At 60.5% G+C, this 56041-nt stretch carries 59 protein-coding genes and 1 tRNA gene (2 of these 60 running past the window's edge); 28 read left to right on the forward strand and 32 right to left on the reverse strand.

The window, feature by feature from the left end; genetic code table 11:
• Positions 1 to 437: the 5' portion of a saccharopine dehydrogenase family protein gene (locus BK667_RS22790; RefSeq protein ID WP_123598976.1), read on the reverse strand. Its footprint begins 574 nt before the window's first position; 437 of the gene's 1011 nt are visible here — the first part of the coding sequence; the start codon lies at positions 435 to 437; the stop codon falls past the left edge of the window.
• Positions 434 to 835: a VOC family protein gene (locus tag BK667_RS22795; RefSeq protein ID WP_123598977.1), complete on the reverse strand. Its 402-nt coding sequence runs from the start codon at positions 833 to 835 to the stop codon at positions 434 to 436. The genes BK667_RS22790 and BK667_RS22795 overlap by 4 nt, the downstream gene beginning before the upstream one ends.
• A gap of 217 nt (positions 836 to 1052) precedes the next feature.
• Between BK667_RS22795 and BK667_RS22800 the strand changes: the two genes are divergently transcribed.
• A complete protein-coding gene (locus tag BK667_RS22800; RefSeq protein WP_123598978.1) occupies positions 1053 to 2189 on the forward strand; it encodes an FAD-dependent oxidoreductase in 1137 nt (378 codons plus the stop codon).
• 256 nt (positions 2190 to 2445) lie between these two features.
• Positions 2446 to 2697: a hypothetical protein gene (locus tag BK667_RS22805; RefSeq protein WP_123598979.1), complete on the forward strand. Its 252-nt coding sequence runs from the start codon at positions 2446 to 2448 to the stop codon at positions 2695 to 2697.
• A 66-nt stretch (positions 2698 to 2763) separates the two neighbouring features.
• Here BK667_RS22805 and BK667_RS22810 read toward each other — a convergent pair.
• From BK667_RS22810 to BK667_RS22830, 5 genes are all read right to left on the reverse strand, one after another.
• Positions 2764 to 2838: transfer RNA gene (locus tag BK667_RS22810), tRNA-Gln, on the reverse strand.
• An 87-nt stretch (positions 2839 to 2925) separates the two neighbouring features.
• Positions 2926 to 4044 carry an agmatine deiminase family protein gene (locus BK667_RS22815; RefSeq protein ID WP_123598980.1) on the reverse strand — a complete coding sequence of 373 codons (1119 nt, stop codon included), beginning with the start codon at positions 4042 to 4044 and terminating at the stop codon, positions 2926 to 2928.
• Positions 4045 to 4064: 20 nt separating this feature from the next.
• Positions 4065 to 5162 (reverse strand): extracellular solute-binding protein, encoded by a 1098-nt coding sequence (locus BK667_RS22820; RefSeq protein ID WP_123598981.1) that lies wholly within the window; start codon positions 5160 to 5162, stop codon positions 4065 to 4067.
• Positions 5163 to 5164: 2 nt separating this feature from the next.
• Positions 5165 to 6073, reverse strand: coding sequence for an N-carbamoylputrescine amidase (aguB, locus tag BK667_RS22825; protein ID WP_123598982.1), 909 nt, complete (start codon positions 6071 to 6073; stop codon positions 5165 to 5167).
• Between the two features lie 3 nt (positions 6074 to 6076).
• Positions 6077 to 7129: an agmatine deiminase family protein gene (locus BK667_RS22830; RefSeq protein WP_123598983.1), complete on the reverse strand. Its 1053-nt coding sequence runs from the start codon at positions 7127 to 7129 to the stop codon at positions 6077 to 6079.
• Between the two features lie 134 nt (positions 7130 to 7263).
• Between BK667_RS22830 and BK667_RS22835 the strand changes: the two genes are divergently transcribed.
• On the forward strand, positions 7264 to 8118 hold the full coding sequence (locus tag BK667_RS22835) for a LysR substrate-binding domain-containing protein (protein ID WP_123598984.1): 855 nt from the start codon (positions 7264 to 7266) through the stop codon (positions 8116 to 8118).
• A gap of 147 nt (positions 8119 to 8265) precedes the next feature.
• The gene (locus BK667_RS22840) at positions 8266 to 8523 is read left to right on the forward strand and encodes a DUF2790 domain-containing protein (protein WP_123598985.1); all 258 of its coding nucleotides are present in this window, start codon (positions 8266 to 8268) and stop codon (positions 8521 to 8523) included.
• A 54-nt stretch (positions 8524 to 8577) separates the two neighbouring features.
• Here BK667_RS22840 and BK667_RS22845 read toward each other — a convergent pair whose 3' ends face one another.
• From BK667_RS22845 to BK667_RS22865, 5 genes are all read right to left on the reverse strand, one after another.
• Positions 8578 to 9513 carry a LysR family transcriptional regulator gene (locus BK667_RS22845; protein WP_123598986.1) on the reverse strand — a complete coding sequence of 312 codons (936 nt, stop codon included), beginning with the start codon at positions 9511 to 9513 and terminating at the stop codon, positions 8578 to 8580.
• Between the two features lie 164 nt (positions 9514 to 9677).
• Entirely contained in the window at positions 9678 to 10634 is a 957-nt protein-coding gene (locus tag BK667_RS22850) for an aldo/keto reductase (protein ID WP_123598987.1), read from the reverse strand.
• A gap of 70 nt (positions 10635 to 10704) precedes the next feature.
• Complete coding sequence (locus BK667_RS22855) at positions 10705 to 12132, reverse strand: efflux transporter outer membrane subunit (protein ID WP_123598988.1); 1428 nt, start codon at positions 12130 to 12132, stop codon at positions 10705 to 10707.
• 20 nt (positions 12133 to 12152) lie between these two features.
• Positions 12153 to 13601 carry a DHA2 family efflux MFS transporter permease subunit gene (locus tag BK667_RS22860; protein ID WP_123598989.1) on the reverse strand — a complete coding sequence of 483 codons (1449 nt, stop codon included), beginning with the start codon at positions 13599 to 13601 and terminating at the stop codon, positions 12153 to 12155.
• Positions 13598 to 14728, reverse strand: coding sequence for an HlyD family secretion protein (locus BK667_RS22865; protein ID WP_123598990.1), 1131 nt, complete (start codon positions 14726 to 14728; stop codon positions 13598 to 13600). Before BK667_RS22865 ends, BK667_RS22860 begins: the two co-directional genes overlap by 4 nt.
• A gap of 257 nt (positions 14729 to 14985) precedes the next feature.
• Here BK667_RS22865 and BK667_RS22870 point away from each other — a divergent pair, with 257 nt between their 5' ends.
• Together BK667_RS22870 and mug are read left to right on the forward strand one after the other, a co-directional pair.
• On the forward strand, positions 14986 to 15609 hold the full coding sequence (locus tag BK667_RS22870) for a TetR/AcrR family transcriptional regulator (protein WP_123598991.1): 624 nt from the start codon (positions 14986 to 14988) through the stop codon (positions 15607 to 15609).
• 12 nt (positions 15610 to 15621) lie between these two features.
• On the forward strand, positions 15622 to 16167 hold the full coding sequence (gene mug / locus BK667_RS22875; protein WP_123598992.1) for a G/U mismatch-specific DNA glycosylase: 546 nt from the start codon (positions 15622 to 15624) through the stop codon (positions 16165 to 16167).
• Here the strand turns inward: mug and BK667_RS22880 are convergent.
• Positions 16126 to 17061 carry a Ppx/GppA family phosphatase gene (locus BK667_RS22880; protein WP_123511591.1) on the reverse strand — a complete coding sequence of 312 codons (936 nt, stop codon included), beginning with the start codon at positions 17059 to 17061 and terminating at the stop codon, positions 16126 to 16128. The two genes, mug and BK667_RS22880, sit on opposite strands and share 42 nt — an antisense overlap.
• 190 nt (positions 17062 to 17251) lie before the next feature.
• On the opposite strand from BK667_RS22880, the gene ppk2 reads away from it, so the two are divergent.
• Positions 17252 to 18169 carry a polyphosphate kinase 2 gene (gene ppk2, locus BK667_RS22885; protein ID WP_123598993.1) on the forward strand — a complete coding sequence of 306 codons (918 nt, stop codon included), beginning with the start codon at positions 17252 to 17254 and terminating at the stop codon, positions 18167 to 18169.
• Positions 18170 to 18422: 253 nt separating this feature from the next.
• Here ppk2 and map read toward each other — a convergent pair whose 3' ends face one another.
• From map to BK667_RS33645, 4 genes are all read right to left on the reverse strand, one after another.
• Complete coding sequence (map, locus tag BK667_RS22890) at positions 18423 to 19211, reverse strand: type I methionyl aminopeptidase (protein WP_123599021.1); 789 nt, start codon at positions 19209 to 19211, stop codon at positions 18423 to 18425.
• 8 nt (positions 19212 to 19219) lie between these two features.
• Positions 19220 to 19471 carry a ParD-like family protein gene (locus BK667_RS22895; protein WP_123598994.1) on the reverse strand — a complete coding sequence of 84 codons (252 nt, stop codon included), beginning with the start codon at positions 19469 to 19471 and terminating at the stop codon, positions 19220 to 19222.
• A gap of 779 nt (positions 19472 to 20250) precedes the next feature.
• Positions 20251 to 20373, reverse strand: a complete 123-nt coding sequence (locus BK667_RS33640; RefSeq protein ID WP_259698153.1) for a hypothetical protein — start codon at positions 20371 to 20373, stop codon at positions 20251 to 20253.
• A 118-nt stretch (positions 20374 to 20491) separates the two neighbouring features.
• Entirely contained in the window at positions 20492 to 20614 is a 123-nt protein-coding gene (locus tag BK667_RS33645) for a hypothetical protein (protein WP_259698154.1), read from the reverse strand.
• Between the two features lie 327 nt (positions 20615 to 20941).
• On the opposite strand from BK667_RS33645, the gene BK667_RS22900 reads away from it, so the two are divergent.
• Both BK667_RS22900 and BK667_RS22905 read left to right on the forward strand, forming a co-directional pair.
• Complete coding sequence (locus BK667_RS22900; protein WP_123511583.1) at positions 20942 to 21562, forward strand: LysE family translocator; 621 nt, start codon at positions 20942 to 20944, stop codon at positions 21560 to 21562.
• Between the two features lie 9 nt (positions 21563 to 21571).
• Positions 21572 to 22558, forward strand: coding sequence for a quinone oxidoreductase family protein (locus tag BK667_RS22905; RefSeq protein ID WP_123598995.1), 987 nt, complete (start codon positions 21572 to 21574; stop codon positions 22556 to 22558).
• Between the two features lie 19 nt (positions 22559 to 22577).
• On the opposite strand, the gene BK667_RS22910 is transcribed toward BK667_RS22905, so the two are convergent.
• The gene (locus BK667_RS22910; protein ID WP_123511579.1) at positions 22578 to 23459 is read right to left on the reverse strand and encodes a LysR family transcriptional regulator; all 882 of its coding nucleotides are present in this window, start codon (positions 23457 to 23459) and stop codon (positions 22578 to 22580) included.
• A gap of 101 nt (positions 23460 to 23560) precedes the next feature.
• Between BK667_RS22910 and BK667_RS22915 the strand changes: the two genes are divergently transcribed.
• From BK667_RS22915 to BK667_RS22925, 3 genes are read left to right on the forward strand one after another with little or no spacing between them, the layout of a single operon-like run.
• Positions 23561 to 24697 carry a fatty acid desaturase gene (locus tag BK667_RS22915; RefSeq protein ID WP_185058266.1) on the forward strand — a complete coding sequence of 379 codons (1137 nt, stop codon included), beginning with the start codon at positions 23561 to 23563 and terminating at the stop codon, positions 24695 to 24697.
• 2 nt (positions 24698 to 24699) lie between these two features.
• Positions 24700 to 25155, forward strand: coding sequence for a cobalamin B12-binding domain-containing protein (locus tag BK667_RS22920; RefSeq protein WP_123598996.1), 456 nt, complete (start codon positions 24700 to 24702; stop codon positions 25153 to 25155).
• Positions 25152 to 26357, forward strand: coding sequence for a methylaspartate mutase (locus tag BK667_RS22925; RefSeq protein WP_123598997.1), 1206 nt, complete (start codon positions 25152 to 25154; stop codon positions 26355 to 26357). Before BK667_RS22920 ends, BK667_RS22925 begins: the two co-directional genes overlap by 4 nt.
• A gap of 121 nt (positions 26358 to 26478) precedes the next feature.
• Here the strand turns inward: BK667_RS22925 and BK667_RS22930 are convergent, their stop codons facing one another.
• Complete coding sequence (locus BK667_RS22930) at positions 26479 to 26814, reverse strand: hypothetical protein (protein WP_123511573.1); 336 nt, start codon at positions 26812 to 26814, stop codon at positions 26479 to 26481.
• Between the two features lie 96 nt (positions 26815 to 26910).
• On the reverse strand, positions 26911 to 27789 hold the full coding sequence (gene ptrR, locus BK667_RS22935; RefSeq protein WP_123511571.1) for a putrescine utilization regulator PtrR: 879 nt from the start codon (positions 27787 to 27789) through the stop codon (positions 26911 to 26913).
• Positions 27790 to 27889: 100 nt separating this feature from the next.
• On the opposite strand from ptrR, the gene BK667_RS22940 reads away from it, so the two are divergent.
• Complete coding sequence (locus BK667_RS22940) at positions 27890 to 29281, forward strand: aldehyde dehydrogenase family protein (protein ID WP_123598998.1); 1392 nt, start codon at positions 27890 to 27892, stop codon at positions 29279 to 29281.
• Positions 29282 to 29324: 43 nt separating this feature from the next.
• Here BK667_RS22940 and BK667_RS22945 read toward each other — a convergent pair whose 3' ends face one another.
• Positions 29325 to 30239, reverse strand: a complete 915-nt coding sequence (locus BK667_RS22945) for a GNAT family N-acetyltransferase (protein WP_375539184.1) — start codon at positions 30237 to 30239, stop codon at positions 29325 to 29327.
• Positions 30240 to 30466: 227 nt separating this feature from the next.
• Between BK667_RS22945 and BK667_RS22950 the strand changes: the two genes are divergently transcribed.
• Positions 30467 to 30772: a panthothenate synthetase gene (locus BK667_RS22950; protein WP_123511889.1), complete on the forward strand. Its 306-nt coding sequence runs from the start codon at positions 30467 to 30469 to the stop codon at positions 30770 to 30772.
• Positions 30773 to 30779: 7 nt separating this feature from the next.
• Here BK667_RS22950 and BK667_RS22955 read toward each other — a convergent pair whose 3' ends face one another.
• Positions 30780 to 32201 carry an MFS transporter gene (locus BK667_RS22955; RefSeq protein ID WP_123599000.1) on the reverse strand — a complete coding sequence of 474 codons (1422 nt, stop codon included), beginning with the start codon at positions 32199 to 32201 and terminating at the stop codon, positions 30780 to 30782.
• A 140-nt stretch (positions 32202 to 32341) separates the two neighbouring features.
• Here BK667_RS22955 and BK667_RS22960 point away from each other — a divergent pair, with 140 nt between their 5' ends.
• The 7 genes from BK667_RS22960 to BK667_RS22990 all read left to right on the forward strand — a co-directional run bounded on the left by BK667_RS22960 (position 32342) and on the right by BK667_RS22990 (position 41497).
• Positions 32342 to 33247, forward strand: a complete 906-nt coding sequence (locus BK667_RS22960) for a LysR family transcriptional regulator (protein ID WP_123599001.1) — start codon at positions 32342 to 32344, stop codon at positions 33245 to 33247.
• Positions 33248 to 33552: 305 nt separating this feature from the next.
• Positions 33553 to 33645 carry a K(+)-transporting ATPase subunit F gene (gene kdpF / locus BK667_RS22965; RefSeq protein WP_123402870.1) on the forward strand — a complete coding sequence of 31 codons (93 nt, stop codon included), beginning with the start codon at positions 33553 to 33555 and terminating at the stop codon, positions 33643 to 33645.
• Positions 33642 to 35414, forward strand: coding sequence for a potassium-transporting ATPase subunit KdpA (gene kdpA, locus BK667_RS22970; RefSeq protein WP_123599002.1), 1773 nt, complete (start codon positions 33642 to 33644; stop codon positions 35412 to 35414). The genes kdpF and kdpA overlap by 4 nt, the downstream gene beginning before the upstream one ends.
• A 10-nt stretch (positions 35415 to 35424) precedes the next feature.
• Entirely contained in the window at positions 35425 to 37503 is a 2079-nt protein-coding gene (kdpB, locus tag BK667_RS22975; RefSeq protein WP_123599003.1) for a potassium-transporting ATPase subunit KdpB, read from the forward strand.
• 12 nt (positions 37504 to 37515) lie between these two features.
• Positions 37516 to 38088 carry a potassium-transporting ATPase subunit KdpC gene (gene kdpC, locus BK667_RS22980; protein ID WP_123511552.1) on the forward strand — a complete coding sequence of 191 codons (573 nt, stop codon included), beginning with the start codon at positions 37516 to 37518 and terminating at the stop codon, positions 38086 to 38088.
• 26 nt (positions 38089 to 38114) lie between these two features.
• The gene (kdpD, locus tag BK667_RS22985; RefSeq protein WP_123599004.1) at positions 38115 to 40811 is read left to right on the forward strand and encodes a two-component system sensor histidine kinase KdpD; all 2697 of its coding nucleotides are present in this window, start codon (positions 38115 to 38117) and stop codon (positions 40809 to 40811) included.
• Complete coding sequence (locus tag BK667_RS22990) at positions 40808 to 41497, forward strand: response regulator (RefSeq protein ID WP_123599005.1); 690 nt, start codon at positions 40808 to 40810, stop codon at positions 41495 to 41497. The genes kdpD and BK667_RS22990 overlap by 4 nt, the downstream gene beginning before the upstream one ends.
• Positions 41498 to 41889: 392 nt before the next feature.
• Here the strand turns inward: BK667_RS22990 and BK667_RS22995 are convergent, their stop codons facing one another.
• Entirely contained in the window at positions 41890 to 42585 is a 696-nt protein-coding gene (locus BK667_RS22995) for a tRNA (adenine(22)-N(1))-methyltransferase (protein WP_311198937.1), read from the reverse strand.
• Positions 42586 to 42859: 274 nt separating this feature from the next.
• On the opposite strand from BK667_RS22995, the gene BK667_RS23000 reads away from it, so the two are divergent.
• Positions 42860 to 43108, forward strand: a complete 249-nt coding sequence (locus BK667_RS23000) for a DUF2790 domain-containing protein (RefSeq protein WP_123599007.1) — start codon at positions 42860 to 42862, stop codon at positions 43106 to 43108.
• 46 nt (positions 43109 to 43154) lie between these two features.
• On the opposite strand, the gene BK667_RS23005 is transcribed toward BK667_RS23000, so the two are convergent.
• Complete coding sequence (locus BK667_RS23005; protein ID WP_123511542.1) at positions 43155 to 43853, reverse strand: hypothetical protein; 699 nt, start codon at positions 43851 to 43853, stop codon at positions 43155 to 43157.
• A gap of 89 nt (positions 43854 to 43942) precedes the next feature.
• On the reverse strand, positions 43943 to 44806 hold the full coding sequence (locus tag BK667_RS23010) for a LysR family transcriptional regulator (RefSeq protein WP_123599008.1): 864 nt from the start codon (positions 44804 to 44806) through the stop codon (positions 43943 to 43945).
• Between the two features lie 107 nt (positions 44807 to 44913).
• Here BK667_RS23010 and BK667_RS23015 point away from each other — a divergent pair, with 107 nt between their 5' ends.
• Complete coding sequence (locus BK667_RS23015; RefSeq protein WP_123599009.1) at positions 44914 to 45306, forward strand: tautomerase family protein; 393 nt, start codon at positions 44914 to 44916, stop codon at positions 45304 to 45306.
• A 352-nt stretch (positions 45307 to 45658) separates the two neighbouring features.
• Here the strand turns inward: BK667_RS23015 and BK667_RS23020 are convergent, their stop codons facing one another.
• From BK667_RS23020 to BK667_RS33335, 6 genes are all read right to left on the reverse strand, one after another.
• On the reverse strand, positions 45659 to 46138 hold the full coding sequence (locus BK667_RS23020) for a VOC family protein (RefSeq protein ID WP_123599010.1): 480 nt from the start codon (positions 46136 to 46138) through the stop codon (positions 45659 to 45661).
• Positions 46139 to 46356: 218 nt separating this feature from the next.
• Positions 46357 to 47208, reverse strand: a complete 852-nt coding sequence (locus tag BK667_RS23025; protein WP_123599011.1) for an urea carboxylase-associated family protein — start codon at positions 47206 to 47208, stop codon at positions 46357 to 46359.
• Between the two features lie 14 nt (positions 47209 to 47222).
• Positions 47223 to 47888, reverse strand: coding sequence for a GntR family transcriptional regulator (locus BK667_RS23030; RefSeq protein WP_123511533.1), 666 nt, complete (start codon positions 47886 to 47888; stop codon positions 47223 to 47225).
• Positions 47889 to 47905: 17 nt separating this feature from the next.
• A complete protein-coding gene (locus BK667_RS33865; RefSeq protein ID WP_123599012.1) occupies positions 47906 to 49414 on the reverse strand; it encodes an amino acid ABC transporter permease/ATP-binding protein in 1509 nt (502 codons plus the stop codon).
• A 69-nt stretch (positions 49415 to 49483) separates the two neighbouring features.
• On the reverse strand, positions 49484 to 50338 hold the full coding sequence (locus tag BK667_RS23040) for an ABC transporter substrate-binding protein (RefSeq protein WP_123599013.1): 855 nt from the start codon (positions 50336 to 50338) through the stop codon (positions 49484 to 49486).
• Positions 50339 to 50820: 482 nt separating this feature from the next.
• Complete coding sequence (locus tag BK667_RS33335) at positions 50821 to 51459, reverse strand: hypothetical protein (protein WP_185058267.1); 639 nt, start codon at positions 51457 to 51459, stop codon at positions 50821 to 50823.
• A gap of 149 nt (positions 51460 to 51608) precedes the next feature.
• Between BK667_RS33335 and msrA the strand changes: the two genes are divergently transcribed.
• The 3 genes from msrA to BK667_RS23060 all read left to right on the forward strand — a co-directional run bounded on the left by msrA (position 51609) and on the right by BK667_RS23060 (position 54271).
• The gene (gene msrA / locus BK667_RS23050; protein ID WP_123599014.1) at positions 51609 to 52115 is read left to right on the forward strand and encodes a peptide-methionine (S)-S-oxide reductase MsrA; all 507 of its coding nucleotides are present in this window, start codon (positions 51609 to 51611) and stop codon (positions 52113 to 52115) included.
• 169 nt (positions 52116 to 52284) lie between these two features.
• The gene (locus BK667_RS23055) at positions 52285 to 53100 is read left to right on the forward strand and encodes an alpha/beta fold hydrolase (RefSeq protein ID WP_123599023.1); all 816 of its coding nucleotides are present in this window, start codon (positions 52285 to 52287) and stop codon (positions 53098 to 53100) included.
• The gene (locus BK667_RS23060) at positions 53090 to 54271 is read left to right on the forward strand and encodes a PAS domain-containing sensor histidine kinase (protein ID WP_123511525.1); all 1182 of its coding nucleotides are present in this window, start codon (positions 53090 to 53092) and stop codon (positions 54269 to 54271) included. The genes BK667_RS23055 and BK667_RS23060 overlap by 11 nt, the downstream gene beginning before the upstream one ends.
• 193 nt (positions 54272 to 54464) lie before the next feature.
• On the opposite strand, the gene BK667_RS23065 is transcribed toward BK667_RS23060, so the two are convergent.
• Positions 54465 to 54845, reverse strand: coding sequence for a RidA family protein (locus tag BK667_RS23065; protein ID WP_123511523.1), 381 nt, complete (start codon positions 54843 to 54845; stop codon positions 54465 to 54467).
• Between the two features lie 224 nt (positions 54846 to 55069).
• On the opposite strand from BK667_RS23065, the gene BK667_RS23070 reads away from it, so the two are divergent.
• Positions 55070 to 55522, forward strand: a complete 453-nt coding sequence (locus BK667_RS23070; protein ID WP_123599015.1) for an Ohr family peroxiredoxin — start codon at positions 55070 to 55072, stop codon at positions 55520 to 55522.
• A gap of 105 nt (positions 55523 to 55627) precedes the next feature.
• On the forward strand, positions 55628 to 56041 hold the 5' portion of the coding sequence (locus tag BK667_RS23075) for an Ohr family peroxiredoxin (RefSeq protein WP_123599016.1). The gene runs 39 nt beyond the window's last position; the window shows 414 of its 453 coding nt (coding positions 1-414); the start codon lies at positions 55628 to 55630; its stop codon lies beyond the right edge, outside the window.

Below are 56041 nucleotides of genomic sequence, written 5' to 3' on the forward strand. Positions count from 1 at the left end.
AACGACTGCGGATTTTGCACCCGGCGCGCCACATGCAGCGCCAGGCAGTCAGTCGGCACCACGTCCCAACCGACGCCGGGCAGCAACATGACACCCGCCTCGGTGGCCTGCACGCCAAGCCGTTCCGCCTGTCGATAGACATTGATCTCGGCCGTGATGTCCAGATAATCGACGCCGGCCTTGATGCAGGCATCCATCAGCGGCCCCGCCGTTTGCGCGAAAGGCCCGGCGAAGTTGAGCAGCACGTCAATGTCGGCCAGATCTGCCAAAGCATCCGCATTGAATGCCCGATAAGGCACGTCCAGTTGCGCCGCGAGGGACGCCAGCCGTTCGGCATTGCGCCCGGCGATGACAACGTCCAGCCCCAGCGCCTTGGCGTGCTCGGCCGCCATGCGACCGGTGTAGCCCGTCGCGCCGTAGATCATTAAGGTTTTCATTGGGCGTGCTGCCAGTTTTTGTAAACGAACTCGAGGCTGTAACCGTCCGGATCGAGAACATTGGCCGCGTAATAATTCGGGTCATAGTGCAGACGTGCACCCGGTGCGCCGTTGTCGACAGCGCCGTTGTTGATGGCGGCGGCATAGGCGGCATCGACTTGATCCTGGCTGTGCGCCACAAACCCCACATGCACCGCCCGCCCCTCGACAACACCTTCGCGCAGCCAAAAGAAAACCCGCCCGTTGGCGCCGAAGCCCTTGAGGTCCGGGTGACCGGGCGGACCGTCCTTGCCGTCGTAATCGAGACGCCCGGTGATGCCGAGCGGCGTCAGCGCGGCGGTGTAGAAACGGATGGAGCGGTCAATGTCGCTGACCGAAAGAAAAATATGATCGAGCATGGGCGGCCTCACTGATTCAAACGCTGATTGAGTGGTATCACCACACTACCCCTCGCCTTCGAAGTGAGCGCCGCCGTTTGTGCTGCAATCCTGCCTGTTTCTGCTTTTAGTCACCGATCCGCTTACGCGTTCAAGCAATGCCCGCAACTCCGGGAATAGCTCCCTGGCCTGCCGGTAGTAGATACTCTGCGCGGACGTCAATCACACAGGTATTGAGATGAACACTCCAATCGCGATCATCGGTGCAGGGCTCGGTGGATTGACGCTTGCGCGGGTCCTGCATGTCCACGGTATCGCGGTGACGATCTACGAGGCGGAAACGTCGGCCAACGCGCGCGCTCAAGGTGGCCTGCTCGATATCCATGAATACAACGGACAGCTCGCGCTCAAGGCCGCCGGGCTCTACGACAGGTTTCTTGGCATCATCATCGAGGGCGCCGATGCCAAGCGGATAGGCGACAAATCCGGCAACGTCCTGCTGGATTGGCCGAGCACGGATAACGGCGGCCGGCCTGAGGTGGAGCGAGGGGAGCTGCGCAGGATTTTGCTGGAATCGCTGCCGGCCGACACCATTCGCTGGGGACACAAAGTCACCACGGCTGCCCCGCTCGGCGGCGGACGGCATCGGCTGACCTTCGCTAACGGCGCAACCGTGACCACGGACCTTCTGGTGGGTGCCGACGGCGCCTGGTCGAGAGTTCGCCCGCTGCTTAGCGACGTAACACCGATCTACGCTGGCATTTCCTTTATCGAAACATTCCTGTTCAACAGCGACAGTCACCACACGGCCAGCGCCGAGGTGATCGGTGACGGCACGCTGATGGCGGTTGTGCCCAATCAAGGCATTCTGGCTCACCGCCATGCAAACGGAACCCTGCAAGCGTACGTGGCCCTGAAGAGGCCTGAAGATTGGTTTGAGCGCATTGACCTCGCCGATCCCGTGACGGCCATGGCCCGGGTAGCCGAGGAATTCGATGGTTGGGCACCGGCACTGACAGCGCTCATCACCGATTCTGATATTGACCCCGTGCTTCGCCCGATCCATGCGCTCCCGATCGAGCACCGATGGGAGCGCGTACCCGGCGTGACACTGCTCGGCGATGCAGCGCACCTGATGTCGCCGTTTGCTGGCGAAGGCGCCAACCTCGCCCTGTACGACGGCGCTCTGCTGGCCGAGGCGATTATCGCCCACCCCGATAACATCGAAGCCGCGCTGACCGCGTATGAACAGGACCTCTTTCCACGCAGTGCAGAAACGGCGGCAGAAACCGATAAGAACCTCAGGCTGTTTTTCGACGACACCGCGCCGCAAAGCCTGATTGACCTGTTCAGCCAATTTCTGCCCGCCAAATGACCGCTGTTCAATTCCTGAAGGCAAAAAAAAGCCCCGCGACCTAAATGAGGTGCGGGGCAAAAAATTGGTTGGTTGCGGCCAACCAAAGGAGCATGGTTCAAAGCGGCGAGCTGTCAGCGGCTTCGATGGAGGCGATTTTCGGCGTTTATCCGACAAAGAAGAACTCGTCATTCTTGATTGTGACTATTGCTTGAGCCGATAGTTGTGCCCCAGGCAGACTGCTTGACCGCCCGACTACAACTAAAAGGATTTCCCCGTGCGCACTTTTGACCTGATCCGCGATGCCGTCCTGCCAGAATTCCGCGACCGGGTGGCGGAATACCTGATCGAGTACGAAACCGTACTGGGTGAAAACGCGCCCGATTCGGAACGCGTGCGCACCACGGCCCATCAGTTGCGCGGCTATTTACGCGGCCTGAACACCACGCGGGTGTTGGGGATGGCGGATTGGGAAGAGCTGGATCGGCGCATCGTCGGGACGTGGCTGACGCGCCACACTCAGGAATAAGCCACCCGACGGCGAACAAAAAAGGGGACAGATCATTCGATCTGTCCCCCTTTTTTATCAGGAATATGGCAGGGGCGGCTGGATTTGAACCAACGCATGGCAGGATCAAAACCTGCTGCCTTACCGCTTGGCGACGCCCCTGCAAGAGCGGGCGGAAATTTATCAACTTTCTCGTCGTCTGGGAAGCCCCCGCTCAATATTAATTTGTTTTAAAACAGCCACTTGTCACTAGACGAACGGTTGATGACTGGTCACACAGTGAATACCGCCGCCACCGGCACTGACGGCATCGATGTTGAGCTGTACCACTTCGCGGTCCGGGTAGAGTCCGGTCAACAGCTCAAAAGCCTTGGCGTCTGCCGCTTTGTCACCGAACTCAGGCGCAATGATCGCCCCGTTGATCACAAAGTAATTGATATACCCCGCCGCAAAGTCCGGGTTGTTGCGGTTGAATTTGCTTTTGCGCGGGTTCAGCGGTGGCGACACGGTGTGCACCTGAAGCTTGCGGCCATCGGCGTCCGTGGCGTTTTGCAGAATCTGCAAATGCGCACGGGTGACCTGGTAATCGTAAGACTGAAGATCGTTGTCGAGGTTGGCGATCACCACCCCTGGCTTGACGAAACGTGCATAGAAATCAACGTGGGCGTCGGTGATGTCCTTGCCCTTGATCCCCGGCAGCCAGATGATTTTGCGCAAGCCCAGGCGCGCTTTCAGTTCTTGCTCGACCTCGGCCTTGCTCCAGTCGCGGTTGCGGTTGCTATTGATCCAGCTGCTTTCGGTCATGATTCCCGTGCCGTGACCGTCCACTTCGATGGCGCCGCCCTCGCCCACCAGTTCGCTGCGCAGATAATCGGCTTCTGCGTTGTTCGCGACCAGAGCCGCCAATTTCGCATCCTTGCGATGCTGCTGCTTGTTGCCCCAGCCGTTGAAGTTGAAATCCACTGCGCCCAATTCGCCCTGCCCATCGACGACAAAGTTGGCGCCGATGTCGCGCATCCAGATGTCGTCGAGCTCGGTGATGACGTAGGTGATGTTGCGAGTGCCGCAATGTTTTTCGGCCAGCTCCCGCTCGCGCTGGCGACAGAACACGGTCATCGGTTCATAGCGGGCGATGGTGCGGGCGATCAGGCCAATGGCGGCTTGCACGTCGGCGGTGAAATCCTCCCAGATGGCTTGCTGAGCGCCGAACGCGATGAAGGCCCGTGCGTGTTTATCGCCCTCATCCGGCATGTGCCAAACGCCGGGTGTCGCCGCTTGCAGGAGCGACGGCGTCAGGCCCATGGAGACGGCGGCGCCCAAACTGGCGACGACCGAGACCTGTTTGATGAATTCGCGACGCGTAGACATGTATGGATTCCTTTCTGAAGTCATTTCGCGGTGGCCGTTTTGAACTTGGTCCAGGTGCGCATGCGTGCGCGCATATCGGATTGAGGAATGTCCTTGCCGGGAATCAGCCGCGCATAGGTGGCCTCATCAAGGTAAATATCCGGGTTGTTGCGCATCGCCGCATCGACGCTCGGGCGTGCCTTGGCATTGGAGGTGGGATAGCCGGTGAAGTTACTGATGGCGGCCATGTTCTGCGGGCGCATGACGAAGTTGATGAACGCATAGGCGTACTCGGGATGTTTGGCATCGACCGGAATCGCCATGGTGTCCATCCACACCGTCGTGCCTTCATGCGGAATGCGGTACTGGAACGAGGTGTTCTTGCCGGCACTGTCCGACGTCCGTTGCGCCTGGGTCATGTCACCGCTGTAACCAAGGGACACGCACAGGTTGCCGTTCACCAGATCGGTCACCGGTTGCGACTGGAACTTGCGAATGTACGGTCGCAGCTTCATCAGCAGATCACTCGCCGCCGTCAGGTCTTCAGGCTTGGCACTGCGCGGCTCACGACCGAGGTAATTGAGCACCACCGCCAGCACTTCGTCCGGCGAGTCGATCATCGAGATGCCGCAATCGGCAAATTTGGCCGCCAGTTCGGGTTTGAACAGCATGTCGAGGCTATTGACCGGCGCATCCGGCAGGCGCTGTTTGATCTGCTCGGCATTGTAGGTCAGGCCAATGGTGCCCCAGGTGTAAGGGACGGTGGCTTTGCTCGAATATTCGTAATGGCTGCGCAGCTTCTGCAAGCCCGGCTCGATGTCATCCAGGGCCGTGAGTTTCGAGCGGTCCAGCGGCAGCAGGCTACCGGCGCGCATCAGGCGTTCAGACACGGTGTCGCCGGGGAAGATCAGGTCATAACCACTGCCGCCAGCGAGCATCTTGGCTTCCAGGGTTTCGCTGCCATCCATGACGTCGTAGATCACCTTGATCCCGGTTTCGGCGGTGAATTTGGCCAGCGTGTCTTCGGCAAAATAGTCGGCCCAGTTGTACAGCCGCAGGGTTTTCTCCTCGGCGTGCAGCGACGGCGCGGCACATGCCAGGGTCAGGGCCGCGAGCATCAATTGGTTGGCAACACGCATGTTCAAACCCCTTCAGTAGCCCAGCGAGAATGGAGATGACGGCCGTCCTGGCTCAACAGCGCGCCGTACATGTCCGGACGGCGGTCGCGGTAGATGCCCCAGCTCAGACGCTCGTCGCGCATGGCAGACAAATCCAGGCTGTGTACGAGCACACCGGTGCTGTCACGGTCGGCCTCGGCAAGCAATTTGCCTTTGTGGTTGCAGATAAACGACGAGCCATAAAAGCTCATCTGCAAGGTCGGATCGGTGGTCGCCGCTTCTCGGCCGACGCGATTGGACGCCACCACCGGCAACAGATTGGCCGCCGCATGACCGCGCATGGTCATCTGCCAATGGTCACGGGAATCCAGCGTCGCACAGCCCGGTTCAGAGCCGATGGCCGTGGGAAACAGCAAGACTTCGGCGCCCATCAACGCCAGGCAACGGGCGGTTTCGGGGAACCACTGATCCCAGCAGATCCCCACGCCGATGCGCCCGAACGCCGTGTCCCACACCCGGAAACCGGTATCGCCGGGGCTGAAGTATTCCTTCTCCTGATAACCGATGGCGTTGGGGATGTGGGTCTTGCGATACACCCCCAGCAGACGCCCATCGGCATCCGCCACGCTCAAGGAGTTGAAGTAGGCATTGCCGGCCTTCTCGAACCAGCTCAATGGCAGCACCACCTCCAACTCCTTGGCCAATGCGGCAAAGCGCTTGAGTACGTGGCTGTCCCGATAGTCTTCGGCCAGCGCCAGGTGCTTGTGGCTTTGCTCGATGCAGAAATACGGCGTGGCAAACAGTTCTTGCAGCAGGATGACTTGCGCGCCTTTGTCCGCCGCCTCACGCACTAACTGCTCAGCCTGATCGAGGTTGTGTTGCAGGTCCCAGGTGCACGGCATCTGGGTGGTGGCAATCGTCAACAGGGTCATGGCTCAACCCTCCACTGGCCAGGCGGGCTGTTGCTGGGTGATGCAATGCACCCCGCCGCCGCCATGGGCCAGGTGATTGATCCGTACCGGCACCACCTCGCGACCCGGGAACGCCTGAGCCAACACCTCGGCCGCCGCGTGGTCGGCGTCGATGCCATAAGCCGGCATGATGATCGCGCCATTGGCGATGTAGAAATTGGTGTAGGAGGCACAGAACACTTCGGCTTCAGTGTCCACGGCGTCGGTGGCTTCGAACAGTTCGATCAGCTTGAATTTGCGGCCCTGGGCATCGGTGGCCAGTTCCAGGGCACGCCGATTTTCCCGAGCCACTTCGGCGTACACCGATTGCTTGTCGTGGGTCGCGTCCACCAGCAACACGCCGGGTCGGGCGAAGGCGCAGACGCCATCGACATGGCCGTCAGTCATGTCGCCGGTCACGTAATCCGGGTCACCCGGGAGCCAGATGGTTTTCTTCACCCCGAGCAAACGGCTGAAGATGTCTTCCATCTCGGCCTTGCTGGTGTCCGGGTTGCGATTGGCGTTGAGCAACACCGATTCGGTGGTGATCAGTGTGCCTTCGCCATCGACATGAATCGCCCCGCCTTCGTTGCTCAACTGTGTGCCGAAGCACGGCACGCCGAGGTGATTGAGTGCCCGGCGCGCCAGGCTTTCGTCCAGGTCGTGGGCCGACTTGCCGCCCCAGGCATTGAAACGCCAGCTCACCCCGGCCAGGCCTTGTTGCGGATGGCAGACGAAGCTCGGGCCAGAGTCCCGGCACCAACTGTCATTCACCGCCAACGGGATCAATTCGATGTTGCGACCGCACAGCGCCTTGGCACTGGCGACAGCCGACGGATCAACCACCATTTTCACCGGTTCGAAACGGGCGATGGCATTGGCCACTCCGGCGAAATCCTCTTGCACCTGCGCCAGGGTCACGCGCCAACCGGATTCCCAAAGTGCCTGGTTGTGTGGCCAGACCATCCAGGTCGCGGCGTGCTTGACCCACTCTGCCGGCATCATCCAGGCACTGTTCTGATTTTTATCTTGCTGCATGACAAACACCTTTTAGTTAAGTCATTGTGTTCAATGAAAACTGCCTCGATGGGCCTGACATGCATGCTACGGCTGTGAAATCGGGCGAACAAACGATGGATTTAGTGGAAAACTGATTAGAGGAACTTATCGATATGCTCAAGCACTGGCCCCCACTCAGCACCCTTCGCGGCTTTGAAGCCGCAGCTCGACTGGGCAGTTTTCACAAGGCCGCCGCCGAGCTGAACCTGACCCAGTCGGCCATCAGCCAGCAGATCCGCAGCCTTGAGGCGTACCTTGAGCAACCGTTGTTTTTTCGCAGTGGCCGCAGCGTCAGCCTGACCGATGCCGGTCACGACCTGCTCAGCACCACCCAGGCGCTGTTGCAACAATTGGCCGTCGGCATTCGTCGCCTCGGGCAGTATCAGAAACCCAATCAACTGGTGCTCAACACCACGCCAGCGTTCGCCCGCCACTGGCTGCTCCCACGCCTGGGGGATTTTCGTCGCCGGCATCCAGACGTTGATTTGTGGATCTACAGCACCGATGAAGTCCCGGACATGACCACCCAAACCATCGACGTCGCGGTGCGCGATGACATCAGCTCCCAAGCCGAGTGCAGCTTCAAAGTGCTGCACACCGACCGCCTCTATCCGGCGTGTCACCCGAGCGTATTGGCGCTGCCGCAGGAACAACGCACCACCCTGCACGGCGAGCGGGAAATGGACTGGAATCACTGGGCGGTGGAGGCTGGCATTGATGTCGGCCAGCAGGATCAGGGGCTGAACTTCTCCGATCCCGGCCTGTTGCTGGACGCGGCGTGTGCGGGCTTGGGTATCGCGCTGGTCAGCGAATTGTTGAGTTGTCAGGCCCGCGCCAATGGCTCGTTGCAACCGTTGGTGGAGCAAACCATTCGTGGCCCGAACTGGGCGCTGCTGACCCATCGTGACAGCGAGAACAATGCGCGAAGCTTCAGCGAGTGGTTGCTGAATCAGTTGGAGGCGGCGTAACAGCGCTATTCATGTGGAATCCGGCAACAGTGTTTGTCCAGTGCCCCGCTGTTTGGGGGAAGGTCAAACACCTAGCATCGTCTCTACCCGGTGAGCAAACAGCTCCCCGAGGTAAACAACTAATCCTTGGACGAGACGGTGAACATCATGAAACTTTCAAGTGCTGCGATTCTTTTTGCTCTGATCGGTATCGGCGCCCCTGCGTTTGCAGATGACGCGACCAGCAACACCCCGGTCGAAAGTTATAGCTACGGCATGAAACTCGACATTCAAAAAGTCATCTCGATTTCCGATACCGCCGATAAATGTGGCCCGGTGCCGACCCAAATGACCTATGAAGACTCCCAGGGTCAACGGCACGTTCTTGAGTATTCAATCATGGGCACTGGCTGTTCGAACGGTTGAGCCCGGTGCAGACGATGGAGGGTCGACACTCCATACCTGCGCTGCCAATGACGATTACTTCTTTGATGAACCGACAACTTTTGCATCTGCGGCCAACATGCCCGGAATGTAATCCTTAAGAAACTCCACCCATGTCCTTATCTTCGCGTCCACGAACTTGCGTGACGGGTAGATCGCAAACAGATTCAACTCTTCCAGATGGTATTGCCGCAGTACGCGCACCAACTTGCCGGCTCTCAAGCCATCGACCGCCGAGGCAATCGGCTGAATCCCAATCCCCATCCCGCTGAGTATGGCCACGGTCATGGCGTCCGCCGTGTTGACATGAATGGGCGACTCGGGAATCGTCACGGTTTCCACCCCTTCCGGACCCTCGAATGCCCAGTTTTCAACCGGCATTACTGTATTCACAATCCTCAAGCAATCATGTGAAGTCAGCGCCCCCGGCGAATCGGGATTTCCGCGTTTCTTCAGGTACGCGGGCGACGCGCAAAGGATGCTGTAGGTGACGCCAAGCCGTTGCGCGACAAAGCCTGAGTCGGGTAAATCCCGGGCCAGGACAATCGACATGTCGTAGCCCTCCTCCAGCAAATCCGGCAGGCGATTGGTCAGGGTCAAATCGAACATGACCGAGGGATGGGTCTCGCGGTATTTGGCGATGGCGTCGATCACGTAATGATTGCCGATGGCGGCCATCGCATGAATCTTCAACCGGCCAACAGGCATGACCTGAGCCGTGCCTGCCTCTTCATCGGCCTCGCGGACCTCGTCCAGAATCCTCTCGCAGCGCTGCAAGTAACGTTGGCCAGCTTCGGTCAAGGCCAGGCGTCGGGTGGTGCGGTTGATCAGGCGTGTTTGCAGCCGGGCTTCCAGGCTGGAAACCGCTTTAGATACGTTGGTTGTGGTGGTGTCCAACAGGTCGGCGGCGGCGGTGAAGCTGCCGCTTTGCGCGACAGCGATGAAGACCCGCATGGTTTGGAAAACATCCATCGTTTTGCCTCAACGGTATGGCCAAAAAAAGGTGATTAGTGATTATTGTGGGAGCGAGCTTGCTCGCGATAGCGGTCGCCCAGTCAACATCAATATTGACTGATAAATCGCCATCGCGAGCAAGCTCGCTCCCACAGGGTCGGTGTCAGTCCAAGTGATCGGGTTTACTCAGCTTTCTTGCGTGGAATAAACCCAGGCACACCGGTTTCCACCACCGAGTTGAAGCGCACCCGGGTGGTGATGTCTTCCTTGATCTCACGCATGGCCCGTTGCGGCAAGGTCTCGATATTGATGTTTTCCTGGATATGGCTCGGTGTCGCCGACGTGGTCAGAAACGCCACGCCACGCTGCACCGCCCAAGCCAACGCCACTTGCGCCGGGGTCTTTTGCAGGCGCTTGGCGATGCCGGTGATCACCGTGTCTTCCAGGACGTTCGGCTCCATGCCATGGCCCAGCGGCGCAAACGCCAGGAGGATGATGCCGTGTTGCTGACAAAACTCCAGCAGTTCCCATTCCGGCAGATACGGATGGGATTCCACCTGCACGACGGCGGGTTTGATCCGGGCCACCGCCACGATCTCTTTCAAAGCGTCCAAGGTAATATCGGACAAGCCAATCGACCTGCACCGACCTTCATCCACCAGCCGTTCGAGCGCGCGCCACGTCTCAATCAACGTCACGCCTGAATCGTAGATCACATGCCCAAAAGCATCCCTCGGATCCTGGTTGTCGCCGGGTTGAAAAGCAAACGGCGTATGGATCAGGTAGCAATCAATGTAGTCAACTTGCAGGCGTCGGCAACTGGCTTCAAAAGCAGGTTCGACGCGCTCGGGACGGTGGTTGGTGTTCCACAGCTTCGTGGTAATGAACAAATCCTCGCGACGGATCGTGCCCGCCTCCAGCACTTCCTTCAAAGCAACTCCGACCAGGTCTTCATTGCGATAGCGCTCGGCACAATCGAAATGGCGAAACCCGGCGTCCAGCGCATGTTTGACCGCTTGGGTGGTCACGCCGAGATCGCGAAACAGCGTGCCGAATCCTACCGCCGGCATCTCGACCGAGCCGTGATTCAGCGGGAATCGGGTATCGCGAAGTCCATCGTGAAAGGCTTCATATGACATGTCTTTACTCCACAACTTGGGGCCGCAGCCGTTATTGATACGAAAGTTTCGGTGCGTCGCGAGACGCGACTTACTGCTCGAACACACCGACAGAATTACCGCCGAGCGCCACGTACAGCCGCACCGTGTCGAGGTACTGCGCCGTCTTCACGCGGATTTGCCCCAGCAACGCCTGCTCATAGGCACGTTCCGCTTCCAGCACTTGCAGGATGCTGTTCTCGCCTTGGGCGTAGGCTTGCTGGTTCAAGCGAAAACTGCTGTCAGCGGCGCGCAGTGCGTCTTCTTGGGCAAGGTTTTGCTCGGCGTCGTGATTGATCGCTTGAAGGGTGTCCGCGACCTGGCCGAACGACTGGATAACGGTCTGCTGGTAGCCGGCGAGAGACGCTTGGTAGCCATCGACGGCAGCCTGACGTTCAGCCTTGAGGGTGCCGCCATTGAAGATCGGTGCCGTCAGTCCCGCCGCAAAGCCCCACAGCGCAGCGCCGCCATTGCCGGAAGCCGCTTGCGCCAGTGATGCCGAAAGCTCGATATGGGGATAGAGGTTGGCCGTCGCGACGCCCACCGCCGCGCTGGCCATGTGCAGTTCAGCCTCGGCTTGCAGGACATCCGGCCGGTTGCGGGCCATCTCCGAGGGCAAACTGACCGGCACGTTGGACGGCAAGGCAAACTCGGCCAGTTCGAACTCAGGCGCGACCCAGTCAGCCGGGCCCTTGCCCGTCAGGATCGACAGCGCATGACGTGCCGAATCCCGTTGCTGCGCGAGGGGCGGCAACAGCGTGCGGTCCTGAGCGAGCCGGGTTTCGGCCAAGGACACGTCGATCTGGGTCGTCGCACCATTGGCGTGGGCCGCGCGTACCAGTTCAAGGTTTTTGCTGTCATTGGCCAACAGTTTTTCGACGGCTTGCATCTGCGCGTTGGCGGACGCCAGCAACAACGCCTGGCTGGCGACATCGCCGGTCAACGTCAGGTACGCCGCTTCGTAGCGATGTTTCTGCAACTGCGTAAACGCTTGTTGTTGTTCCACCAGACGCTTGTTGCCGCCGAACGCATCCAGGTCGAAACCGACCCGAGGCCCGATTGCGTAAAAGTTGGAAACGGTCGGCTCTGGCCCGTTATGCGTACGCTGACGACCCGCCTGGGCAGCAAAATCCACCTGCGGATAAAGCGCCCCTTCCGCCGCCGCGACCGAGGACGCCGCTTGGCGAATGGTGGCGTCCGCTGCTACGAGTTCAAGGTTGCCGTCGATGGCCCGCCGCACCAGCGCGTCGAGCTTCGGTGAACGGAAAGCGGTCCACCAATCACCGTTGATTCTCTTGCCGTAGCCGATGCGTTGAGCGAGTTGCTGTTCGGCCTGTGGGTCATAGTGCTGCGACTCGCTGGCTGCTGGCGTCTGAAAGTCAGGGCCGACGGTGCAGGCGGACAGGAACACCATAAACGACATCGCACCGACCATCCTGGGGAGCGGGTGTCTGTTGATGAAAAGCGTATGAGATTTCATTGGGCACACTCCACGACAAATCAGTAGGTCGGAACGGGTTTGCGAAGAAAGACCACCAGCGGACTCACCACCAGCATCGCCACCATCAGAATCTTGAATTGGTCGATCACCGCGATAAAAGCCGCCTGGCCGGTGATCATTTCGTTGAGTCCCGCCAGTGCTTGCAGGGACGGCATCGCGGCGCGATACGGCGTTATATTGCTGGCCAGCGCCAGGTGCATCGCTTGGGTGTTGTTGAAGAAAAACAGCTGCACAATCGCCACGCCGAGGGTGCTGCCGTAGACCCGGGACAGATTGAACAGACCGGTGCCTTCCGGGCGCAGCGCTGGGTCGAGGGTGCTGAACGCGACCTTGGTCAGCGCCGGCATCAAGATGCCGATACCGATGCCCTGAACGGCGCCAGCGACGGCCACGGGCGACCAGTCCATCAGCGGCGAATAGCCGAGCATCATCCAGTTGGCATACACCACCAAAGCCACCCCCGCCGCGACGAACAACCGACGGTCGAAACGCTCGGGAACGCGACCCATCAGCAGGAACGCGCCGACCAGTCCGATGCCGCGCGGGATCGTCAGGGCACCGGTGGTGTCAGGCGGATAGCCGAGAATCTCGTCGAGCATCGGCGAGGTCAGGGCCATGGTCGACAACAGCACAAAACCCACGGCGAAAAAGATTACCGTCGACAGCACGAAATTGCGGTCGTCGAACAAACGCTTGTTGAGGAAATGCACCTTGGCGGTGAACACATGCACCGCGAACAGGTAGAACCCCAGCGCACAGCCCAGCGCTTCCAGCCAGATTTCGGTCGAGGCAAACCAGTCCAGGCGCTCACCGCGATCGAGCAACATCTGCAGGCTGATCAAGCCCAGCGTGAAGGTGCCGAAGCCGAAGAAGTCGAACGTCGGGGGTTTCTCGGCCTTCTTCTCGGTGAGCAACAACGCCATCGCCAGGAAGATAAACGCCGACAATGGCAGGCTGAGGTAGAAGATCGGGCGCCAGCCGAAATGTTCGCCGACCCAGCCGCCGATGCTCGGGCCGCTGACGATGCCCAGCAGCACGATGGCCGTCCACGTCGCGCCGAATTTGGCACGCTTGGGCAGTGGCAAAGTCTCCATGGCAATCGCCATCGACAGCGGTGCCAACACGCCACTCGCCAGCCCTTGAACAATCCGCGCGCCGATGAATTCCAGCGGGGTCGTGGCTCGCGTCACGAGCAGCAAGCCAAGGACGAAGCACGCCAGCACGACCTGATAAACCCGCTTCAAGCCATAACGTGCGGCGAGCCATTGCGCGACCGGTAAGGTGATTGCGCTCGCTGCCAGGTACGAGGTGAATATCCAGCCCGCCTGGTCGTCAGTCATCGACAGGCTGCCCTGAATCAACCGCAGTACCGCATTCGGCAAAGGCAGGTTCGCCGACTGCATGTAGGTCGCGAGCAGCGCGGCGAACCTTAATGTCCGCGTATTCATCTGAAATTCCCCGCCGTCAGCAACGATTTCAGTGGACGCCACCACGGCGAGCGAAACCCGGTATCGACCTTGACCGTGGCGCTGGTCCCCGAGAACAGCGGCAGCGCTGGATCGGCCTCATCGAGTTCAAGACGCACCGGCACCCGCTGGACGACCTTGACCCAATTGCCGGTGGCATTTTCCGGCGGCAACAGGGCGAAATCCGCGCCGGCACCCGGGCTCATGCTGGTGACGTGGGCCTTGAAAACATGGTCAGGGTAAGTGTCGATGCTGATCGTCGCTTCCTGGCCCGGGCGCATGTGGGTGACGTCGGTTTCACGGAAGTTGGCCTCGACCCACACCTCGCGATCAGACAGCAACGCAAAGGCTGGCGCGCCGTTGTTGACGAAGTTGCCCACCTGCAAATCGTCGACCTTGGCCACGATGCCATCGTCCGGCGCATACACCGTTGCGTACGACAGATAGAGCTGCGCCTCGTCGAGCTGAGTCTTGGCCTCGCGCACCGTGGGGTGGCTGTCGGCTTCGATTTTCGGATCACCGTTCAAGGCAACCACGGTGCTGGCGATCTGTTGTTCGATCGATGCGATTCGCTGCCGGGACACTTTGAGGTCGGTGTCTGCGCGCTCATAAACGGCGCGGGAGACGAACTCGGTGGCCACCAGCGCTTTCTTGCGGGCAAATTCTTTTTGGTCGAAATCCGCCGATTCCCTGGCCGATTGCAGTTCGGCCTGCTGCTGGCGGTAGCTGGCCTTGAGGCCATCGATGCGCAGCCGCGCGACGCTCAGTTGCGCCTGTGCACGGTCAACCGCGATCTGCAACGGTTTCGGGTCGATGCGAAATAGCACCTGGCCTTTGTGCACCGGTTGGTTGTCCTCGACGGCAATCTCGACGACTTGCCCGGAAATCCGCGCATTGATCGAGGCTTTGGCCACCCGGGCGTAGGCGTTATCGGTGGTGACGAAGGGTTCGCCGGCCACGTAATGCGCATAGCCAACCACCGCTAACAGCGCAGGAAAACCCAGCATCAGCAGCGGTCGCAGTTTCTCCTTGAGGGGCTTCTTGATGGGCAGGTCCGGGCCTGGATGCTCGATGGCCTGTGTCGCTGAGATGTCGAACTGTTTAGTCATGATCGAATGCACCTATAACCGGGTTATCGGGCTACACCTGCAAAAGTTGCCTGCGCCCTGAAGTCATTAATTGCTGTGAGAAAGCAAGACCGTGTGCGGTCTGGAGGATCGCTCCACCGCACCTGTTTCGTCGCCGCAACACCCAGTTCGAGCTCCGCTACAACAAACCTGAAGCCAAGGAATTTTTGGTTCCTTAATTTTGTGCGATGATGTAAGAATATAGACGCACCCACCTTCCATCAAGAGTTTTATACGACATGGCACAAAAAAAGATTACCGAAGGAAAAGGTCGCGGCCGCCCCCGTGCGTATGATCCGCAAACGGCCCTGCAACAAGCGCTGGGGGTGTTCTGGAGCACCGGCTATTCCGGCGCTTCACTGGACAGCATCGCCACCGCCGCCGGCATGAATCGCCCCAGCCTCTATGCGGCTTTCGGCGACAAACACGCGCTGTATATCAAGGCGCTTGAGCAATATTGGGAATTTGCGGCGGCGGCCATGCACGAGGCGCTGACGGACAGCCGCTTGACCTTGAGCGAGGCGCTGATGCGTTTCTACGAGGGGCAGTTGTCGATCTACTTCTCTGGCGAGGGCCAACCACGGGGCTGTTTTGCGATTGGTACGGCGACTACCGAAGCGGTCGAGGATCAGGAAATTCGCGACGTGCTTTCCGATCGGTTGAGCCGACTGGACGCCGATCTCGAAACCCGTTTACAAGCGGCAGTCCGCGCCGGCGAACTAAAAGAAGGCGCAGACCCCGCCGCCCTCGCCGTGCTCGCCTCCTCCCTGCTGCACAGCATTTCGATACGCGCGCGGGCAGGCAAATCCCGGGATGAATTGACGGAGCTGGCGCGCAATGCGGTCGGCGTCATCTGCGGATGAGAGGCTTTTAAGGTGGGACTCGAAGACATTCTGGCCGAGCAACTGGCCGTGGTTTTCTGCGGCATCAACCCGGGAATGACCGCCGCCGCCCAGGGGCATCACTTTGCCGGCCGCAGCAACCGCTTCTGGCGCACGCTGCATCTCGCGGGTTTCACGCCGCAGCAAGTGCGCCCGGAAGACGACCGGACAATCTTGCACTACCAGTGTGGATTAACCGCCGTGGTTGACCGGCCCACGGCGCGGGCGGATCAGCTGTCGCAACAGGAATTCGCCGCTGCCGCCGTGAACTTCGAACAGAAGATCAGGCGTTATGCGCCACGCTGTGTGGCGTTTCTCGGCAAAGCGGCGTATTGCGCGTTATCCGGTCAACGAGACGTTGCCTGGGGGCTGCAGCCGAAGACATTTGGTGGTGCGGCGGTCTGGATCCTGCCCAATCCGAGTGGACGAAATCTGGCGTTTACCCTGGATCAATTGGTGAACGCCTACCAACAACTTCGGGCGGCGGTAGACGAGCATTCAATGCTGACTCATCAACCCATGCATCACCCCAAACCGTAACCCCGGTTCGGACGGCGTCATGTGCGAGATGCCAAACACCTTGAATGCCGCCAGCATCACCACCAGACCGCCGGGCAAGATGCTCAGCCGGTGCGTTTGCAACCCGGCCAGTTTGAGTTGTTTGACGTGCCCGACTTCCAGCAGGCGCAGCGACAGGCGCAACAGTCCGCCATAGGTGATGCCGCTTTGGCCATCATCGTTCAGGCCGTTGGCCTTGAGCACTTTGGCCAGCATCCGCGCGGTGCCGGAAGAGCCGATGGTCTGCTGCCAACCCAGCGCTCGATAACGCCGGGCGACTTTTTCAAATTCCAGCGAGGCCACGCGCTCGGCCTCCAGCAGCGCCTGAGCGGTGATACGCCCGCCATGAAAGTAGCGGGAACCGAACGTGCCGCTGCCGATAGCAATGCTCTCGGTCACCAGCGGCTGAGTCCCGCGCCCCAGAATCAGTTCGGTAGAGCCACCGCCAATATCCACCACCAGGCGCTGACTCTGTGCCGCCGGTAGCGTGTGGGCGACACCGGCATACACCAGATGCGCCTCTTCCTGCCCGGAAATCACGTCGATTCGAAACCCGAGGTGTCGCTCGGCGCTGGCCAGAAACAGTTGCGCATTGTCGGCTTCGCGCACCGCACTGGTGGCCACCGCCCGCACCCGGCACGTTTCAAAACCACGCAACTTTTTGCCAAATCGCGCGAGCGCCTGCCAACCCCGATCCAGCGCCAACTCATCCAGCGCCCCGCCCTGGAATCCCTCGGCCAGACGCACCGGCTCACGCAGGGTTTTCACTTCCTGGATGACGAACTGCTGATTCCGCCGTACCGACTGGCCAATCATCATGCGAAACGCATTCGACCCCAAGTCAATGGCCGCGAACAGAGAGGCGTCACCTTTCATGGTAGGGATTCCTGGCAGATTCATTAGCCCGCAAACGGGGCCTTCAAGACGGTTTGTGAAGAGCTTGCCATGACATAGGTGACACGAAGATGACAGCGCCTGCGCAACGTCCTACAGCCTTTTCGTCACCACTTCGTCATATCTCCCGGAATACCATCGTCAGTGCCACCTTCCACGGGAGCCTCCCACCATGCTTGCCAACAACGACACCCTGATGCAGCGGATCCATCGCGAGCTGCTCGATCACCGCGACGAAGAACTGGAGCTGGAACTGCTGGAGGACGGCCACGACCTCGATGAGCTGTTCGACGGTCACGTCGACGACGGCAGCGAGAAGGAAGAAAGACGACGCTATTTCAGCGAACTGTTCCGCCTGCAAGGCGAATTGGTGAAGCTGCAAAGCTGGGTGGTCAAGACGGGTGCCAAAGTGGTGATTCTGTTCGAAGGACGCGATGCCGCGGGCAAGGGTGGCGTGATCAAGCGCATTACCCAGCGGCTCAACCCTCGGGTTTGCCGGGTCGCCGCCCTGCCCGCGCCCAATGACCGCGAACAAACCCAGTGGTATTTCCAGCGTTACGTCTCGCACCTGCCAGCGGCAGGCGAAATCGTGCTGTTCGACCGCAGTTGGTACAACCGCGCCGGGGTCGAAAAAGTCATGGGATTTTGCAATGACGATCAGTACGAAGAGTTTTTCCGCACCGTGCCAGAGTTTGAGCGGATGCTCGCCCGCTCGGGTATTCAGTTGATCAAATACTGGTTTTCCATTTCCGACCAGGAACAAAACCTGCGCTTTCTCAGCCGCATTCATGACCCGCTCAAGCAGTGGAAACTCAGTCCCATGGACCTGGAGTCCCGTCGGCGCTGGGAAGCCTATACCAAGGCCAAGGAAATCATGCTCGAACGCACCCACATCAGCGAAGCGCCGTGGTGGGTTGTGCAGGCCGATGACAAGAAAAAAGCGCGACTCAACTGCATCAACCACCTGCTCGGGCAAATGCCCTATGAAGAGGTAGAACACCCGACGATCGAACTGCCCCAGCGCGTGCGCCAGGAAGATTATTCCCGCAGCCCGACGCCACCGGAACTGATCGTGCCGCAAGTTTACTGATCGTCATCAATCTGTAACCTGACGCCGTCAATACTCAGGCCATACAACGCGTGCTTTTTTTTATTGCTGCCTTAACCGGCGGCATTTTTTTTGCCTGTCGATTTGCAGCACATGCTCAAGACTGCCTGAAACATGTGTGGGAGCGAGCCTGCTCGCGAAAGCAGTGTGTCAGGCAACATCAATGCTGACTGACACTCCGCTTTCGCGAGCAGGCTCGCTCCCACAAAGGGACTTGTTGCGTATCTGAAAGTGTTTACGGGGCGGGATAGCCTTCAACCTGATCCGGCCACGCGGTCAACACTTTGAAGCCGTCATCAGTGACCGCCACCATGTGCTCCCACTGGGCCGACAGCGACAGATCCTTGGTCACCACCGTCCAGCCATCGGCCAGGGTTTTCACATGGCGTTTGCCGGCGTTGAGCATCGGTTCAATGGTGAAAATCATCCCGGCCTTCAGTTTCAGACCCTGGCCCGGAAAGCCGTAATGCAAGACCTGCGGCTCATCGTGATAGACCTTGCCGATACCGTGCCCGCAATATTCGCGCACCACACTGAAGCCGTCACGCTCGGCCACGCTCTGGATCGCATGGCCAATATCGCCCAGCGTCGCGCCGGGGCGTACCACGCGGATGCCTGCGCACATTGCCTCATAGGTGGTCTGCACCAGGCGTCGTGCTTGCGGGCTGGGTTCACCGACGAAGTACATGCGGCTGGTATCGCCGAACCAGCCATCCTTGACCACGGCAATATCGATGTTGACGATGTCGCCGTCCTTCAGCACCTGGGCTGAAGGGATGCCGTGACAGACCACTTCGTTGACCGAGATGCACACGGTTTTCGGAAAGCCGTGATAGCCGATATTGCCCGCAATGGCTTTCTGCACGTTGACGATGTAGTCGTGACAGAGCCGGTCAAGCTCGTTGAGGCTGACCCCGGCTTTGACGTGGGGCGTAATCATCGCCAGCACTTCGGCCGCCATCTTGGCTGCCACGCCACTTTGGGCAATTTGCGCCGGGGTATTGATCACCACGTCTGTCTTCATTGCGCGGTTCATAGCGCGGCTCCTGCGGTGGCTTGGGATTCATCGGCAAGTGCGCACACTTGTTGCAAATCGAGGCCACCGGTCTGTTCGGCGCGGATCAGCAAACGGCAAATGTCGTTGTGATCCAGATCGGGGTGTAACTCGGCGAGCATGCCGATGCGCATCCAGTGCTCAGCCTGGGCATTGATCGAGCGACTCAGCGCATTGCTGGCGACGCGCAGATTTTCGTGCATGTCTTCTGAAATTTTGACGATTCCCACAGGTCCATCCGATACGAAGTGTATATGGTTCGTATACTAGTTGAATCCTCACGGAGATCGCAATGGCCGATAGCGTTTTTCCGTCCTGCGGCGCTTTCGCTTGGGCACAATCGATCTAAAAAGACTGGCCCGGGCCTGGGACTTTTTGGCTATTCTGAAATGGTAGGTGAAGACGCAGACTGATGCGCAAGAGGATAGCGAGGAAGCGTGGGGCGCGCTCCGAAGGGTACACGGTTAGAAAGATCTCCGCGCTGAGATCCAGCCCTTATGCCGTGTGAGGCAGTGAAGCACAAAACTTCGCTGTGAGAGGCCTGATAAATCTCGTAAGCCGGAGACCAGCACCGGCCACCTACTCAACTTCAACTATCAAAGCCCGCCCCGTGCGGGCTTTTTCATGGCTGCGTGTTCAAGCTTGCTCGCGATATCAAGGCCAACCCTCCATCCCCTGTAGGAGCAAAGCTTGCTCGCGAAGGCGTCAAACCTGACACACCACAGCGTTATCGTTCATCGCGAGCAAGCTTTGCTCCTACGGTGAAGGCGTCAGGTCAGACACACCGCGTTATCGTTCTTCGCGGGCAAGCCTCGCTCCCACAGGTTCGGTGTCGTTGGGAGTCTTGCGGCCGTCACTGGCCCGCGCCCACAATTGTTTGGTGTTGTTCACAAGATTTGCGGCATCGCCTGTCCCTGTAGGAGCAAAGCTTGCTCGCGAAGGCGTCAAACCTGACACACCACCGCGTTATCGTTCTTCGCGAGCAAGCTTTGCTCCTACGGTGAAGGCGTCAGGTCAGACACACCGCGTTATCGTTCTTCGCGGGCAAGCCACGCTCCCACAGTGGTTCGGTGTCGTTGAGAGTCTTGCGGCCGTCACTGGCCCGCGCCCACAATTGTTTGGTGTTGTTCACAAGATTTGCGGCATCGCCTGTCCCTGTAGGAGCAAAGCTTGCTCGCGAAGGCGTCAGGTCTGACACACCACCGCGTTATCGTTCTTCGCGAGCAAGCTTTGCTCCTACGGTGAAGGCGTCAGGTCAGACACACCGCGTTATCGTTCATCGCGAGCAAGCCACGCTCCCACAGTGGTTCGGTGTCGTTGGGAGTCTTGCGGCCGTCACTGGCCCGCGCCCACAATTGTTTGGTGTTGTTCACAAGATTTGCGGCATCGCCTGTCCCTGTAGGAGCAAAGCTTGCTCGCGAAGGCGTCAAACCTGACACACCACCGCGTTATCGTTCATCGCGAGCAAGCTTTGCTCCTACGGTGAAGGCGTCAGGTCAGACACACCGCGTTATCGTTCTTCGCGGGCAAGCCACGCTCCTACACCGCCCCTTCAAAAGCGCCAGTGGCGACACGCCGCGCAAGCCGTGATCTTCCCCCCAATTCTGAAAAATCGCTTTGCGTTCTTGGCCATAACCTTAACAGCAGCCGCGAATTAGACTGGCTCCCGTGCAGTCCGCGCCGCTATTAAGGAAGAGAACGTGCAAGACATTTTCAGTATCAACTGGCTGCTTTGGCTGTCCACCATGGCGCCGCTGACCCTGAGTGCCGGCCCCGGCAACCTGATGGTGGCGACCTCTGGCGCACAGAGCGGTGTTCGTCGCTCGGTCCGGTTTATCGTCGGGCTCGATATCACCTACTTCTTGCTCGCGGTACTGGTCGGTTTGGGGCTTTATCACACGCTGATGAACAACCCGACACTGGTTTGGGTACTGCAAGTGGTCGGCAGCTTTTACATCCTGTGGTTGGGCGTCCGGCTGTTGCGTCGTCCTTTGAAAGCCCCCGACGACAAGACTCTGCACCTGCAATTTCGCGACGGCATCGTTGTGCAACTGGGCAACGTGCAAGGCATCGTGATGTTGCTGGTGATGTTCTCCACATTTGTGCCCTCCGGCGACACCAGCAGCAGCGTCGTGCTGATCCTCAGCGCCGCCCTGATCTCGCTGAATTTTTTCTCCCATGTCATCTGGGTATCGATGGGCTCGACGGTCCAGAAACTGATCCGGGCACGGCCCCGACTGCTCGCCTTTCAGAACGCGGTCTTCGGGCTGATGCTGATCGCCGTGGCGATCTGGATTTTCCTGCGTACCGGCCCGCTATAAGGAGCACCCATGACCCGCGCCTATGGAATAGTTTTCGCCGCCCCCGGAGAGCCGGAAGTCCTTGAACTGCGCGAATATGAACTGCGCGCCCCCGGCCCTGGAGAGATCACCGTTGCCATCGAAGCCGCAGGTGTGAACTTCACTGATCTGCACCGTCGCTCTGGCGCACTGGAGGACGGCTCGCTCTTTCCCCGGGGCATTGGAATGGAAGGCGCGGGCCGCGTCGTCGAATGTGGACGGCAAGTGCATGGCTTTGCACCCGGTGACCGCGTGGCGTTCGTCGATAGTTCGACGGGAAGCTATGCCAGCCATGCGGTGCTGCCGGCCGTACGGGCGATCCGTCTGCCCGATGACGTGCCGAGCGATCTCGCCGCGTCATTGATGTTCAAGGGATTGACCGCCGAATACCTGACCCATCGCTGCGTCCCCCTCAAACCTGATGACTGGGTGGTCTGGCACGCCGCGGCCGGCGGGGTCGGCAGTATTGCCACTGGCTGGCTGGTTGCACGGGGGGTGCGCGTCATTGGCCTCGCTTCGACCGAAGCCAAAAGGCGCCAGGTGCTGAACGCCGGCTGCATCGCGGCCCTCGACCCCGAAGCGCCGGCTGCGCTGGCGTATATTCTTGATTTGACCGAGGGCAAGGGCGCGCACATCGTGTTCGACTCCGTCGGCAGCGCCACCGTGGAGATGTCACTGGCCAGCTTGCGACAACGGGGTCACCTGGTGCTGTTTGGCAACGCCTCGGGCGACGTGACCGGTTTCAATCTGTCGCGTCTGGGCCAACTGGGCTCATTGCATGTGACACGACCGTCCTTGAAACACTACATCGGCCAGAACAGTGATCTCGCCGCCGCTTCGGCCCATGTGCTCCTGGCGTTGGCCGACGGTGTGATCCGGCCACCCCAGGTGACACGCTTGCCGCTTTGCGAAGCCGCACAGGCCCATCACATCGTCGAAGCCCGACAAACCCAAGGCTCGCTGATCCTCGTGCCCTGATCACCCGGCACAACGACCATCAGGGTGTGTCGGTCGTTCTGCTGTGGAACAGCCCCGTCAGATAATCCACCACCCGATCAACCCGGCCGATGCCCTGGGTCGCCTGATTGCGCAACAGCCAGATCTCGGAACGACGCGAGGGCTTGTCAGCCAGCACCTGACGCAGCCCCAGGTGATGCCCGACATAAGCAGGCAGCGCGGCGATGCCAAGGTTCGCTTCGACGGCCTTGAGCTGGGCATTGAGGTTGGACACTCGCATCCAGAGTTTTTGGTCGCCGCTCACTTCTCTCAGCCACCGGGCGAGCGGCATGTAGGACATTTCCTCGGTCCAGCCGATCAGATAGTGGTGCTTCAACTCGGCAGCCTCCGTTGGCAGGCCATAGACAGCGGCATAGCCTTCGGAACAGAACAGGCTCTGCACCAGCGTGCCGACCCGGCGCATGGTGAAGTTGCCGTTATCGGGCCGGTGCAATCGGATAATGATGTCGCTCTGGCTTTGCGTCAGCTTTGACGACACCGCCGAATTCATGAAGTCGAAGCCGATCCCGGGGTACTGATCGCGAAACTCGGTCAGCCCGGGAATGATCAAGTGCGTGCCCATCAACTCCGGGCAATCGATGCGCACCTGCCCCGCCATCCGTTCGCTTGGCTGCGACATCTGCCGTTCAATCAGTTTGAAGCGTTCCTCGGACTCCAGCGCCAGGGGCAACAACGCCCTTCCGGCTTCGGTCAGGAAGTAGCCGTTGGTCTTCTTCAGAAACAACACCGTACTCAGCGATTCCTCCAGCCCGGCAATCCGTCGCGACACCGTCGATGCCGAGACTCTCAGGGCGTTCCCCGCCTCAGTCACGTTGTTCGATTTTGCGACAAAGATAAAAACCTTCAGATCGTCCCAGTTCATGACATATCCAAAAATGGAAAACCGATCTCCACCTATTTCCATTCGAAATAAAGGGAGGTCACGTTAATTTTTTCGCATCGAGCAAAACTGAGGATACGCAGATGATACGTAACTCGATGCGCGCCCTTCCAGGGTTCATGCAGCCATTCTTGAGCTGGCTGACGGCCAAGCCTTTACCTGAAGATATCAATCAGGTTCGTCCGTTGAAACCGGTTCACCATATTCTTGTGTCAGCAGGATTAATAGCACTCGGCGTGGTGGTGGCCGGCGTCGGTGACCTGCAGGGCAGCCTTGCCCTATGGTTGTCAGGATTTGTCGTGGCCACCGGTGGTATCAAACAGATGCAAGTCATGATCTGCCACAACTGCGCCCACGACATGGTGTTTGAACAGCGTGAGCTGAATCTTCGAGTGGGCCGGCTTATCTCTGGCGTACTCATGCTCAAGCCGTTCGATATCTATAAGAAAGAACATGCGTTGCATCACAGCTCCAAAACCCTGCTGACCGACGATGACGACACACTCTCCTACCTGCAAGGCGTGGTGGGGTTGAAGCCTTCCGACAGCACCGCCGTCATGTGGGTCAAACTGGTGACCACCGCGCTGTCCCCGCTGGTGATGCTGCGCTCTGCCTGGGGGCGTTTGAAGGCGACGGTCACCGCGCCGAACAGACCCGTGTCGGCATTCACGCTGATCTTCTGGGCGACCACCGCATTACTGGCCGCAGCCGTCGGGCACTTCGAGCTCTTTGTGATGGCGTGGGTGATTCCGGTGTTCGCCGGTTATCACATCAGCACCACGTTTCGCCTGGCGGCCGAGCACACCTGGCCCAGCATCGATGTACTGGAGCGGCGCGGTATCGACTTCATTTGTGAAAGCACGACCGGGGTGTTTATCGGCGAAGCGCTGCGCATACCGGAAGGTGCCGGTGGGGTTCGACGCTGGGCTCATATCGGCCTGTGGCTGATCAAGATGCTGGGTTTCCACTTGTTTATCCGCCTGTTCGTCATGGTCGGCGATACGCCGTGTCACGACTTCCATCACCGGCGCCCACGATCGAAAGACTGGCCCAACTACGTGACGGCACGAGAGCGGGACAGGATCGACGGCTCTCAACCCTTTCCCAGTAACTACACCGACCACTGGGGATACATCAACGCCGTCACCACCAACTTCCGCAACTTCCAGCAGGCACTTCCGTATTACGCAAACCGGTTTGCTCCATCAAAGGGTTTTTAATCATGGCGTTCAACAAAACTGTTCTTCTTGCGACTGTTCCCTCGGACTCCCATAGCTGGAACCTGGTGTTCATGGAATTCCTGCTCACTGACTTTGGCTACAAGGTCGACAACATGGGCCCCAATACGCCGATGGATGAGGTGATCGAACGGCTCAATCGCGGCGGTTGCGCGATGGTCGTGGTGAGCACCGTCAACGGTCATGGCTACATCGAAGGTGCTGAACTCGCCCGACGCATCCGCCGCGAAGCGAATCATGCCGAGGCGCTGTATATCGGCGGCAAGATCTGCACCGAAAACGACGCCCGGACCATAGCCCGGCACAGCGATACCTTGAAGAGCGCGGGATTCGACGGCGTCTTCGACGACAGCGTGGCGAACAGTTTTGATGCCTTTCAGGAACTGGTCACCGCACAGCTGTACCCGACGTACAACCTGGAAAAACGGGCCGCCCGATGATCGACTTCAACCGCCACGTCCTTGAACGGTACGACGCACTCGGCCCGGTCCTCCAGCCGCGAATGGGTTTCAGCTGCCCGGCCCGGATGCAGGCCGGACTGGAAGCCACCGCAGCCAGCCGCGCGAATACCGTGTGCACCATCACCCTCGATGCCTTCACTCGGGTGAAGAATCTCGACGCGGCGCAGCGGGCCATCGATGGCGACGCCATGCTCAACGGCTATCCGATCGTCAACCATCCGGCGGCCCAGACCCGCGCCATGCTCGATCAGATTGATGCCCGCTATCGACTGCCGGTGCAGATTCGTCATGGCTCTCCCGATCCGCTGCACATTTTTCAGCGCATGGTCGAAATCGGTTCGGCCACCACCGAGGGCGGGCCGCTTTCCTATTGCCTGCCCTACAGCCGTACGCCGTTGCGCCAGGCATTTGGTCATTGGGAAAAAGCCTGTCAGGTGCTGGCCGGCGGTGTCGAACACAGCCATATCGAAAGCTTCGCCGGTTGCATGATGGGGCAGATGTGCGACCCGGCCATCCTGGTCGCACTCAACATCCTTGAAGGCCTGTTTTTGCGCGCTCACGGGATCAAGACCTTGTCCTTTTCCTACGCCCAGGGCACCTCTCCCGTACAGGACCGTGCGGCGGTGATGGCCCTGCAGCAACTCGCCGCCGAGTTTTTTGCGCCGGGCAGCTATCACTTCGTGGGGTATGTGTTCATGGGCTTTTTTCCGCGAACCCTGGGTGGGTTCTGCCGGATAACCGGGGACGCACTAGGCATGATTCGCGCCACCGGCGTGCAACGGGTGATCATCAAGACCCCGGTGGAATCGCGCCGCATTCCCCGGATCGAGGAGAACATTGCCGCGCTGGAATATGCCGATTACTGCCTGCGCACCGATGGCGTGCTGCCGGACATTCCGTTCGACGGGCAAGAACATGCACGCATCATCAACGCCGCGAAACGCCTGATCAAAGGGACGCTGGAGCGGGATGCCAACCTGTCCGAAGCGATCCTCGGCGCCTTCGACAGTGGTTTCCTGTCGATTCCCTACTGCCTGCACCCGGACAACAAACGGGGCGCCGGCACCGTGGTCACCGCGCAAAACTATTACCACGGGTTCGAGGGCGAGCGCGTTGAAAATGCCTTCTCGTTCCTCGCGGCGCTGCGGCACAACATCCGCACCTACGATGCAGTGCTCTGAAGCCTGAACACCACTCTCCATGTGGGAGCGAGCTTGCTCGCGATGGCGGACTGTCAGCCAACAGAGATGTTGAATGTCAGTTCCTCATCGCGAGCAAGCTCGCTCCCACAGGTATTGCGTCTTACTGAACGTTATTCAGTTTGATCACATCACCCGAAACCTTGGTGGTGTAACCGGTCAGGACGTAGGCCCAGAACCAGTTTTCCTGCACTTGGGTGTTGATCATGGCATCGCCGCCCTTGGCTTTGATTGCCGCGTCTTGGGCACGAATAAAACGGTTGTTGTGCTTGATCGGGATGCAGCCAAACAGCAGCATGCCGGTGGCCGTGGCTTCACTGTGGCCCAGGACAGTGTATTGGCTGCTGTCGTAGTGCTGGGTTTTCATCGGGGCGCCGGTGCAACCCGCCAGAACCAGACCGAACATTGCAACGGCGACCATTTTGCTGAGGTAATTCACTGTGTAACTCCATTAGAAAACGCCTGGGATCCGTCTCCCAAGCGGCGCGTACTCTAACGAAGGTGATGGCTAATAGATATCACTTTCTGGCAACTTTCAGACCGCTGCCTGCACTACGCCCCGCTCTTCCAGCAAGCGCACAAACATGGTCAGGCTTTGCGACACGGTGCCCCGGCGCCACACCAGCCAGGTGCGCAAATAACGGAAAGATTCCGACAGCGGCCAGATGCTCACTGTGGTGCAGCCGGGCATGCTTTCGAGCATGCTGCGGGGCATCAGCGCCAACCCTGCCCCGGCACTGACGCAGGCCAGCATGCCGTGATAGGACTCCATCTCGAAAATCTTGCCGGGCACCGAGGCATCCTTGGTGAACCAGCTTTCGAAGTGGTGTCGATAGGAACAGTTGGCGCGGAAGGCATAGATGTTCTCGCCGTTGACGTCTTGCGCCCGATGGATCGGGGCGTGATTGAGCGGTGCAATCAGCACCATTTCTTCCTCGAACGCCGGCACGCCTTCGAGTGCCGGGTGCAGGACTGGTCCGTCGACAAACGCAGCGGCCAGTCGTCCCGACAGCACGCCGTCGATCATGGTGCCGGAAGGCCCGGTGGACAGGTCCAGTTCGACCTTGGCGTGCTTCTGGTTGTAAGCGGCCAACAACTCCGGAATCCGCACCGCCGCTGTGCTCTCCAGTGATCCCAAGGGAAACGATCCCTGGGGTTCCTCGCCCGCGACCGTCGCCCGGGCCTCAATCACCAGGTCGAGGATACGCCGGGCATAGTCGAGAAAACTCCACCCAGCCGGCGACAGGCGCAAGCGGCTTTTCTCGCGGATAAACAGATCCACGCCCAGATCCTGTTCCAGTTGCTTGATCCGCGTTGTCAGGTTCGACGGCACCCGGTGGATGTGTTGAGCGGCCGCACTGATGCTGCCGTGCTCGGCGACAGCCTTGAAAATCTCGAGCTGGACCAGATCCAAGTCATTCTCCAAACGTGAACGATAGGCTCAGTATTATTCAGTTTCCAGAAAACAACCACCCCCGTAACCTGAGCACATACCCACCCAGCAGGACGGTGCCATGACCCAGGTTTCCAGTCTCACCCATGCCATTTCGATCAATCCCGTCAGCGGCGAGCAGATCGGCCACTACCCTTTCGAATCCGCCGCGGCACTGGACGCCGCCCTCGCCCGTGCCGCCGCTGGGTTCAAGGTCTGGCGTCGCACGCCGGTCGATCAGCGCGCGCAATCGCTGATCGCCCTGGCTCAGGCACTGCGCGACGACGCACAAAAACTGGCGCACATGATCACCCTGGAAATGGGCAAGCCAATCAACCAGGCGCGCGGCGAAATCGAAAAGTGTGCGCAACTTTGCGAGTGGTACGCCGAACACGGTCCCGCCATGCTGACCGCCGAGCCAACGCTGGTTGAAGGTGGCAAGGCGCGCATCGAATACCGCCCGCTGGGCCCGATTCTCGCGGTGATGCCGTGGAACTTCCCGATCTGGCAGGTGCTGCGGGGTGCCGTTCCGGCGTTGATCGCCGGCAACACCTACGTCCTCAAGCACGCGCCCAACGTGATGGGTTGCGCTTATCTGCTGCGCGATGCCCTGCAACGCGCCGGGTTTACCGAAGGTGTGTTTGAAGTCATCAACGTCACACCGGACGGCGTTTCCACGGCGATTGCGGATCCGCGCATCGCCGCCGTGACGCTCACCGGCAGTGTGCGCGCCGGCATGGCCATCGGCGCTCAGGCCGGCGCTGCCTTGAAGAAGTGCGTCCTGGAACTCGGCGGCTCCGATCCGTTCATTGTGCTGAACGATGCCGACCTCGACGATGCGGTCAAAGCGGCGGTGATTGGCCGTTACCAGAACACCGGGCAAGTCTGCGCAGCCGCCAAGCGCCTGATTGTCGAGCAAGGCGTTGTCGAGGAATTCACGCGCAAGTTTGTCGAAGCGACTCGCCAGCTGGTGGTCGGCGATCCACTGTCCACCGACACGTACATCGGCCCCATGGCCCGTTTTGATCTGCGTGATGAGCTGGACCAACAGGTGCGCGATACCCTGGAAGAAGGCGCGACCTTGCTGCTGGGCGGCCAAAAGGCCGAAGGCCCTGGCAACTTCTACGAGCCTACCGTGTTCAGCAATGTCACCGACCAGATGACCTCGTTCAAGCAGGAACTGTTTGGCCCGGTGGCCTCGATCATTACCGCGCGGGATGCCGAGCATGCACTGGCACTGGCCAATGACAGCGACTTCGGGCTGACGGCGACGATCTACACCCGCAATCTTGAACTGGCCAAGCAGATAGCCGACGAACTGGAAACCGGTGGCGTGTTCATCAATGGCTACAGCGCCAGCGACCCACGCGTCACCTTCGGCGGCGTGAAGAAAAGCGGGTTTGGCCGTGAGCTGTCGCACTTCGGGGTGCGCGAATTCTGTAATGCGCAAACCGTTTGGCTGGATCGTCGCTGATTGCATCGATAAGCCCGGGGTAATCGAGCCCCGGGCTTTCACTTCAGATTGACGGGGTGCCAGGCCCCGGCCGCACAAACCACTGCCCGGTAATTTTGCCGCCCCACTGCTCTGCCTCGTGCTCCTGCTCCAGGGTGAAGCCGACGTCTTCATACAATTTACGCGCCGCCTCCAGGCCTTTGAACGTCCAGAGCCGCGTTTCACCAAAGCCCCATTCGTCACAGAACTTGATGGCCTCAGCCAACAGGCGTTTGCCGGCGCCTTTGCCCCGTGCGCTGTCATCCAGAATGAAACAGCGCAGCACCGCACCGCCGCCCTCGCCTTCGCCTTCGCCGTCGATGGCAATCGAACCGACGATGCGCTCGCCATCCAGCGCCGCCCACACCTGGTTACGCGGGTTGTGCAGCCGCCCCATCAGTTCGGCCATGTCGGTGGCGACCAGGCTTTCGAACGGCTGACCGAAATTCGCGTATCGGGCGTAGTAACTGGCATGCATTTGCACCATGCGGCCGATGATGCCGGGGCGGTAACCCCGGGCAATTTCCAGTGTTGCCGCGGGCGTTTGTGTACCGAGTCGCTGGGTTTGCAGGGCAACCGCGTAATGACCGAGACCTTCACTCACTGTCTGCTGTTGCACCTCGGTCAAGTGCGCCATGGCCGCGCCGACCCGCTGAGTGGCAAAGGCGTCCACCGCGCACAACGTCTGTCGGCCCTGATCCGTGAGTTGCAGCTTTTTCGAGCGTGCGTCCTGCTCGTTGGGCACTTCTTCGATTTCACCGGCCTCGATGAGTTTGCGCACCATGCGACTGACGCTGGATTTTTCCAGCCCGAGCAGCGCGACCAGTTCCACGGCGGTCAGTGACTCACGGTTCCCCAGCTCCACGATGGTGTGAACGGAGGACGGCGGATAGTCCGTCGCCGCCAGCGTGGCCTGCATAAAGCCCAACTCGCGCACCATCAGGCGTGACGCCCAGCGAACGTGGTTAATCAGGTCTGAATCGATCACGGCGCGCACCTTGTAGAAGACGATCATTTAGTTGTATCGCACAACAAAATAACCGTCAATTGGGGATCGCTGCGGATGACCGTCCGTAACCCTGCCCCGGGCCGCTCTGTTGCTTAACTATCCTTAGTTTGGAGCTGGGATCTTGATAGGGAGCAGCCACTTCAACCGAGAATCGAATGATGAAAATGCTATTGACGGTCGAGTTCCCCCTTGAACCTTTCAACACGCTGGTGCGGGCCGGCAAAGTCGGCGACATCATCGGGCGGGTGCTGGAAAGCCTTAAGCCCGAAACGGTTTACTTCACGGAGCAAGACGGCATGCGCGGCGGGATTTTGCTGATCGACGTGCAGGACGCATCCGAAATCCCGCGATTTTCCGAACCGTTTTTTCTGCACTTCAACGCCAACTGCAAATTCCGTATCGCCATGAGCCCGCAGGATCTGCAAAAGGCCGGGCTGGACGCGCTCGGCAAAACCTGGGGCTGAGGCGCGATCAGGTCGATTTTCGTCCACGACTTGCCAAGGCAATGGCGAGCGCGGCGACGATCAACACGGCGGCCACCGCAAACGTCATGCACATACCGGTGGCGACGGCTTCGGGGGGCGCCGTCGTGATGTCCGTCGTCGCCGAAGCGAAGGCAAACACCGCGCCAATCACCGATGCGCCGGTGATCAGCCCGAGGTTGCGTGACAGGCTGAGCAGGCCAGACATCACACCGCGCTGGTCCGCCGGCACCTCCATCATCACCAGCGTGTTGTTGGCGGCCTGAAAGAGCTGATAGCCAGGGGTCAAGACGACGATGGCAGCGACGTAGCCCGCCAGGCCAAACACCGCCGGGAGCACGGAAAGCGCAATCGACCCCGCCGCCATCGCGATCAGCCCGACGATCACCATCAGCGGCGCACCAAAACGATCAACCACACGCCCCGCCGGAAAGCCGCTCAGTGCCGAGATGATCGGGCCGATGGACATCACCACACCGACAACCGCCAGGTTGAGCCCCAAGCCGCGAGACAGGTAAAACGGCCCGACCACCAGCGTCGCCATCATCACCGTTGAAACGAACAGGTTGCTGACCAGGCTCCCGCTCAGGGATACATCACGGAACATCCCCAGGCGAATCAACGGTGAGGCCACCCTCCCTTCGACGAAAACGAACAGGCCGACACCCGCGACGGCCGCCAGCAGCAGCGCCGCATTGAGCGCAGCAAAACTGCCGCGCCCCAAGGTCATGGCGAGTGCATACGCCGCGAGCGTCAGCGCCAACACCAAAGTACCCAGAGGGTCGAAACCGTTACGGCCGGTTTTCGGCTTGCATTGATCGGCAGGCAGGTAACGCCAGGCCAGCGCGAATGTCAGAATCCCCAACGGTACGTTGATCAGGAACATCGACTGCCACCCGAGGCCGGCAATCAGCACGCCGCCCAGTGATGGACCCAGCGCCGTGCCAATTGCCGACATCGTCCCGAGCAATCCCATGGCGCTACCGGTTTTGGCCTTCGGCACTGTCTCACCGATAAACGCGATGGTCAGCGCCATCATGATTGCGGCGCCAAGGCCCTGAACCGCGCGGGCGGCAATCAACAGCGAAAGCCTGGGCGCCAGACCGCACAACGCGCAGGCCAGCGTGAACAAAAGGATACCGATCAGCAGCAAGCGGCGACGGCCCATGAGGTCGCCGAGCCGTCCAACGCTGACGATCAAAGTGGTGATCGCCAGCAGGTACGCGAGGACGATCCACTGCACGTGCTGAAAGGACGCGCCAAACACTTGCGCCAACGTCGGCAATCCGACATTGGCGATGCTGGTGCCCAGCGATGACAGCAACATCGACAGTGACAGGCTGGCAAGCACCCAGCGCACCGAAGCTGTCCGTGGCGCAGTGACGGCGCAAGTTTGATGGGGTTGAGTCATGAATGCTCCTGGGCTGGCGACTCCCGAACGGAGCTGTGAAAAGCCTACGGCGTCGGCTGGCAAGGCGGAAGACGCACCATTTGCACATTACTTGTGCGTCTGACGCGCTATCCCGATGACGCCTGTGCTACCGTCGAACCATGTCGATGCCCGATCTCAACTTGCTTATTACCCTCGATGTTCTGCTCGCAGAAGGCAGCGTCACGCGTGCGGCCCAGCGCCTGCGACTGAGCCCGTCGGCCATGAGCCGAGCGTTGGCGCGCTTGCGTGAAACCACCGGGGATCCGCTGCTGGTCAGGGCCGGTCGCGGCCTCGTGCCCACGCCCAGGGCACTCGAACTGCGCGAACGGGTCAGTCAACTGGTGCAGGACGCCGAAGCGGTGCTGCGTCCCGTCGAGCAGCTCAATCTGAAACAACTGGTGCGCACCTTCACCGTGCGCACCAGTGACGGTTTTGTCGAAACCTTCGGCCCGGATCTGCTGGCTCGCATCAGCGAAGAAGCGCCGGGCGTGCGGCTGCTGTTCGTGCAGAAACCGAACAAGGACAGCACGCCACTGCGCGACGGAACTGTGGACATGGAAACCGGCGTGGTCGGATCGACGATGGCGCCGGAAGTACGCACACAAGCACTGTTCAGGGATCGTTTCATTGGCGTTGTGCGCCGGGAACATCCGCTGAGCGAAGGCGACATCACCGCCGCCCGTTATGCGGCCGGTCGGCACGTCGGTGTATCGAGACGAGGCCTGGAAAAAGGCCCGACGGCCATTGATGACGCCTTGAAGGCACTCGGGCTGGAACGGGAAATCGTCACCCTTGTTGGCGGTTTTTCCACCGCCCTGGCACTCGTCCGCGCCTGCGACCTGATCGCCAGCGTTCCCGAACGGCACACCACCAGCCTGCGTGCCGGGTTGCACAGTTTTGCCCTGCCGTTGTCGATCCCGCCGATCACCGTGTCCTTGTTCTGGCATCCACGCCTGGACGCCGACCCGGCGCATCGCTGGTTGCGCGGGTGTATTCGGGATGTGTGTGCCGAGGCACTGATCTAGCCCAACACACACAATCACTGTGGGAGCGAGCCTGCTCGCGAAGGCGGTGTGTCAGTCAAAGTTTATGGCGACTGACACGCCCTCTTCGCGAGCAGGCTCGCTCCCACAGGGATTGCAGTGGTCTTTATAAGATCTTTATTCCCCGGCCCCCAATCCTGATAACAACTTTCCAGGCATCTCTCTAGGCTTTTCCTCATAGCGGGAGGAAACGCCATGGACTTCATCTTTGTGGTACTCGGTGCTCTGTTTTTCATCAGCCTGATCGGCCTGGCTCGGGGCTGTGCGGCGTTAAACAGGAGACGGTCATGACAGGCTTCTATCTGTTCGGCGGCATCATCGCGGCGGGGTTGCTGGTGTACCTGGTCGCCGCGCTGTTTTTCCCGGAGGACTTCCTATGACCACTCAAGCCTGGATCCTCCTCGGGGCCTTTTTGCTGGTGCTCGGTTTGTTGGCCTGGCCGCTCGGGCGTTGGTTGACCACCGTGATGGAGGGTCGATTTGCCCTCGGCGCGCGGATTGAATCGCCGCTGTATCGCCTGGCCGGAGTCACGCCCGAAGCGCAGATGAGCTGGCTGCAATACGCCCTCGCCTTGATCCTGTTCAACGCGTTGGGCTTGCTGTTCGTCTACGCGCTGCAACGCTTGCAAGGTTTCCTGCCGTTCAACCCGCAAGGCTTCGGCGCCGTGACGCCAGACTCCTCATTCAACACCGCCGCCAGTTTCGTCACCAACACCGACTGGCAAGGTTATGGCGGTGAATCGACGATGAGCTACCTGACGCAGATGCTCGCGCTCACGGTGCAGAACTTCCTGTCCGCCGCCACCGGCATCGTGGTAGCCGTGGCGCTGATTCGCGGCTTCGCCCGCCACAGCGCCACCAGCATCGGCAATGCCTGGACCGACCTCACCCGCATCACGTTATGGGTGCTGCTGCCGCTGTCGCTGATTTTTGCGCTGTTCTTCGTCAGCCAAGGGGCGATCCAGAATCTGGATCCCTACAAGGACGTGTCGACGCTGGAAGTCGTGCAATACCAGGCGCCGGTGCTGAACGACGCCGGCCAACCGAAACTCGATGCCCAAGGCAGCCCCGTCACCGTCGCCGCCAGCACCGACAAGCAAACCATCGCCATGGGCCCGGTGGCCTCGCAGGAAGCGATCAAGATGCTCGGCACCAATGGCGGCGGTTTCTTCAATGCCAACTCGGCGCACCCTTACGAAAACCCCACGGCGCTGAGCAATTTCCTCCAGTTGATCGCGATTTTCCTGATCCCGACTGCGCTGTGCTTCGTCTTCGGCCATGTCGTCGGTGATATCCGCCAAGGCTGGGCGTTGCTGGCGACGATGACGATCATCTTTGTGATCGCCGTGATCGCGGTCACTCACTACGAACAACTCGGCAACCCGCAATTTTCCTCGCTGGGCATCGACACGACGGCGGGCAACATGGAGGGCAAGGAACTGCGCTTTGGCATCAGCGCCTCCAGTCTTTTCGCCGCCGTGACCACCGCCGCCTCCTGCGGTGCGGTCAACGCCATGCACGACTCGTTCACCCCGCTGGGCGGCGCGGTGCCGCTGGTGTTGATGCAACTGGGCGAAGTGGTGTTCGGCGGCACTGGCTCGGGCCTGTACGGCATGTTGGTGTTCGCGATTCTGGCGGTGTTTATCGCCGGTTTGATGATCGGCCGCACGCCGGAATACCTGGGCAAGAAGATCGAAGCCTACGAGATGAAAATGGTCGCCATCGCGATTCTGGTGACGCCATTGCTGGTGCTGTTCGGCACCGCCATCGCGGTCATGGCCGAGGCCGGACGGCTGGGAATTGCCAACCCCGGCGCCCACGGTTTTTCGGAAATCCTCTACGCCTTCAGCTCGGCCGCCAACAACAACGGCAGCGCCTTCGCCGGGCTGTCGGCCAACACCCCGTTCTACAACACGATGCTGGCGATCGTCGCCTGGTTCGGCCGCTTCGGCGTGATCGTCCCGGTGCTCGCCATCGCCGGCAGCCTGGCGGCGAAGAAACGCCTGGCAGTCACCGGCGGCACCATGCCCACCCACGGCATGCTGTTTGTGGCGCTGCTGATCGGCACGGTGTTGCTGGTCGGCTTGCTCAACTACGTGCCGGCACTCGCCCTCGGGCCTGTCGTCGAACACCTCAACCTGATCAAGTGAGACCACGAACATGACACGCAAAGCGTTCTCCTTGTTCGACCCGAAACTCATCACCCCGGCGATGGTCGAGTCCGTGCGCAAACTCAGCCCCAAAATCCAGTGGCGCAACCCGGTGATGTTCGTCGTCTACATCGGCGCGATCATCACCAGTGCCTTGTGGGTCCAGGCCTTGCGCGGCCAGGGTGAGGCCAGCGCCGGGTTTATCCTCGCGATTGCCCTGTGGCTGTGGTTCACCGTGCTGTTCGCCAACTTCGCCGAAGCCCTGGCCGAGGGTCGCAGCAAGGCCCAGGCCGCCTCGCTACGGGACCTGAAAAAGGAAACCTGGGCCAAGAAACTGCGCGAACCGCACTACGGCGCCGAGTGGCAATTGGCGCAATCGAGCGGCTTGTGCAAAGGCGATGTGGTGGTGGTCGAGGCCGGCGATCTGGGTGACTCGATCATCCCCGCCGACGGCGAAATCATCGAAGGCGCGGCCTCGGTGGACGAATCAGCGATCACCGGCGAATCGGCCCCGGTAATCCGCGAGTGTGGCGGCGACTTCTCCGCCGTAACCGGTGGCACCCGGGTGCTCTCGGACTGGATCGTGGTGCGCGTCACCACCAACCCCGGCGAAACCTTCGTCGACCGTATGATCGCCATGGTCGAGAACGCCAAACGGCAAAAGACCCCGAATGAAATCGCCTTGTCGATCCTGCTGGTGGCGCTGACCATCGTGTTCCTCGGCGTCACCGTGACGCTGCTGCCCTTCTCGCTGTTCGGGGTCGCGGTGGCCCAGGCCGGGACGCCGGTTTCGATCACCGTACTGATCTCGCTGCTGGTGTGCCTGATCCCCACCACGATTGCCGGCCTGCTGTCGGCGGTCGGTGTCGCAGGCATGAGCCGCATGATGGAGGCCAATGTCATCGCCACCTCTGGGCGTGCCGTGGAGGCCGCCGGTGACGTAGACGTTCTGCTGCTCGACAAGACCGGCACCATCACCCTCGGCAACCGTCACGCCTCGGCGTTTTTACCCGCGCCGGGGATCAAGGAAGCAGACCTGGTGGACGTGGCGCAACTCGCCTCCCTCGCCGACGAAACCCCCGAAGGCCGCAGCATCGTGGTGCTGGCCAAACAACGCTTCAACCTGCGTGAACGTGACATCGCCGCGCTCGACGCCCACTTCGTCCACTTCTCGGCCCAGACCCGCATGAGCGGCGTCGACATGGGCACGCGCCAACTGCGCAAGGGCGCCGGCGAAGCGATCCTGCGCCACGTCCAAAGCCTGGGCGGGCACTTCCCGGACGCGGTGCAAACCATCGTCGAAGACGTGGCCCGTCGGGGCAGCACGCCGCTGGTGGTGGCTGACGACGCCAAGGTGTTGGGCGTGATCGAACTCAAGGACATCGTCAAGGGCGGGATCAAGGAACGTTTTGTCGAACTGCGGCGCATGGGCATCAAGACCGTGATGGTCACCGGCGACAACCGCGTCACCGCCGCCGCCATCGCCGCCGAGGCCGGGGTCGATGACTTCCTCGCGGAAGCCACGCCGGAACAGAAACTCGAACTGATCCGCCGCTACCAGGCCGAGGGCCGTTTGGTGGCGATGACCGGCGACGGCACCAACGATGCCCCGGCGCTGGCCCAGGCCGATGTTGCGGTGGCGATGAACTCTGGGACGCAAGCGGCCAAGGAAGCCGGGAACATGGTCGATCTGGACAGCAACCCGACGAAGCTGATCGAGGTGGTGGAAACCGGTAAACAGATGCTGATGACCCGGGGCTCGCTGACCACGTTCTCGATTGCCAACGACGTGGCCAAGTATTTCGCCATCGTGCCGGCGGCGTTCGTCACCACCTATCCGTCGCTGGCGGCGCTGAACATCATGGGGCTGACCAGCCCGAATTCCGCGGTGCTGTCGGCGGTGATTTTCAATGCGCTGATCATTATTTTCCTGATTCCCCTGGCGCTCAAAGGCGTGAAATACCGCCCGGTCGGCGCGGCTCTGCTGCTGCGGCGCAACCTGCTGATCTATGGGCTGGGCGGGGTCGTTGTTCCATTCATTGGCATCAAAATCATCGATATGGCGCTCGCCGCTGTCGGTCTGGTTTGAGGGAGCACTGTCATGGCCACTCTGTTGCGTCCGGCGCTGACCCTGTTGATCTTCTTTTCGCTGCTCACGGGCCTGGCCTATCCGCTGGTCACCACCGGCATCGCACGGCTGGTGTTTCCCCATCAGGCCGCCGGCAGCCTGATCGAACGGGATGGCAAAACCGTGGGTTCGTTGCTGATCGGCCAGGGGTTCAGCGACCCGAAATACTTCTGGAGCCGCCCTTCCGCCACCAGCCCCATGCCCTACAACGCCCAGGCCTCCAGCGGCTCGAATCAGGGCCCGCTGAACCCGGCGCTGATGGACGCGGTCAAGGGGCGGATCGAGGCGTTGCACGCAGCCGATCCTGGCAACACCGCCACGGTGCCCGCCGACCTGGTCTACAGTTCCGCCAGTGGTCTTGATCCGCACATCAGCGTGGCGGCGGCGTTGTATCAGGCCGACCGGGTGTCGCGGGTGCGTCATTTGCCCATCGAGAAGGTTCGCCAGTTGATCGGCGAGTATGCTGAAGGCACGCTGCTCGGTTTTCTCGGCGAGCCTCGGGTCAACGTGCTGGCCCTGAACCTGGCGCTCGACGCCGCACACTGAGCGCCAACTCACACACGGTGAGCGTGATGGCCGAACAACGTCCTGACCCGGACCAGCTACTGGCCCGGATTCGCGAAGAGGAAGCGCAAGCCAAACGCGGTCGGTTGAAGATTTTCTTCGGCGCCAGCGCCGGGGTCGGCAAGACCTACGCCATGCTCGCCGCCGCGCATACTGCGAAGTTGCAGGACACCAACGTACTGATCGGCGTAGTCGAAACCCATGGCCGCGCCGAAACCCAGGCGTTGACCGAAGGCCTCGAGCTGCTGCCGCTCAAACGGGTCATCGACAAACAGCGCACCCTCAGCGAATTCGACCTGGACGCCGCCCTCGCCCGCGCACCGGACTTGATCCTGATCGACGAACTGGCCCACTCCAATGCCGTCGGCTCCCGACACCCGAAACGCTGGCAAGACGTGGAAGAACTGCTCAGCGCCGGGATCGACGTGTGGTCAACGATGAACGTCCAGCACCTGGAAAGCCTCAACGATATTGTCGGCGGCATCACCGGAATTCGCGTCTGGGAAACCGTGCCCGACCATGTGTTCGATACCGCCGACGAAGTGGTGATCGTCGACTTGCCCCCCGACGATCTGTTGCAGCGCTTGAAAGAAGGCAAGGTTTACCTGGCGCAACAGGCCGAGCGCGCGGTGCAGAATTTCTTTCGCAAAGGCAACCTGATCGCCCTGCGCGAACTGGCCCTGCGCCGCACCGCTGACCGGGTCGACAGCGACATGTTGCAGTACCGCCAAAGCAGCGCGGTGAAACCGGTGTGGGGCACCCGCGACTCGCTGCTCGCCTGCATCGGCCCCCATGAACAGGCAGAAAAAACCGTGCGTTCGACGGCGCGCCTGGCCGCGCAACTGAACGTGCCGTGGCACGCGGTGTATGTCGAAACCCCGGCGTTGCAGCGCCTGCCCGAAGCCAAGCGTCGTCGCGTGCTCGCAACGTTGAAACTGGCGCAGGAAATGGGCGCGCAGATCTCGACCCTGGCCGGCCAGGACATTGCCGAAACCCTGGTCAGGTATGCGCGCCAGCACAATCTGTCCAAAGTGGTGCTGGGGCGTGACGAGCAGCCGCGCCGCCGATTCTGGCGTCAAGTGTTGGCCGATCGGATTGGCGCATTGGGCGCTGATCTGGATGTGATTCAGGTGTCGTTGCCGGCCAGCAGTCCGCGCCCCGAGAGCGCACCGGCAACCGGGGAAAACCCGATTCCATGGTCGGCGTATCTGTGGAGCGCCGGGATTTGCGCGGTGACGACGCTGATCGCCTTGCCGCTATCAGGCATCCTTGAGCAAGCCAATATCGTCATGCTGTTTTTGCTCGCGGTGGTTGCCGTCGCGGTGCGTTTCGGTCGTGGCCCGGCGGTGATGGCGGCGTTCATGTCCGTCGGCGCCTTCGACTTTTTCTTTGTCTCGCCGCGTTTTTCCTTCGCCTTCGCCGATGTGCAGTACCTGGTGACCTTCGTGGTCATGCTGGTGGTCGCCTTGGTGATCGGGCAAATGACCGCCGGCCTGACGTACCAGGCGCGGGTGGCGCAGCGGCGCGAAGATCGCATGCGCGCGCTGTACGACATGTCACGCCTGTTGTCCGCCGCGCTGATGACCGAACAGGTGGCGCAGGTCAGCGCGCAGTTCCTGTCAGCCGAGTTTGGCGCCCGCTCAGCATTGCTGGTGGCCGACGACAACAATAAATTGCAGGCGCCGATGGTCACCGGCGATGCACCGCAAGTCGATCTCGCCATTGCCCAATGGTCGTTCGACAAAACCGAACCGGCGGGCTACGGCACCGACACTCTGCCCGCCAGCACTACGCTGTATCTGCCACTGTCGGCACCGATGCGGGTGCGCGGCATCCTGGCGGTGCAGCCGCGCGACACCACGCGGCTGGCGGTGCCGGAACAGCGGCGCCTGCTCGATACCTGCGCGTCGTTGCTGGCGATTTCCCTCGAACGCATTCATTACATCAACGTGGCCCAGGACACGACTGTGCAAATGGAATCCGAGCGCTTGCGCAACTCGCTGCTCTCGGCCATTTCCCACGACCTGCGCACGCCGCTGTCGGTGATGGTCGGGCTCGCCGAAGCGCTTAAATTGACCCAGCCAGCCTTGACCGGAGAAGCCGCCGAGATTGCCACGGCGGTGGGTGAATCGGCGCTGCGCATGAACACGCTGGTCAACAACCTGCTGGACATGGCGCGCCTGGAGTCCGGCAAAGTGGTACTCAATCGCCAGTGGCAACCGGTTGAAGACGTGGTCGGAAGTGCCCTGCGCGCCATCCAGCCGATTCTCGGCGGGCGTTCGGTGCACGTCGCGCTGGAGGATGACTTGCCGCCGGTGCGGATCGACGCGGTGCTGATCGAACGCATCCTGATCAACCTGATCGAAAACGCCGTCAAATACACCCCGCCCGCCACCACCATCGGCCTGGGCGCCCGGGCCACGCCGGACACCATCGAACTGTGCGTCACCGACGAAGGACCGGGCCTGCCCCACGGTCACGAAGAAGCCATCTTCAGCAAGTTCATGCGCGGCAAAAAGGAAAGCGCGATCCCCGGTGTCGGCCTGGGCCTGGCCATCTGCCGCGCCATCGCCCAGGCTCATGAAGGCACCATCACCGGTGTCACCCGACCCGAGGGCGGCGCGTGCTTCACGCTGCGCCTGCCCCGGGAAACCCCACCCGTCATCGAACCCTTTGCCCCGCAGACTGACGAGGAACAGCCATGACCGAATCAGTACCGCACGTCCTGATCATCGAGGACGAAAAAGAAATCCGCCGCTTCGTGCGCATGGCCCTGCAAGCCGAAGGCCTGGACGTGCACGAAGCCGACACGTTCCACCGCGGCCTCATCGACGCCGGCACCCGCCGCCCTGACCTGATCATCCTCGACCTCGGCCTGCCCGACGGCGACGGCATCGACCTGATCCGCGACGTGCGCAGCTGGTCGCCGGTGCCCATCATCGTGTTGTCGGCCCGCGGCGCCGAGTCAGACAAAATCCTCGCCCTGGACACCGGCGCCGACGACTACCTGGTCAAGCCCTTCGGCACCGGCGAACTGCTCGCCCGGGTGCGCGCGCTGCTACGCCGACAAGCGAAAGAGGCCGATAACAATGCCGTGCTGAGCTTTGGCGAGGTGCGTATCGATATCGAACGGCGAGTGGTGGAGCGTTCCGGGGCGCCGCTGCATTTGACGCCGCTGGAGTATCGGTTGCTGGTGCACCTGTGCTCGCATCCGAATCGGGTATTGACCCATTTGCAATTGTTGAAAGCGGTGTGGGGGCCTTCGCATACGACTGACACGCCGTATTTGCGGGTGTTTATGGGTGGGTTACGCAAGAAGGTCGAAGTGGACCCTTCGCAGCCGCGGCATCTGGTGACGGAGACAGGAGTTGGGTATCGGTTCATCCCATAACCCTGTAGGAGCGAGGCTTGCCCGCGAACAACGATAACGCGGTAAACCAGACCTGAAGCCATCACCGTAGGAGCAAAGCTTGCCCGCGAAGAACGATAACGCGGTGTGTCAGACCTGACGCCATCACCGTAGGAGCAAAGCTTGCTCGCGAAGAACGATAACGCGGTGTGTCAGACCTGACGCCGTCACCGTAGGAGCAAAGCTTGCTCGCGATAAACGATAACGCGGTAAACCAGACCTGAAGCCATCACCGTAGGAGCAAAGCTTGCTCGCGATAAACGATAACGCGGTGTGTCAGACCTGACGCCTTCGCGAGCAAGCTTTGCTCCTACAGGGGGCCTGCGCCGACCATCCATCCTGTGAACAACACCGAACCAAATGTGAGAGCGGGCTCAAGCCAACAGCTCAGTAATCCACCGCGCCTGCCGGGCAATCTCCTGCAGCTTTTCCTCAGGCACAGCCTGCCGCGCTCGGGCGAAGTTGCTCAGGGTCTTCTGCTTTTCACGCAAGATGCGCTGCCACTTGGCCAGGAACACCGCGCTGCGCGCCTGCATCTGCAGCGGGCCGAAGTACAGTTCCTCGGCGGTGTATTCCACCGGCCCGGCGCGTTCGGCGACGATGATTTCGTAGTCGAAGCGGTTTTCCCGCAGCAGTTCCTCGCAGAGGATGCGGTAGCCGTTTTCCATCAGCCATTGGCGCAGTGGCTGCTCGCCGCCGTTGGGTTGCAGGATCAGGCGTTCCTGGCCGTTGAGGTGCGCCTTGCCGCTGTCGAGGATGTCGCGGATTGTCTCGCCGCCCATGCCGCAGATGCTGATTGCCGTGATCCCGTCGCCTGGCTCGATCGCCGCCAGGCCATTGGCCAGGCGCACGGTGATCCGCTGGTCCAGGTCGTTCTCGCGCACGGTGCGTTCGGCCGCGCGGAACGGCGTCATCGCGACCTCCCCCGCCACCGCCGCCGCAATCGCGCCACGGAGCATCAACGCCACCGGCAGGTAGCCGTGGTCCGAGCCGATATCGGCCAGGCGCGCACCGGCGGGCACATGCGCCGCCACGCGTTCCAGGCGCATGGACAATGTGTGTTCGTTCAACTGCAGCCCCTTTTCACCCCGAACGTCCGGCACCGTTGGCCGGATCGGGGCGAGACTGTGTCGAGCAACGCCGTGCATGTCAAATTCCTGTGACCGGGGCCATTCAACGTGCGGTTTCGTATCTCACTGTATCCGCTGCCCTGCCAGACAACTTTTGCCTTAAAAGCCGTGGTTTACGACACATGGCAGATACCTCGGATCGCTTAAATGGGTTCCATCGAGGCAAGACAACTTGCCTCACAGGAACGACCCATTAAATCTTGAGGAAATCATCATGAACTGGAAAACACTGGCTACCGCCGGCTTCTTCGCGGTCTTGAACGTGGCAGCGTTCTCGGCCCATGCCGACGTCAGCAAAGCATCGCAGACCCACCTGGATATCAAGAAGGTCATCTCGATCGTCGAAAACGGCGGCAGCCAGTGCGGCATTGTGAATGCGCGGATGACCTACCTCGACGCCAGCGGTACGCAAAAGGTGCTTGATTACAGCAAATTTGCAGAGTGCGGCAATCAGGGGAGTTGAGGGCCGCACCGGGAAATCGTCGCATGAGGATCACAAACGCTGACGATCACTCATTCATGTCCGCGACCAGATAGCGGTCGACGATTTGCGCAATGCCGGTCAACGCCGTCCGTAGCAGCTCCGGCTCGGTGCGATAGCGCAGCGGCTCGTAGCCATAGGTGTTGGCGCCGTTGAATGCGGTGATCGGCTCATTGCGTTGCCAGATCAGTTCATCGCCGCGCTTCATGACAGCGCTCACAGCGATATTCGGGTACACCACGCTGCTGAAACCTTGAGTCAGGGCGAAACCCCAGTTGAGGATGGTCAACTGAATCTGCGCATCGGCCTGTTCGTTTTCACCAACGATCTTGAATCGGCCGGTAGCCGCCAGTTGTTCTTCGAAGCTCTTTTTGACCAACGCCCCCAGGTCAATTTCAGAGCTTTCCATGTTGTAAAGAATCGCATCGACCGTCGACATCGAGGCCAGGTCGCCTGCCTTCAGGCCTGCTGCAAATCCGGCGCCGCCCAAAGCAGCCTTGGCCACGTTCGATGCGCCGGCCGCCATACCGACTCCTGCGCCGACACCGGCGCCCAATGCCGCGCCCCACGCTTGTTCACGGCCCATGTAAGTCATTTCCCGGGGCTTCCACGACACCGGGAGAATCTTCACGGTGTGTATCTGCGTACGGTATTCGGGTTTGAACTTCTGGTTGGCGCATCCCGCCAGGAACAGAACAGCAAACAACAGCACAGCGATCTTTTTCATGAGCAACTCACGACACAAAAGGAATGTGCGTACGTTGTCGTCAGCGTCGGGAAATTCTGAAGAGGGAAAGCGCAAGCACTCCCAAGCCACTAACTGAACTGGCTCGCCAGCATTTCCCGAACCGCACTGACCAGTTCCGACTCCCCCGGACGAGGCGGTAACAAACTGAACTCGACCTCGGGCAATACCGGCAAATGCTGCGCCGACCGGCACACCTCGGCCCCCGGCGGTATAGCAGAGGCATTCAAACAAGCGACGCCCAGACCGGCCACCAGCGCTGATTGCAGCCCGGCGACGCCGGACGCGGAATGCGCCACCACATAGGGCACGTCGTGCTGTTCCAGTGTCTCGCGGGCCAGGCGTTGCAAGCTGCATCCCTGGGGCAGGACCAACAGTGGCAGCGGGGTGTTTTCTTCTCGCTCAGGTTCGAACCCGGCCACTGACACCCAATGCAGCGCCTCCCGTCGAACCGCTATGCCCTCGGGAAGGCTGCGGCCGTCGAGTATTCGCATTGAAAGGCCGATATCAAATTCATCCGCCTCCGCCCCGCTCTCGATTTGCATGCTCTTGCGCACGGACACGTGCAGACGCAGGCGTGGATAGCGTGTTCGCAGTTTTTTCAGCAGATCGGCGATTGAGCTGGGCAGGAAGTAGTCGGTGATGGCCAGCCGCAACTCGCCGGCAAAGGTGACGCCCCGTACGTCCTCAAGGGCGCGATCACTGAAGGCCAGCATTTCTCGTGCATGCACCAACAAGCGCTCGCCTGCGGGCGTGGGCCTGACGCCTTTTTTGCCGCGCTCCAGCAAGGTCACGCCGGCGAAGGCTTCAAGTTTGCGCAGTTGTTCGCTTAACGCGGATTGGGAGCGAAACAGTTTGGGGGCGGCGTCTGAGAGGCTGCCTGATTCCATCGCCACGGCGAAGGAATGCAAGAGTTCAAGGTCGAAGGGGCGCATGGTTATCCTGCCGTTTTACCGATAGATAGGATCATATCTTCCGGCTTTTCAGCATTCAACAGGCGCCTTACTCTGAGCCGGACATTACTTCCTGCGAGGATTTCAACATGCCTGGTATCACACTGAAAATTGCTGGCGAACCCAATGCCGAACTGGTCCAGCGTATCGTCCCCCAGCTCACTGCGCTGACCTGTGAAGTGCTGGAAAAGCATCCTGAACTGACCATGGTGATGGTGCAATTCGTCCCGCATGCACTGTGGTTCATCGACAGCCGCTCGCTGGCTGAACTCGGGCGCAACTCGTTCCGCCTGGAGGTCACCATCCCCGAGGAGACCAACACCAAGGCGCAGAAAGCACGGTATCAGAAGGAAGCTTTCGCGTTGTTGGCCGAGGAAATCGGCAACCTGCACCCGCACTCGAACATCCATGTCATCGATTGCAAGGCGAGTTCCTATGGCTATGGCGGGGTTAGCCAGGAATACAAGCTTTACCATCCTTGAGTGAGCGGGCGTGGCTTGCTTGCGAAAGCGGTGTGTCAGGCGAGATTTTTTTGACTGTGCCGCCGTCTTCGCGAGCAAGCTCGCTCCCACAGGGGGGGCCTGTGTTGGTCATAAATATTGCGAACGACATCGAGCCACATGTGGGAGCGAGCCTGCTCGCGAAAGCGGTGTGTCAGGCGAGATTTTTTTGANNAGATTTTTTTGACTGTGCCGCCGTCTTCGCGAGCAAGCTCGCTCCCACAGGGGTATGCGGTGAACACAAGATTTGTGACCACCCCAAATAAAATGTGGGAGCGAGCTTGCTCGCGAAGACGGCGGTACATTCAATATCTATGTCACTGAAATCCAAAGGCTAACCCCGCACAGCCGCTTCGATCGCTGCGATGTCGATCTTGCCCATCGTCATCATGGCGTCGAACGCGCGTTTGGCCACTGCTTGGTCGGGGTTGGTGACTGCGTCCGTCAGGACGCGTGGGCTGATTTGCCACGACAGCCCCCACTTGTCCTGGCACCAGCCGCAGACGTTTTCCTTACCACCGTTGCCGACAATCGCATTCCATAAGCGATCCGTTTCAGCCTGGTCGTCGGTGGCCACCTGGAACGAAAACGCCTCGTTATGCTTGATCCCCGGCCCGCCGTTCAGCCCGAGGCAAGGGATGCCCATCACCGTGAATTCGACGGTCAACACATCGCCTTGCTTGCCCGCCGGATAGTCGCCGGGGGCGTGATGGACAGCGCCTACCGCGCTGTCCGGGAAAGTCTTGGCGTAGAACGTCGCAGCGTCCAGCGCGGTGCCGTCGTACCAGAGGCAAATCAGGTTCTTGCTGAGCATTTTGGTTCTCCAGAATTTGGGTTGACCCGTTCATTCTAGTGCGCCATCTGAAGCCTTCGCGAGCAAGCCCGCTCCCACAAGGGCCAGCGTCGGGCCGCAAGTCTCCCAAACAACATCGCCCCCTGTGGGAGCGTGGCTTGCCCGCGAAGAACGATAACGCGGTGTGTCAGGCAGGACGCCTTCGCGAGCAAGCTTCGCTCCTACAGGGGATCGAGACGTTATTTTTCCCAATCAGCCTTGGGAATCATCAGGCCATGGTTTCCGTTGTAAGCCGCACGTTCAGGCTGCGTCCAACCCTCCAGCAGCGCCTCATCGAGACGATAAATTTCCACACCCAATGGCCGGCAAACTTTCAACGGATCCTCCGCATCAGGCCCCCACATTGGCAACGACAAATCCCCACCCGGACAGGTGGACAGCGCACACAGCAGGTCGATTTCCGCAAAGAACTCCAGGTAATCACCCTGTTTTGCCGGGCACGCCTTCATGAAGTACATGTCGTCGTGATTGAGGCCGGTGCACTGGAAAATGTTCAGCACATCGTGCACGTCGAATTCGGTCAGGCCATGGGGCAGCACGGCGCGGGTCAGGTTGGAGTGGCAATGGTGATGGAAGTCCTCGCCCGTCAGCATCTTGTTCACGTAAGGGTCGCAACGGGTGCCGAGCAGGTCGTGCAAACGGCCGCCATGTTCGTCGATGCCATAACCGGCCAGGCTGTCGTCGGTGATGGTGACCATCGGTCGCAGGAACGGCAGGTTCGACCATAAGCGGTCGTAGGTGGTGACGTGCGCGCCTTGCAACTGACGGGTGCGGGCCGCCCACATGCGTTCGCGGGGATCGTTGGCGCTCCAGACGTTGAAGTCGCCGACCTGCGGCCCCACCGGTGTGGTCACGCGAAACACATGCCCCGCCGGCACCTTCCAGGCGCGGCCGGTGCGAATCGGCACTTCGAATTGCTCGACCAGCGTGCGGCCGTCCCTGCTTTCGCGCACGCGGTCATAGAAGGCTTTGTCGACCTGCAATGCGGCGCCTTTGCTGACTTGGTAGGCCGCTGGATAATCCTTGTACATGATGGATCCTCTCTTCAGTGTTTGGGTTGGCTGCTCAGAATGTGCAGCAACTCCGTTTCGGAGTCGTTGAGGTAGCTGCTCATGGCTTCCTCGGCGTCCTTTTTGCGGCCATCGCCCAGCAGGTCGTGAATATGCCGGTCGCGCTCAAGCCAGGGTTTCTGGAAGGTTTCCTCGCTGGGGGCATTGGAAAACACCAGGCGCATCTGGGCCGCTACATGGGTGAAAAATTCGTCGAACAGCGGGCTGCGCATCAGGCCGACGATGTGTTGATGAAAGCGCAAACTGTGGGTGCCGAAGGCTTGCCAGTTTTCGCGATCCTGGGCCAGTTGCGCCGCCTCGATGGCATCAAGCATCAGATCGGACTGATACTCGCGCAGCGGCTTGCTCGCGGCGATCGCTTGCAATTCGAGGGTGCGGCGAACCTTGAAGATGTCGCGCACATCGTCGATGCCCATTCGCCGCACCATCACGCCTTTGTTGCGCACATAACTGGTCAGGCCTTCGCGACCCAACTGGTGCAGCGCTTCACGCACCGTGTTGCGCGAGGCGTTGTAGGCGTTGACCAGCTCGCTTTCTACCAGCGGCATGCCCGGCAACAGGCGCCCGCCAATGATGTCTTCGCGCAGCTCGATGGCGACCTGGTCCGGCAGCGACAGGCTTTTTTCCTTGGGTTGACTCACGATTGCACTCCCTCCGCTCACGCCAGTTGTACGTCTTTGAGGAACTTGGTCATGCGCTCGCTGCGCTGCTCCAGCATCTCCCGCGGCGCGGCGTTCTGGATAATCTCTCCGCCTTCCATAAACACCACCCGATCCGAAAGCCTGAAGGCGAAGTTCATTTCATGGGTCACGATCACCATGGTCATGCCTTCGCGGGCCAGTTCCTCGATCACCGCCAGGACATCGCCGACCAGTTCCGGATCGAGGGCAGAGGTCGGCTCGTCGAACAGCATCACCGACGGTCGCATGGCCAGCGCCCGGGCAATCGCCACCCGCTGTTGCTGGCCGCCGGAGAGTTGATGCGGGTATTTGCCGGCGTGTTCCAGCATGCCCACTTTGCGCAACAGCGCCAGGCTCAACAAGCGCAGCTCATCGCCGCCGCCATGGGCGTGATAGACCGGAGCGAGCATGACGTTCTCCAGCGCGGTCTTGTGCGGGAACAGGTTGAAGCCCTGGAACACCATGCCAACCTGCACGATGCCCTGCATATGCACCTTGTGACCCAAAGCGCCTTGGGGTTCTTTGCTGCCCCGCAGAAAGGGTTGGCCTTGCAGGATGATTTCGCCATGGTCGAGGCTTTCCAGGCCGTTCATGGTGCGGATCAGCGTGGTCTTGCCGGAGCCGGACGGACCGATGATCGACACCACCTCGCCCCAACGCACATTCAGCTCGACGCCCTTGAGCACCTCCAGTTCGCCATAGGACTTGCGCACGCCCCGCGCCTGCAACGCAAACTCGCCGGGCTCGGCCTGGCCGGCAGTACGCCCGGTCGCCACTCCCCCGAGTTCTACGACGGCGATGCGCTTGGGTTTGCGCCGGGTCACGTCCAGATGGTTTTCCAGCAGACGCAGCAGGCGGCTGAACACCGTGACGATAAACACGTAGTAGAAGGCCACCGCGAACATGGTCTCCATGACCAGGAAGTTCTGGGTGTAGAGCTGTTGGCCGACCAGCAGGATTTCCGACAGTGAAATCACCGAAACCAGCGAGGTCAGCTTAACGATGGTGATGTATTCGTTGGCCAGGGTCGGCAACGCGACGCGCAGCGCCTGAGGCACCACGATCAGCCGCAGCACGCCGCGATAACCGACGCCCAGGGCCTTGCCCGCTTCCAGCTGCCCCTTGGCCACCGCCAGCAGACCGCCGCGGTGGATCTCGGCGATATACGCCGCTTCACTGAGCACCAGGGCAATCAGGCCGGCCGAGTACGGGTTGGACAGCAACGCGCTGGTGGACGGATACGCCTGGGGCAAGTTGTAGACGAAGATCAACAGCACCAGCAACGGCAGGCTGCGGAAAAACCAGATATAGAGGCCGGCCGCATCCCGCAGGAAACGCCGCTGCGACTGTCGCGCCAGGGCCAGGAAGAAACCCAGGACGATCCCCAGCAACCAGGTTTCCAGACTCAGTTCGACCACTGTCGCCACGGCTTGCCAGAAGTCGCCGTTCCAGAACAGGCCCAAGGTGTAATGCCAATCGAATTGCATGTACGTACTCCGCGTTGCTGTGACGCTTGCACAGCCTGGAAAGAATCGATGAATCGGCTACCGCAGGTCTCAGGGTGTGGTGGTGCCCAGCGCCGCGTTGATTTCCTCGGCATTCGGTTCGTCCAGGTTGTAGCGGGCGAGCAGTTCACCGTAACTGCCGTTCTGCTTGATCTGGCCAAGGGCCGTGGTCAGCTCTCCCAGCAGCGCCTGATTGCCTTTGCGCACGGCCAGGCCAATGACCACCGGGTAGATCAGTTCGTTGGAGCTGATCACGGTTTTGCCCTGCAGTTTTTGCACGGTGATCTTGGCGACGGCGGGATCTTCCATCTGCACGTCGACCGCTTTGGCCAGCAGGGCCTGGGCCGCTTCCGGCGAGGTGGGGAATTCGCGGGACTCAATCGCCGGTTTGCCCGAGGCCAGACAGTACTCGGCGGACACTTTGTTGAGTTTGGGCACCCAGGACGCGCCCTTGATCGAGCCCACGCGCTTGCCGCACAGATCTTCCGGGCGTTGTGGCCGGAACTCACTGGCCGTGAGCACCATCAGCGAAGAACCGGTCTTCAGGTAGCTCAGGAAATCCACTTGTTTGGAGCGTTCCGGGGTGACGTACAGCGCCGAAGCGACCAGGTCGAAACGCTGGGCATTGACGCCCAATATCAGGTTGGCAAATCGCGTATCGAGGAAGCGCGGAGCCAGCCCCAGTTGTTTGCCGATCAACTGGATGAACTCCGGATCGAAGCCGCTGGGCTGCTTCTGCTCCAAGTAGGTGTACGGCGGATAGGTCAGGTCGGAACCGACCGACAGCTCGCCCGGCTTGAGCGTGCCCTTGATCTCGGCGGCAGACAGCAGCGGCGCCACGCACGCCAGGGCAACTGTCAGCGCCAGGTTGCGCTTGGTGTTCTTGCCAGTCAGACCTTTTTGCATGTTCGTATCCTCGGTTGGCGGGTGATCACGATTGTTCAACAATCGTGTAACCACACTTATGCGTTTACCGTGCCAAATTCAGAATTGAAGACCTGATGGAAAGTTTTTAATCGGTGAATTGTTCTTTTTCGGCCAGCGGACAGGCCAATCCGGTGCACGTCGTTACCGAAGGCCACGTCGCGGGGCAAAAGCAGGTGCTTTCTTAAGCGAAGTGGAATTGCAGGCTGTTACCCCTGGCGCCCCCCCCGGACCGATGGTCACCGGCCCGGATCCGTCGCCCTGGGCGATCTATACTCTTGAGTTCGATATCCGTGATTCATGAAACACGTCGACACCCGTGCGCTGTGCGGCGCACCCGTGCCAATCGCCAACGTAACCAGCCCGAGCCCCAGCGTCGTATCGTCCAGGATCAAACGACCGACCGTGCTCAATGGCTTTGTGGCTGATGGGTTAGGGAGAACATCATGAAATACAAGTTTTTTTCAGGCGTTGTATTGGCGCTCGCGGCAACCGTGGTAATGCCCGGTGCGTGGGCGGCTGAGGCACGAGCCTTGGCGTCGGATGGTGCGGATCATGTTGGGGCTGGGGCTGTTGCTGCGGATGGTGCAGATCATGTCGGCGCTGGAGCAGTCGCCTCTGATGGCGCAGATCATGTCGGCGCCGGGGCAGTCGCCTCCGATGGTTCCGATCATGTTGGTGCTGGTGCAGTCGCTTCCGATGGCGCAGATCACGTCGGCGCCGGGGCAGTCGCCTCCGATGGTTCCGATCACGTCGGCGCCGGTGCAGTTGCCTCCGATGGTTCCGATCATGTTGGGGCTGGTGCAGTCGCTTCCGATGGCGCAGATCATGTTGGGGCTGGTGCAGTCGCTTCCGATGGCTCCGATCACGTTGGCGCCGGAGCAGTCGCTTCCGATGGTTCCGATCACGTCGGCGCCGGGGCAGTCGCCTCCGATGGTTCCGATCACGTCGGCGCCGGGGCAGTCGCCTCCGATGGTTCCGATCATGTCGGCGCCGGGGCAGTCGCCTCCGATGGTTCCGATCACGTCGGCGCCGGGGCAGTCGCTTCCGATGGCTCCGATCACGTTGGCGCCGGGGCAGTCGCTTCCGATGGTTCCGATCACGTCAACGCAAATCGCCTCGCTTACTCGCGCAGTGGAATAGGTTCGGATCGCGTGGCATCCTCGCTGATGGACGGCAGTTACACCGACCAGTTCAACAGCCCGATCAGCAATCAGTAACCGTGCCACTTCACCAAGGGGAATGACTATCCATGACGACGCAAACCGAAACCGCCATCCTGGCCGGGGGTTGCTTCTGGGGCATGCAGGATCTGCTGCGACGCTATCCCGGCGTACTGTCCACGCGGGTCGGTTATTCGGGAGGCGATGTGCCGAATGCGACGTATCGCAACCACGGCAACCACGCCGAAGCGATCGAAATCGTGTTCGACCCGGAGCAGATCAGCTACCGCCAGATTCTCGAGTTTTTCTTCCAGATCCATGACCCGACGACCCAGAATCGCCAGGGCAACGACATCGGCGCCAGCTACCGCTCTGCCCTCTTCTACCTCAGCGATGAGCAGAAACAGGTCGCCGAAGACACCGTGGCCGACGTCGAGGCTTCCGGTCTGTGGCCTGGCAAAGTCGTCACCGAAATCACCCCGGCCGGTCCGTTCTGGGAAGCCGAACCGGAACACCAGGACTACCTCGAACGACTGCCCGACGGCTACACCTGCCACTTCATCCGCCCAAACTGGAAACTGCCGCGGCGGGCGTAATCACCCAACAGAGGCGGCTCGAATGAGTCGCTTCTGTTACGCCCGTTGCCATCGAACCCGAATCCTTTATCAAAACCGCATGCGGCTTTAACGCGTGACCGGACACCTTTGACTATCTACACTGCCAAAGACGCCAAAAATGCCTTTTGCCCAGTTCGAGAAAACACGCATGGATCTTCAACATCGCAATAACGTGAAAGTGCTGGGTGAAGGTCCGTCGACACTGGTCTTTTCCCACGGTTTCGGTTGCGACCAGACCATGTGGCGTTATCTCGTCGACCACTTCACCGGTCGTTTCAAGGTCGTGTTGTATGACCTGGTCGGTGCGGGCCAGTCGGACCTCGATGCGTATGACCGGGAAAAATACAACTCGTTGGCCGGGTACGCCCGGGACCTGAATGAGATCATTGACCAATACGCCAGCGGCCCGGTGATTATCGTTGGCCATTCCGTCAGCGGCATGATCGGTGCCCTGGCTGATCGACTGTCCCCCGGCAAAACCGCCGCCCATGTGATGATCGGCCCTTCGCCCTGCTACATCGATGTCGACGACTACGTGGGCGGTTTCAAACTCGAGGACATCCACTCGCTGCTCGATACCCTCGACAGCAATTACCTCGGCTGGTCCAGCACCATGGCCCCGGTCATCATGGGCGCGCCCGGGCAGCCGGCGCTGGGCGAGGAGCTGACCAACAGCTTCTGCCGCACCGAACCCGAGATCGCCAAGCAATTTGCGCGGGTGACGTTCCTGTCCGACAACCGCCAGGACATCGCCGGGCTGACCACGCCGACCCTGATTGTGCAATCCACCGACGACCTGATCGCCCCAGTCGCGGTCGGTGAATACCTGCACGCCGTCCTGCCCAACAGCACGCTCAGCCTGGTGGCCAACGTCGGCCATTGTCCGCACATGAGCGCGCCGAGCGCCTGTTCCGAAGCCATGGACCACTTCCTGTCGCCGTGGATGGGCGCCAATGTCGACTGAGCAACCGTCGCTGCCCGACGCGCAGGCACTGTTCGAACAAGCCCCCTGCGGATTGGTGGTGACGAAAGAAGATGGCACGATTCTGCGCAGCAATCAGACGTTCAGCCTCTGGATCGGCTTCGACGCCCAAGCGTTGATCGGTCGGCGTTTCCAGGATCTGCTGACCATGGGCGGGCGGATTTTCCACCAAACCCACTGGGCGCCGCTGATGCAGATGCAAGGCTCGGTGGCCGAGGTAAAACTCGATCTGATCCATCAGGAAAAACGCACCGTCACCATGCTGCTCAACGGTGTCCGCCGTGAACACGCTGGTGGTGCTTATTATGAACTGGCGCTGTTCGGCACTACCGATCGCGACAAGTACGAGCGCGAACTACTCAACGCCCGGAAAATCGCTGAAGATCTGCTGCGTGAAAAAACCGCTGCGGAAATCGCCCTGCAACGCGCCCAGATCGAACTGAACGACGCCTACGAAAAATCCCTGCGCCGCGCCACGTTCGCCGAGCAAATGGTCGCCATCGTCAGCCACGACCTGAAAAACCCGCTGACCGCCATCAAGATGGCCTCCGATATCCTCGCCCGAGCCGAGCGCACGCCCAAAGAAAGCAAAATGCTCGGCCACATCAGTCAATCGGCGGACCGTGCGCAACGGATGATCGCCGACCTGCTGGACTTCGCCCTGGCCCGAGTCGGTCGCGGTATTGCGATCTCACCTGACTCGCTGGATCTGCACCGGTTTATCAGCCATAGCATTGACGAACTGCGTGTCGCCTTTGCGCAAGCGACGCTGCTGCATAAGTCCACCGGTTCAGGCAACGCGTACCTGGATGCTGACCGGGTGCAACAGATTATCGGCAACCTGGTCGCCAACAGCGTGGCTTATGGCGATTTGCAGCAGCCTATTACCGTGACGTCGGAATGGGTCGATGACCACGCCGTTATTGCAGTTCACAACCACGGACCGGTGATCCCGGATGCGTTGCTGCAGGTGCTGTTCGAGCCCATGACCCGGGGCACGGAAACCGACAGTGACGTGCGCAGCGTCGGGCTTGGGTTGTTCATTGTCCGGGAAATCGCGAGGGCGCATGGCGGGGATGTTTCGGTGGTTTCAAAAGCCGGCGTTGGCACTACATTCAGCGTGCGCTTCCCGGTAGTCGGCACTCAACATTGAATGTACTCCCCGCCTGACCAAGACTCGGCAATGCCATCGTCCGGAATACGCAACCCCACCTTGACGTTGCTCAAGGGCACCTGCGCGGGATCGGCATCGACGCGGCTTATCCACCGTTCGCGTTAAAGACGCCTGACGGCAATAAGGCGTGGCGACCGCGCGCTATGCACGGTCGCCAGCTCAGTGCGCAGATTCAGCCCTTCGCCGCCATCGCGGTAACTTCCACACGCATGCCTACCACCCCCAGAGCGGCCACGCCCACGGCGGCGCGCACCGGCCAGGGCTTGGCGAAGAAGCGCTGGTACACCTCGTTGAACGCGGCGCGGTCGGCCATGTCGGTGAGGTAGATGGTCAGGTGCAAGACCCGATCCATGGAACTGCCGGCGCCTTCCAGCGCGACCTTGAGTGCCCGCAAAGTGCATTCACTTTGCTCGACAATTCCGCCCAGCTCCAGGCTGCCATCCGCGCGGGTCGGGATCTGGGTGGAAACCAGCAGGCCACCGAAACCGGCGACGTCGGAGGAGATGGAATCCGCGTCTGGGTCGGGAATGAAGGTGATGTCTTGGTTTGCCATTGAGGATCTCTTGTAAGTGGGTCGTGTATCGGGCGGCCAGTTTACAGCTCCATCGCCGGGCTGTTCGAGCATCGTCTGGAAAACCGCGCTACACCACTCGTCGGCAACACCCAAAATCCCCTATTGACACCCTTGCGCATCCGGAGGAATATTATTCAATCGTATGCGATATAAACGTACACGATAACAAACCCAAACCTAATGCAATTTTGAGGATTCATCCCATGAGCAAGATCGAAAAAGTCCTGGCCAGCGGCAAAACCCACACCACCCTGAGCAGCGCTGGCACCACGTCCCGTGGCCATAACGGCACCGTGGATATTCAACTCTCTTCGCCCGGCAGCACCCAACCGACCCACGTGTTCAACGCCATCCAGCCGCACCCGACCGCCGAGCAGCTGTTCTCCGGCGCTTGGTCAGCCTGTTTCATCGCCGCTGTCGGCCTCGCTGCCAAGCAGCTGAACGTGGAGTTGCCGGCCGATCACGCCGTCGATATCGAAGTCGATCTGGGCCAGACCGGTCAGGCTTACTTCCTCCAGGCTCGCTTGACCCTGCGCGTGCCAGGCTTGTCAGAAGACACCGCCAACGCACTGGTACACGCCGCCGACAGCATCTGCCCGTACTCGAAAGCGATCAAAGGCAACATCGACGTGGCCCTGAACGTTCTCACGGCGTAACGCCTTGAGCAGACTGGATCACAACTGAACTTCCTAAACGCCTCATATATATCGCATGCGATATAAGCGCATGCGAATACCACTACAAAATATTGAGAACCCGTCATGAGCAAGATTGAAAAAGTACTGGCCACCGGCAAAACCCACACCACCATCAGCAGCACGGGCAACAGCTCCCGCGGCCATAACGGCAGCGTCGACATCCAACTCTCGTCGCCCGGCAATACGAAGCCAGCACATGTGTTCGCAGGCACTCAACCGCACCCGGCCGCCGAGCAACTGTTCGCCGGCGCCTGGTCAGCCTGCTACACCGCTGCCGTCGGCCTGGTCGCCGGTGAGATGAACGTGGTGTTGCCGTCGGATTTCTCCGTCGATATCGAAGTGGATCTGGGGCAGACCGGCCCGGCCTATTTCCTCCAGGCGCGATTGACGTTACGGGTGCCAGGCCTGGCTCATGAGGTGGCAACCACGCTGGCGCACACCGCAGACCAGATCTGCCCGTACTCGAAAGCAACCCGA

It is taken from the genome of Pseudomonas frederiksbergensis, assembly GCF_003732705.1.
In the GTDB taxonomy this organism is placed as follows: Bacteria; Pseudomonadota; Gammaproteobacteria; order Pseudomonadales; family Pseudomonadaceae; genus Aquipseudomonas; species Aquipseudomonas frederiksbergensis_F.

Bases quoted from the DNA above. Each gene is read 5' to 3' on its own strand.
- BK667_RS22795 (WP_123598977.1), bottom strand. From the start codon at position 835: ATGCTCGATCATATTTTTCTTTCGGTCAGCGACATTGACCGCTCCATC.
- BK667_RS22800 (WP_123598978.1), top strand. From the start codon at position 1,053: ATGAACACTCCAATCGCGATCATCGGTGCAGGGCTCGGTGGATTGACG.
- BK667_RS22815 (WP_123598980.1), bottom strand. From the start codon at position 4,044: ATGTCTACGCGTCGCGAATTCATCAAACAGGTCTCGGTCGTCGCCAGT.
- BK667_RS22820 (WP_123598981.1), bottom strand. From the start codon at position 5,162: ATGCGTGTTGCCAACCAATTGATGCTCGCGGCCCTGACCCTGGCATGT.
- aguB (WP_123598982.1), bottom strand. From the start codon at position 6,073: ATGACCCTGTTGACGATTGCCACCACCCAGATGCCGTGCACCTGGGAC.
- BK667_RS22830 (WP_123598983.1), bottom strand. From the start codon at position 7,129: ATGCAGCAAGATAAAAATCAGAACAGTGCCTGGATGATGCCGGCAGAG.
- BK667_RS22835 (WP_123598984.1), top strand. From the start codon at position 7,264: ATGCTCAAGCACTGGCCCCCACTCAGCACCCTTCGCGGCTTTGAAGCC.
- BK667_RS22840 (WP_123598985.1), top strand. From the start codon at position 8,266: ATGAAACTTTCAAGTGCTGCGATTCTTTTTGCTCTGATCGGTATCGGC.
- BK667_RS22845 (WP_123598986.1), bottom strand. From the start codon at position 9,513: ATGGATGTTTTCCAAACCATGCGGGTCTTCATCGCTGTCGCGCAAAGC.
- BK667_RS22850 (WP_123598987.1), bottom strand. From the start codon at position 10,634: ATGTCATATGAAGCCTTTCACGATGGACTTCGCGATACCCGATTCCCG.
- BK667_RS22855 (WP_123598988.1), bottom strand. From the start codon at position 12,132: ATGAAATCTCATACGCTTTTCATCAACAGACACCCGCTCCCCAGGATG.
- BK667_RS22860 (WP_123598989.1), bottom strand. From the start codon at position 13,601: ATGAATACGCGGACATTAAGGTTCGCCGCGCTGCTCGCGACCTACATG.
- BK667_RS22865 (WP_123598990.1), bottom strand. From the start codon at position 14,728: ATGACTAAACAGTTCGACATCTCAGCGACACAGGCCATCGAGCATCCA.
- BK667_RS22870 (WP_123598991.1), top strand. From the start codon at position 14,986: ATGGCACAAAAAAAGATTACCGAAGGAAAAGGTCGCGGCCGCCCCCGT.
- BK667_RS22880 (WP_123511591.1), bottom strand. From the start codon at position 17,061: ATGAAAGGTGACGCCTCTCTGTTCGCGGCCATTGACTTGGGGTCGAAT.
- ppk2 (WP_123598993.1), top strand. From the start codon at position 17,252: ATGCTTGCCAACAACGACACCCTGATGCAGCGGATCCATCGCGAGCTG.
- map (WP_123599021.1), bottom strand. From the start codon at position 19,211: ATGAAGACAGACGTGGTGATCAATACCCCGGCGCAAATTGCCCAAAGT.
- BK667_RS22905 (WP_123598995.1), top strand. From the start codon at position 21,572: ATGACCCGCGCCTATGGAATAGTTTTCGCCGCCCCCGGAGAGCCGGAA.
- BK667_RS22910 (WP_123511579.1), bottom strand. From the start codon at position 23,459: ATGAACTGGGACGATCTGAAGGTTTTTATCTTTGTCGCAAAATCGAAC.
- BK667_RS22915 (WP_185058266.1), top strand. From the start codon at position 23,561: ATGATACGTAACTCGATGCGCGCCCTTCCAGGGTTCATGCAGCCATTC.
- BK667_RS22920 (WP_123598996.1), top strand. From the start codon at position 24,700: ATGGCGTTCAACAAAACTGTTCTTCTTGCGACTGTTCCCTCGGACTCC.
- BK667_RS22925 (WP_123598997.1), top strand. From the start codon at position 25,152: ATGATCGACTTCAACCGCCACGTCCTTGAACGGTACGACGCACTCGGC.
- BK667_RS22940 (WP_123598998.1), top strand. From the start codon at position 27,890: ATGACCCAGGTTTCCAGTCTCACCCATGCCATTTCGATCAATCCCGTC.
- BK667_RS22945 (WP_375539184.1), bottom strand. From the start codon at position 30,239: ATGGTGCGCGAGTTGGGCTTTATGCAGGCCACGCTGGCGGCGACGGAC.
- BK667_RS22950 (WP_123511889.1), top strand. From the start codon at position 30,467: ATGAAAATGCTATTGACGGTCGAGTTCCCCCTTGAACCTTTCAACACG.
- BK667_RS22955 (WP_123599000.1), bottom strand. From the start codon at position 32,201: ATGACTCAACCCCATCAAACTTGCGCCGTCACTGCGCCACGGACAGCT.
- BK667_RS22960 (WP_123599001.1), top strand. From the start codon at position 32,342: ATGTCGATGCCCGATCTCAACTTGCTTATTACCCTCGATGTTCTGCTC.
- kdpF (WP_123402870.1), top strand. From the start codon at position 33,553: ATGACAGGCTTCTATCTGTTCGGCGGCATCATCGCGGCGGGGTTGCTG.
- kdpA (WP_123599002.1), top strand. From the start codon at position 33,642: ATGACCACTCAAGCCTGGATCCTCCTCGGGGCCTTTTTGCTGGTGCTC.
- kdpB (WP_123599003.1), top strand. From the start codon at position 35,425: ATGACACGCAAAGCGTTCTCCTTGTTCGACCCGAAACTCATCACCCCG.
- kdpC (WP_123511552.1), top strand. From the start codon at position 37,516: ATGGCCACTCTGTTGCGTCCGGCGCTGACCCTGTTGATCTTCTTTTCG.
- kdpD (WP_123599004.1), top strand. From the start codon at position 38,115: ATGGCCGAACAACGTCCTGACCCGGACCAGCTACTGGCCCGGATTCGC.
- BK667_RS22990 (WP_123599005.1), top strand. From the start codon at position 40,808: ATGACCGAATCAGTACCGCACGTCCTGATCATCGAGGACGAAAAAGAA.
- BK667_RS23000 (WP_123599007.1), top strand. From the start codon at position 42,860: ATGAACTGGAAAACACTGGCTACCGCCGGCTTCTTCGCGGTCTTGAAC.
- BK667_RS23005 (WP_123511542.1), bottom strand. From the start codon at position 43,853: ATGAAAAAGATCGCTGTGCTGTTGTTTGCTGTTCTGTTCCTGGCGGGA.
- BK667_RS23010 (WP_123599008.1), bottom strand. From the start codon at position 44,806: ATGCGCCCCTTCGACCTTGAACTCTTGCATTCCTTCGCCGTGGCGATG.
- BK667_RS23015 (WP_123599009.1), top strand. From the start codon at position 44,914: ATGCCTGGTATCACACTGAAAATTGCTGGCGAACCCAATGCCGAACTG.
- BK667_RS23020 (WP_123599010.1), bottom strand. From the start codon at position 46,138: ATGCTCAGCAAGAACCTGATTTGCCTCTGGTACGACGGCACCGCGCTG.
- BK667_RS23025 (WP_123599011.1), bottom strand. From the start codon at position 47,208: ATGTACAAGGATTATCCAGCGGCCTACCAAGTCAGCAAAGGCGCCGCA.
- BK667_RS33865 (WP_123599012.1), bottom strand. From the start codon at position 49,414: ATGCAATTCGATTGGCATTACACCTTGGGCCTGTTCTGGAACGGCGAC.
- BK667_RS23040 (WP_123599013.1), bottom strand. From the start codon at position 50,338: ATGCAAAAAGGTCTGACTGGCAAGAACACCAAGCGCAACCTGGCGCTG.
- msrA (WP_123599014.1), top strand. From the start codon at position 51,609: ATGACGACGCAAACCGAAACCGCCATCCTGGCCGGGGGTTGCTTCTGG.
- BK667_RS23055 (WP_123599023.1), top strand. From the start codon at position 52,285: ATGGATCTTCAACATCGCAATAACGTGAAAGTGCTGGGTGAAGGTCCG.
- BK667_RS23060 (WP_123511525.1), top strand. From the start codon at position 53,090: ATGTCGACTGAGCAACCGTCGCTGCCCGACGCGCAGGCACTGTTCGAA.
- BK667_RS23065 (WP_123511523.1), bottom strand. From the start codon at position 54,845: ATGGCAAACCAAGACATCACCTTCATTCCCGACCCAGACGCGGATTCC.
- BK667_RS23070 (WP_123599015.1), top strand. From the start codon at position 55,070: ATGAGCAAGATCGAAAAAGTCCTGGCCAGCGGCAAAACCCACACCACC.